Below are 52,792 nucleotides of genomic sequence, written 5' to 3'. Positions count from 1 at the left end.
GGGATGGGATTGCGGTCTGTCACCTGTACGACGGGCGGGGCCGGACAAATTCATCGGCCGTTGCCATCGGTGTCCACCGAGTCTGTCACGAGACGCGGTCGACGCGGTTCGGTCAGTGGGTAGCGTTTGTGAACTAACCCTCGTACGCTGCGTGCATGAGCGAGTGGCAGCCAACGGCGTGCATCCTGTGCGAGTGCAATTGCGGCATCCAGGTGCTGCTCGGCTCCGACGGCCGGAGTTTCGACAAGATCCGCGGCGACAAACTGCACCCCTCCTCCGCCGGCTACACCTGCAACAAGGCGTTGCAGCTGGATCGCTATCAGAACGGGCGCACCGGGCGGATCCGCACGCCGTTGCGCCGCCGGGAGGACGGCGGATTCGACGAAATCGACTGGGACACAGCGATCTCCGAGATATCGCAGCGGATGCGCGCGATCGGCGCGGAATACGGCGGCAAGTCGATCTTCTACTACGGTGGCGGCGGCCAGGGCAATCATCTGGGCGGCGCCTACGCACCGGCCACGATGGCCGCCTACGGAATGCGCTATCGCTCCAGCGCCCTGGCTCAGGAGAAGACCGGGGAATTCTGGGTCGGCGCTCGAATGACCGGCCATCCGGTGCGCGCCGATATCGAACATGCCGAGGTGGCACTGTTCGTGGGGAAGAATCCGTACCAGTCACACGGCTTTCCGCGGGCCCGGTCCGTGCTGAAGGAAATCGCGCGCGACCCGGAACGGGCGATCATCGTGCTGGATCCGGTCCGCACCGAAACGGCCGAACTCGCCGATTTCCACCTGCAACTACGTCCCGGCACCGATATCTATCTGCTCGCCGCGATGGCCGCGATCCTGATCCGAGACGATCTGATCGCCCACGACTGGCTCGCCGCGCACACCGAGGGACTCGACGAGGTGGTGGCGGTACTGCGCACGGTGCCGATCGAACGATACTGCGCGATAGCCGATGTCGAGCCGGAACTGGTCACCGCGGCGACCCGCCGGCTGGCCGCCGCCGAGTCGGTGGCCGCCCTGGAGGATCTGGGCGTCCAGATGAACCGGCACTCGACGCTGGTGAGCTATGTCGAGAAGTTGCTGTGGCTGCTGACCGGCAATCTCGGCAAGTCCGGCGCGCAGTACGCCTTCTCCGGCCTGGCCGCCATCGGCCACGACCGCGGGCATCCCGCCGACTCCGGCCCGCGCAGCCCGGTGGTCGGCGCGCGCATCGTCAGCGGCCTGGTGCCGTGCAACGTGATCACCGAGGAGATCCTCACCGACCATCCGGCACGCTATCGGGCCATGCTGATCGAGAGCGCCAATCCCGTGCACTCCCTAGCGGATTCGGCACGGATGCGGGCGGCGCTGGCCGCACTCGATCTGGTCGTCGTCATCGACGTCGCGATGACCGAAACGGCCCGGCTCGCCGACTACGTACTACCGGCACCCACCCAGTTCGAGAAATACGAGGCCACGTTCTTCAATTTCGAATTCCCGCGCAACGTCTTCCATCTCCGGCACCCGGTCCTCCCGCCGCCCGCCGGCGTCCTGCCGGAACCGGAGATTCATGCCCGGCTGGTCGAGGCCGCCGGCGCGCTCACCGAGGACGACTACCGCCCGCTGCGGGTCGCCCTCGAGCAGGGCCGCGAGGCGTTCGCACCGGCGTTCCTGAGCATGCTGGCCGATCCCGCCAAGGCCAGACTGGCGCCCGTCCTGCTCTATCGCACCCTGGGCCCGACCCTGCCCGACGGCGCCGCCGCCGCGGCCGTGCTGTGGGCGGCGGCCCACAACTGCGTGCGCAAGTTCCCGGCCGGGGTGCAGCGGGCCGGATACGGCACCGGGCCGGAGGCCGGTGAGCGCCTGTTCCAGGCGATCCTGACCGGGGCGCACGGCGTGGTGATCACCGACGACGAGATCGGCGAAACCTGGAACCGGCTGCGCGACGGCGTCGTCCGACTGCATATCCCGGAACTCCTGTCCGCCCTGGCCGACCTACCCGAACCCGATCCGGAGCACGAGTGGCCCTTCGTGCTGGCCGCCGGGGAACGACGCGCGTTCACCGCCAACACCATCATGCGCGATCCCGCGTGGCGCACACGCGATCCCGGTGGCGCGCTGCGGATCAGCACGGACGATGCGCAACGGCTCGGCCTGCGGTCGGGCGACCGGGTCCGGCTCACCACCCGCAGCGGCAGTGCCGAGGTGACGGTCGAGCCGACCGACCGGATGCGGAGCGGACATCTGTCGCTGCCCAACGGGCTGGGCCTGACCGTGGAGCACGACGGCGACGTCCTCACCAGCGGCATCGCACCCAACGAACTGACCGCCTTCGACGATCGCGACGAGTGGGTCGGCACCCCGTGGCACAAGTACGTCCCGGCCCGCCTCGATACGGTGGGGACATGAAGCGCACCACCTTCGCCACCTGGCCCTGTTCGGTCGCCCGCACGGTCGATCTGATCGGCGACTGGTGGACGCCGCTGGTGTTGCGCGAAGCATATTACGGCACAACGCGATTCGACGACTTCGAGCGCATCCTCGGGCTCAGCCGCAACGTCTTGACCCAGCGGCTGGCGCGACTGGTCGCCGAGGGCATGCTGGAGAAGGTTCGCTATCAGGACCGCCCGGTGCGGTTCGAATACCGCCTCACCGAGAAGGGACGCGATTTCTTCCCGGTCCTCACCGCCATGATGCGCTGGGGTGACCGCTGGCTCGCGCCGGAGGCCGGGCCACCGGTCGTCATCCATCACGAGACCTGCGGCCACGACACCCACGCCGAGGTGGTGTGCGCGCAGTGCGGCGAGCCGTTGCGCCACGGCGAGGTCTCCTCGCGGCTGGGCCCCGGTTTCCCGTCTCGGCACCGCGAAAGCGCCCTGCAGACCGGACGATTCACCGCCTGATCGGCCGCATCGCACTCGCCGGAAGCCCGCGGCGACCGCGTCCCCCAACCTGGCCGGCCGGTACGTTTCAGTCGGCCGATTCGAGTTTCGGGACCAGCCGCTCGAGCAGCTCCCGCAGCACCTCTTCGTCCTCGGGCGTCAATTCCGCCAGCGCCTTGTAGGCCCGGACCTGCGAACCGCGAATCTGCCCGGCCAGTTCACGACCGGCCTCGGTGGATACCAGATATTTGACCCGCCGATCGGCGGGATTCACCGTGCGCCGCACCAGGCCGCGCGATTCCATCCGGTCGGCCACTCCCGTGAGGTTCGACGGATCACAGGCCATGCGGTCGGCCAGCACCCGCATCGGCAATTCGGCGGGCGGCTCGTTGAGCGCCAGCAGCAGCTTGGCCTGGGTCAGCGTCAGGCCGTGCCCCTCGGCCGCGGTGAGGAAGTCCTGCAGGTAGGCCGAGACGAAGCGGGCGATCAGCAATGCCAGCGGGCTCTGCGCTGTGTCCGGTGACATAGCGGCAATCCTACCGATGCGATTGACAACGGCTATCGTCGACTTCTTAAATACTTGAGGTCTTCAAACATATATGTCTTCATACATATGGAGGTGGCTGGTGGAGCGTAAGGGTTCGCTACTGACCGGCGTGTTGGCCTTCGCCGCGATGATCGTCACGGTCATGCAGACCCAGGCGGTGCCGATCCTCGGCTTGATCGCGACGAAGTTGCAGGTCTCGACCACATCGGTCAGCTGGGTGACCACGGCGACGCTGCTCTCGGCCGCGGTCTCGACGCCCCTGCTGGGCCGGGTCGGCGACCTCTACGGCAAGAAGCCGACCCTGCTCGGTGTGCTGGTCGTCGCCGCGGCGGGTTCGGCGATCTCCGCATCCGCGAATTCGCTGAGCGTGCTGCTGGTCGGCCGGGTGCTACAGGGCGTGGCCACGGCGATCTTCCCGCTGGCACTCGCGGTGTTGCGCGAGGAGATTCCGGCGCGGCGCCTGCACCACGCGATGGCCATCGTCAGCGGCACCCTCGGCTTCGGCGGCGGTCTCGGCCTGGTGTCGACCGGCCTGCTGACCAAGGGCGCCGATCCGGACTACCACGTCGTCTTCTGGTTCACCGCCGCGCTGTCGGTGGTCGCGCTGGTCGCCGCGGCGGTGGCGGTCCCGGCCACCACCACCCGCCACCCGGGCGCGGTCGATCTCCCCGGGGCCCTCACCCTGGGCGGATTCCTGATCCTGCTGCTGCTGCCGATTTCCCAAGGGCACGAATGGGGTTGGACCTCGGTGACCACGCTCGCCTGCTTCGCGGGCGCGATCGCCACCGCGGCGGCGTGGGTGCTGACCGAACGCCGGGTGCGCACCCCGCTGGTGGATCTGCAGATGTTCACCCATCGGCCGGTGCTGTTCACCAACCTGGCCGGCATGTTCATCGGATTCGCGATGTTCATGCAGTTCATGGGGGTGTCGTATCTGGCCCAGATGCCCACCCGGGTGGCCGGTTACGGCTTCGGCGCCTCGATCCTGCGCGCCTCGGTGGAATATCTGCTGCCGGCGACGCTGTCGTCCATGCTGGCCGCGCCGATCGGCGGGATCCTGGTCGGCCGGCTCGGCGGACGCTCGGTACTGGCGCTGTCCGGAGTCGTCGGCATGGTCGGATTCGGCTGGCTGGCACTGGCCCACGACACCACCGCGTCGGTGATCGCCGCGAGCGTGGTGATCGGTATCGCGATCAGTTTCGCCTATGCGGCCATGCCCGCCCTGATCGCGGCCGGCGTCCCGCATCACCAGAGCGGGATCGCCAACGGCATCAACTCCATCTCCCGGACCGTCGGCAGCTCGCTGGCCAGCGCGATCATCACCACGCTGCTGACCGCGAAACTGCTTCCGCAGCTGCCGCTCCCCCAGGAGAGCCAGTTCACGATCGCCTTCTGGGTGGGGGCGGCGGCCTGCGTCGCCACCGTCCTCGCGGCCCTGCTCGGACTCCGTCCGGAAGTCCGCCATGGCGGACCCGGCACGGCCGCCACCGCCGAAACCCCGGCAGCGTCGCCGGTATCGGCCTCGGCGGTCTGACCGGCGCCGGCGGACCCGCTCCGGACCACTGTCGCCCGGAGCGGGTCCGCCCGATCTCAGCGGCCGATCAGCCAGGCCACGGTGCTCAGCTGGACCGCCGTCGATCCCACACAGTCATCGCCATCGGTGTATTCCGTTGCCGCACAGCGCTATGACATCGCCGTCGGCCGGGCTACCCGCTCCGGACAGCACCGGGCCCGCCGCCGACATTCCGGTGTCAGCCGCCGGTGACCAGGCAGGCGTACCCGAGGTGGATGCCGGTACCGACCGGGAGATCCAGTCGCGCCGCCGGCAACTCGGTGGGCTGGCCCGCCTGCACCGCCGTCACCGTATGGTGCCCGGGTGTCGCCGGCACCCACGGGATGAGCGCGTAGGCGCCCCCGGGCCGGGCGACACCGAACGCGACACCGTTGTCGTAGAAGGTCACCGGCGCGACCGGGTCGGTGACATCGGCCTGCAGGGTGTAGCCGCATCCGCTGCCGTAATTGGTGGCGATTCCGAAGTTCATATCGGGGGTGGCGCCGATTCTGGTGACAGCGGCATTCGCGGCCTGCGGAAACATCAGGGCGACCACCGCCGCCATGCCGAACAGACCGCCGCCCACGACGGTGGCGGCCCGGCGGCCCGCGCGGATGCTCCCGGTCCTCGTCGTCTCGTGCATGATGCCGTCCCTCGTCCTGGGCGCCGCAGCGCTGACCGAGACCGCCTGATGTGCGCGAACATCCCCCGACTGCGCCGCACGGTCTGTCGGCACGATACCCCGTAGGCTCACCCGCGGGACCCCGATTGCGCCGTGCACACGACGAGATCGACGGGCCGGAGGCCGCCACCGCGCGCGTGGGAGGACGATAGGGATATGCACCGCAAACCGCCGACTCGCGATATCGACGAAGCCGATCTGTCGGTGAGCCCGCCCAAGGATCAGGCCGCCGGCGTCACCGCGGTCGCGGTCGCGCTGGAACGGGCCGTCGAGGAGATGGGCGTGCTACGGACCGCCCGCACGCTCGCGCGGGTGAATCAGCGCCACGGCTTCGACTGTCCGGGCTGCGCCTGGCCGGAACCCACCGGTCACCGTCGCCCGGCCGAATTCTGCGAGAACGGCGCCAAGGCCGTTGCCGAGGAGGCGACGCTTCGCACCGTTACTCCGGAGTTCTTCGCCACCCACTCGGTCGCCGAACTCGCCGGCAAGTCCGGCTACTGGCTGGGGCAGCAGGGCCGGCTCACCCATCCGATGGTGCTGCGCCCGGGCGATACGCACTACTCCCCCATCGCCTGGCCGGAGGCACACCGCCTGATCGCCGACACCCTGCGCGGACTGGCCGACCCGGACGAGGCGGTCTTCTACACCTCCGGCCGCACCGCCAACGAGACCGCGTTCCTCTACCAGCTGCTGGTGCGCAGTTTCGGCACCAACAACCTGCCGGACTGCTCGAATATGTGCCACGAGTCCTCGGGAACGGCACTGACCGGCTCCATCGGCATCGGCAAGGGGTCGGTGTCGATCGACGATTTCGCCGCCGCCGACCTGATCATCGTCGCCGGACAGAATCCCGGCACCAATCATCCGCGCATGCTGTCGGCACTGGCCGCCGCCAAGGAGGCCGGGGCCCGGGTGATCGCGGTCAATCCGCTCCCGGAGACCGGGCTCATCGGCTTCCGCGATCCGCAGACCGTCAAGGGTTTCACCACCGGAATCACCATCGCCGACGATTTCCTGCAGATCCGTCTCGGTGGGGATATGGCGCTGTTCCAGGGGCTGGCCCGGCTGCTGTTCGAGGCCGAGGATCGGGCACCCGGCACGGTTGTCGATCGGATGTTCGTCGACACGCACACCGCCGGATTCGCCGAGTACGAAAAGCAGATGCGCGCGGTCGATCTCGACGAGGTGCTCCTCGCGACCGGACTCACCCGCGCACAGCTCGAGCACACCGCGCGGCTGCTGGCCGCCTCCGAGGCCACGATCATCTGCTGGGCGATGGGCTTGACCCAGCAGCGCCACGGGGTGGCCACCATCGAGGAAGCCACCAATCTGCTGCTGTTGCGCGGCATGATCGGCAAGCCCGGAGCCGGCGTGTGCCCGGTCCGCGGCCATTCCAACGTGCAGGGCGACCGCACCATGGGCATCTGGGAGAAGATGCCCGAAAGCTTCCTCGCCGCACTGGATTCCGAATTCGGCATCACCACACCCCGCGAACACGGCTGGGATACGGTCGATTGCATTCGCGCCATGCGTGACGGGCGCGCCAAGGTGTTCGTCGGCATGGGTGGGAATTTCGTCTCCGCGACCCCGGATACCGCGGTCACCGAGGCCGCGCTGCGCAACTGCGAGCTGACCGTCCAGGTATCGACCAAACTCAACCGCAGTCATCTGGTGCACGGGCGCACCGCGCTGATCCTGCCCACCTTGGGGCGAACCGATCTCGATCTGCAGGACGGGGTGAGACAGCAGGTCTCGGTGGAGGATTCGATGTCGATGGTCCATCTGTCCACCGGACGGCTGCGGCCGGTGAGCGAGCAGCTGCGCAGTGAGGTCGCGATCGTCTGCGAATTGGCGCTCGAGCTGTTCGGCCCCGACCATCCGGTGCCGTGGGCGCGGTTCCGCCGCGACTACGATCTGATCCGCGACGCCATCGCTCGTGTCGTCCCCGGTTGCGCCGACTACAACCGGAAGGTACGCGGCCGCAACGGTTTCCAGCTCCCGCATCCGCCCCGGGACAATCGTGAATTCCGCACCGCCTCCGGCAAGGCCAACTTCGCGGTCAACGAACTACAGTGGCCGCGGATACCGGCCGGACGGCTGTTGTTGCAGACGCTGCGCAGTCACGACCAGTACAACACCACCGTCTACGGCCTGGACGACCGCTACCGCGGGATCCACAATGCCCGCCGCGTGGTGCTGGTCCATCCGGACGACATCACCGAATTCGGCTTCCGCGACGGCGACTCGGTCGATCTGATCTCGGAGTTCGACGACGGAGTGCAGCGACGGGTCAGCGATTTCCGGATCGTCGGCTATCCGACGCCGCGCGGCAACGCGGCCGCCTACTATCCGGAGACCAATCCGCTGGTTCCGCTCGACCATGTCGCCGAACGATCCAACACCCCGGTTTCCAAAGCCGTGCTCATCCGGCTCGAACCCCATCGACACCCGGCCCCCTGACCGCCCCGGCGTCGTTTCGGCGGCATCGACCAGCACTGCGAGGCAGCATTGAGCAGAGTGACCGCGCGCAGACCGACCCGACGGATCACCGCGGCGGGCGTCATCTCCCGGCCCGACACCTTGGCGGTGGAGGAACCGCTGGAATTGCGCATCGGCGGAACCGCGCTGACCGTCACCATGCGCACACCGGGCCACGACATCGACCTCGCGCACGGATTCCTCTTCAGCGAGGGGATCATCGAATCGGCCGACGACATCGTGTCCGCGCGCTACTGCGCGGGCACCGACGATCAGGGTCGCAATACCTACAACGTGCTCGATATCGAGCTGCGCACGCCGGTCCCGATCCGGCCGCGCGGGTTCGTCACCAACAGTTCGTGCGGGTTGTGCGGGACCACCGCACTCGAGCAGGTGCGCACCCGCAGCCGCTTCCGGCTGCCCGCCGCCGCACCCCGCATCGACCCGGCCGTCCTCGCCGCGATGCCCGGCGAGTTGCGCTCGCGGCAAAGCGTTTTCGACGCCACCGGCGGCCTGCACGCGGCCGGATTGTTCACACCGGACGGCCGGGCACTGGCCGTACGCGAGGATGTCGGGCGGCACAACGCCGTCGACAAGGTGGTCGGGTGGGCGTTGCGGGAGGGACACGTACCGGCACACGACACCGTGCTGATCGTCAGCGGCCGCGCCTCCTTCGAGTTGGTGCAGAAGGCGGTGATGGCGGGCATCCCGGTCCTCGGGGCGGTCTCGGCGCCGAGTTCGCTGGCCGTCGATCTGGCCGCCGACAGCGGACTCACCCTGGCCGGCTTCCTGCGTGGCGAAACGATGAACATCTACAGCGGAGTCGACCGCATCGAACCGGATGCGCCCGCGGCCACCGGAACCTGAGCCGGGAACCAGGACCGACAGTCGTGATCCCTGCTACTCTCCCAACTAGAACACGTTTCAATTCTTGGGAGTTCACATGGCAGCGCAGCAGATCCGCGAAACGGTCGAACGCTACGTGCAATTGGTGGCCAGCGGCCCGACCTCGGAAATTCTGGCGCTCTACGCACCCGATGCCGTCGTCGAGGATCCGATCGGCAGCGATCCGCGCCGCGGCCACGAGGCCATCGGCCAGCTGTACCAGGCGCTGGAATCCCTGGAGCGCAAGACCGAACTGCACGCCGCGCGGGTGGCCGGCAACCATGCCGCGGTCTCGTTCACCCTGGTCGGTGAGGTCGGCGGCCACCGCATGACCCTGTCGCCGATCGATGTGATGGAGTTCGACGAGCAGGGCAGGATCACGAGTATGCGGGCCTACTGGGGCCCGGACGACATGGTCAACGAGAAGATCTGACCTCTAGCATCCCGGATCGCCGCCGCGCGCCCGCCGGAATTTCGACGGCGACCGACCGGCGGCGAACTGCACCCCTTGTTCCTCCCCATTGCCCGGTTTACGGTAAGTCGACAATCGGCGGACGAAGGGGCGTCTGATGCGAATTTCGGTGCGGGGGACGGGCGAGGGGCTGCGGGTCCGGATGCGACTGGATGTCGATCGCCGCCGGTGGTTGATCGTTCGAATCTCGTTGTGGTTGTTGGCGATCACGGGGATCGTCATCGGCCTGTGGGCACTGCTGCTCCCGGAGCAGTGGTACCGCAGTTTTCCCGGTTTCGGCCTGGACTGGGTGCCGATGGGCGGCCCGTACAACCATCATCTGGTCACCGACGTCGGGGCGTTCTTCCTCGGCTTCGGGGCACTGAGCCTGGCCGCGCTCTACTACCGCGACAGCGTGACCGCCCGGATCGCCGGCATCGGCTGGCTGGTCTTCGGGATTCCGCACCTGATCTATCACGCCTCGCACAAGCCGGATGACATGAGCGCGGCCAATTTCGCGTTCAGCCTCGTGGCCGCCCTGCTCCTGCCGGTACTGGGCGCCGCGATCGTCCTGGCCGCCCCGCGGGGACGCGTGCAACTACGCGATCCGGCGCCGATGAATATCCGCTTCCCGCGCCGTCGTAGTAGGTGAAGCCGCACGGTAACGGCGCCACCGGCGACGGCGATGAGCAAGCATCGGGGAAAAGGTTCAACGGCGAACCACGGAAGGTCAACGACGATCTTCGACAACGGGCGCGACCAGGCAACCGGTCGTCACCGCCTCCGATCGGCAGCCCGACGAACTACCGCGACAATTCGATACCGCTAGCGCGGGTGTGCATCCGCATCGACGATGTCCGCCCGTGGAACCGCCGCCAATGCCGCCAGCGCGTTGAGGAATCCGCGCCGGTCCGCCGCATCGAGACGACCGAGCAAGACCTCCTCCCGAGCCTGAATATCGGATTGCGCCGCCTGGGCCAGGGCCCGGCCCGCCGCCGTCACGGCCAGCAGCCGGGCCCGCCGATCGGCGGGATCGGGGTAGCGTTCGATCAGCCCCCGTTCCTGTAGATCGTCGAGGACGGGAATGATCCGGGTCTTGTCGGCCCCGATCTCCTCGGCCAATACGCCTTGGCCGCGCGCCGGACCCCGGCTGAGCGCGAGCAGCACCGAATACGCCCACATGCTCAGCCCGTGCGCTTCCAGAACGGGCTTTTCCAGCGCCATCAGGGCACGGCCGAGCGGCACGATCATCGCCGCCAGATCGGGTCGCCGCGTATCCGCCATGCCGAACAAGATACGTCCTCGGCACCGCGCGCCCGCCACGGTCCCGGCGCGGCCACGCCCTCGTTGCCGACGCCACCGTGATCCGGCGCCGACGCGCCCGCGCTTCCAGCGCCGCCCGCTCCCCCGGCCCGGGTAATCATGTTCAGCCCCCGGCTATTTCACCGGATCCGGCCAATTCGGCGAGCGGCCGAGCCAGGCGAGAATCTCCGCGAGCGGATCCGCGCCGTCGGGATTCGGCACCGCGGGCGCGAACGGCGATCCCGCCTGAGTTCGGAGCTCGCCGTCGGGCACCGCGCGGGCCACGCGCAAGGCCGGCTCGACGAGTTCGGCGTCCAGTTCGTAGGGCAGATCGAGCGACCGGGCGACGTCCCAGCCGTGCACGATGTAGTCGATGAGATGGAATCCGATCGCCTGCTCCCCCGGCGCGGTGAACCCGGAACCGAACTCCGGAAGGTCGAAAACCCGCTGCAGGACATCGGATTCGGAGAAGGCCGAGTCGACATCGGCCGCCGCGGCGAGGTAGTCGGCCACCGGATCCGCCGCCGTGGTGACCCGCCACGCGGACGGGTCGGCACCGCGACCGCGGGCAGCCGCCGCGAAGCCACGATGCTGGGCGGACATATGCGCCAGCAGCTGTGCGAGGTTCCAGTCCGCGCACGGTGTCGGCCTGAGCAGGTCGTCGGCCGTCGCCTTCGACACGATCGTGACGCTGTAGGCGACCGCCTTGCGGTCGAGGTCGGCAATATTAGTCATGAGCATATGATATGCGTACGCTTATCATCTGTCGATGCTTATTTTTCTCCTCGCTACCGTGGTCTGAGATCGGCGTCACACCGCGCACCCGTCACATCGGCCGACAGCATCTCGTCCAAGGGGTGAACCGTCTTCCGAAGGGAGAACCATGAGTGCCACCCGAATCCCCCCGGTAACACCGCAACAGGCCGGCCCGCTGACTCGGATCATGTACCGCTTCAGCAAGCGCAAGTTCGGTGAGGTGCCCGAACCGATGGCCGTCCTCGCCAACCATCCCAAACTGCTCACCGCCTACGCGGCCCACGAATCACTGGTTCAGCGGGCCACCGCCGTCGTTCCCGAGGATGTCCTCGAGATCGCGGTCTACCGCGTGGCGTGGACCATCGGCTGTTCCTGGTGCGTCGACTTCGGCACCATGCTGATGCGGCTGAGCCATCTGGACGTGGAGAAGCTGAAGGATATCGCCGACTATCAGACCTCGCCGTCCTATACCGACGACGAACGCGCCGCGATCGCCTACGCCGACGCCATGACCGCCACACCCACCACGGTCACCGACGAACAGATCACCGATCTGCGCGCCCGGTTCGGCACCGACGGCGTCGTAGAGCTGACTTACCAGATCGCCCTGGAGAATTCGCGCGCCCGCACGTATTCCGCACTCGGTATCACCGCGCAGGGTTTCAGTACCGACTCCTGCCGGGTGCCCTGGGCATGAAGACCGAATAGCCCGCACGCGAAAGGGGCGGGAGGTGCAGACCTCCCGCCCCTTTCGCGTGGACCTGGCGGCCGGCTCCTACGCCGACTTCTCGCGACGCTCGGTAGCCTGACGCTTACGCGGCACGATGGTCGGCAGCACGTTGTCGTTGACCGTGTCGGCGTTGATGACGACCTTGGCGACGTCGTCGCGACTCGGAATGTCGTACATCACCGGCAGCAGCACTTCCTCCATGATGGCCCGCAGGCCGCGCGCGCCGGTACCGCGCAGAATCGCCTGATCCGCGACGGCTTCCAGCGCGTCCTTGGTGAACTCCAGATCGACGCCGTCCATCTCGAACAGGCGTACGTACTGCTTCACCAGCGCGTTCTTCGGCTCGGACAGAATCCGCACCAGCGAATCCTTGTCCAGGTTGGTCACCGAGGCGACCATCGGAAGCCGGCCGATGAATTCGGGGATCAGACCGAACTTGATCAGATCCTCCGGCATCACCTCGGCGAAATGGTCGGCGGTGTCGATCTCGGCCTTGGACCGGACCTCGGCGCCGAAGCCGATGCCGCGCTTACCGACCCGGTCCTGCACGATCTTCTCCAGACCGGCGAACGCGCCGGCCACGATGAACAGCACGTTCGTCGTGTCGATCTGGATGAACTCCTGATGCGGATGCTTGCGCCCACCCTGCGGCGGCACACTCGCCTGGGTACCCTCGAGGATCTTCAGGAGGGCCTGCTGCACGCCCTCACCGGAGACGTCCCGGGTGATCGACGGGTTCTCGCTCTTGCGGGCGATCTTGTCGACCTCGTCGATGTAGATGATGCCGGTCTCGGCCCGCTTGACGTCGTAATCGGCGGCCTGGATCAGCTTGAGCAGAATGTTCTCGACATCCTCACCGACATAGCCGGCCTCGGTCAGCGCGGTCGCGTCGGCGATGGCGAACGGGACGTTGAGCATCTTGGCCAGCGTCTGGGCGAGATAGGTCTTACCGCAGCCGGTGGGGCCGAGCATGAGGATGTTCGACTTCATCAGCTCGACCGGCTCGCCCCGGCTGTCGCGGCCCTTGTCCCCGGCCTGGATGCGCTTGTAGTGGTTGTAGACGGCCACCGCCAGCGTGCGCTTGGCCGAATCCTGGCCGATCACGTACTGCTCGAGGAAGTCTCGAATCTCGGCCGGCTTGGGCAGCTCGTCGAGCTTGACCTCACTCGACTCGGCCAGCTCCTCTTCGATGATCTCGTTGCAGAGGTCGATGCACTCGTCGCAGATGTACACCCCTGGTCCCGCAATGAGCTTCTTGACCTGCTTCTGGCTCTTTCCGCAGAACGAGCATTTGAGCAGATCGCCGCCATCACCGATGCGCGCCATCTCGTGGGTCCCTACTTCCTTGTCCGCGTGCAACCGTCTGTCCCGGATGCCGACAAGCCGCCTTCGAACAACGCTACCCGCCGTGCTCCGATCAGTGTCGCGCCTCGATCGGATTCTCGCACTTCGGCGATCGTCGTCCGGGTCGGTCGATATGCCGACAACCGATGAGCCAAGGTCCCTAGACCGACCGTACCCGGTCGACGCGACAGAGGTCGACAACTCCGGGATGTTTCTCGCCGAGAGAGTGTCGGAAAGCTCACCCGACACCCCACCGCGAGACGTCCCGGCCGCCGATCCGAGCGGTGCCGACCTCGTTCCGCCACCCGGACCGGTTCCCCGCGGAGCCCGCCTCGCGGCGAGCTCCGCGACCGGATCACTTCTTCTGCGCGCTCAGCTTGCGGTAGTCGAACACCGTGTCGATGATCCCGTATTCCTTGGCCTCCTCGGCCGTCAGGATCTTGTCGCGGTCGGTGTCCTTGCGGATGGTGTCGGCATCCTTGCCCGTGTGGCGGGCCAGGGTGGTCTCCATCAGCCGGCGCATGCGCTCGATCTCGGCGGCCTGGATCTCCAGATCGGAGACCTGGCCCTGGATGCCGCCCTCCAGCGAAGGCTGGTGGATCAGCACGCGGGCGTTGGGCAGGCAGGCGCGCTTACCCGGCGTACCGGCCGCGAGCAGCACCGCCGCCGCCGAGGCCGCCTGGCCCAGGCAGACCGTCGCGACATCGGCGCGCACGTACTGCATGGTGTCGTAGATGGCCATCAGCGAGGTGAAGGAACCACCGGGCGAGTTGATGTACATGGTGATGTCGCGATCGGGATCCAGCGACTCCAGCACCAGCAGCTGCGCCATGATGTCGTTGGCCGAGGCGTCGTCCACCTGCACGCCGAGGAAGATGATGCGCTCCTCGAACAGCTTGTTGTACGGGTTGGACTCCTTGACGCCGAAGCTCGAGTGCTCGATGAACGACGGCAGGATGTAGCGGGCCTGCGGGCTCGCCGGTGCGATACCGGACAGGCCTGCCCGCGGATCGATGAGAGTCATCTTCGTCTCCAAAGTCTGTGTGGTGGAACGCTACTGGGCCGAGCCGTTGTTGGCCTGACGGGAGTGCGTGATCACGTGGTCGATGAAGCCGTAGTCGAGCGCTTCGGCGGCGGTGAACCAGCGGTCACGATCGGCGTCGGCGGTCACCTGCTCGATCGACTTCCCCGTGTGCAGCGCCTGCAACTCGGTGAGCTCGCGCTTGGTGTGGGCGAACTGCTCGGCCATGATCGCGATGTCGGCGGCCGAACCGCCGATACCCGCCGAGGGCTGGTGCATCATGATGCGCGCGTGCGGCAGCGCATAACGCTTGCCCTTGGTGCCCGCGGTCAGCAGGAACTGCCCCATCGAGGCCGCCAGACCCATGGCATAGGTGGCGATATCGCATTCGGCGAACTGCATCGTGTCGTAGATCGCCATACCCGCGGTCACCGACCCGCCGGGCGAGTTGATGTAGAGCGAGATGTCGCGAGTCGGATCCTCGGCCGCCAGCAGCAGGATCTGCGCGCACAGCTTGTTGGCGATGTCGTCGTCCACCTGGGTGCCCAGGAAGATGATGCGGTCGCGGAGCAAACGCTCGTACACCGAATCACTGAGGTTGAGCCCAGCAGTCGCGGATGTCATGACCGGCCCCGACTTCGAAGGTGCCACAGCCTGATTGATTGTCACGGATACCTGCCCTCTCTCGCCGGCACGATGCCTGCCGGCACAGCCTCTGTCCAATATGCGGTCTCCCGGGCCTTCGTCGTTACGCAAGCTACCGCCTCCGTGCCCGACACTCGACCGCGGCCTGATTCGGTTGACACAAACCCTAACGAAACAAGGCGGCACCGAACTCCCGGTACCGCCCTGCTTCGCTTACAGCTGACTCATATGTCGCCGATGGCTACTCGGCGGTGTTCTCGGCCGACTCCGCGGCCTCCGCATCCGACCCCGCGTCGGCCGGCTCACCGAACATCTCGGTGGTGTCGACCGCGTTGCCCTCGGTGTCGGTGACCTTGGCCTTGAGCACCACACCGGCCAGCGCCTTGCCGCGGCGCACATCGGCGAAGATCGCGCCGAGCTGGCCCGCCTGCTGGATCTGCTGGATGAACTGCTCCGGCGCCATCCCGTAGCGCTGCGACTGGAACAGGATGCGCTCGGTCAGCTCCTGCTGGCCGACCTGGGTGTTCTCCGATTCGGCCACCGCGTCCAGCAGCAGCTGGGTCTTCACCGACTTCTCGGCGGCCTCCTTGGAATCCTTGTCGAACTCCTCGCGGGTGCTGCCCTGCGCCTCGAGCGCCTCGGCGAACTTCGCCTCGTCGTGGTCGAAGCCGTGCACCGCGTCGTGCAGCACCGCGTCGACCTCGGCCTGCACCGCGGCCTCGGGCAGCGGGACCTCGGTCTTGTCCAGCAGCGCCTCGAGCACCTTGTCGCGGATCTCGCCGGCCTGCTGCACCTTCTTGGACTGCTCGACCCGCTTGCGCAGATCTTCCTTCAGCTCCTCGATGGTGTCGAATTCGCTTGCCATCTGCGCGAATTCGTCGTCGGCCTCGGGCAGCTCGCGCTCCTTGACCGAGTTGACCTTGACGGTGATGACGGCTTCCTTACCGGCGTGCTCGCCGGCCACCAGGGTGGAGGTGAAGTCCTTGGACTCCTCGGCCTTCATCCCGATCAGGGTGTCGTCCAGGCCCTCGATCAGCTGGCCGGAGCCGACCTCGTGCGACAGGCCGGAGGTGGTCGCCTCGGTGACCTCCTCGCCGTCCACGGTGGCTGACAGGTCGATCGAGACGAAATCGCCGTTCTGCACCGCGCGCTCGACGCTCTTCAGGGTGCCGAAGCGCTGCCGCAGCGACTGCAGCTGCTGCTCGATGTCCTCGTCGCCGATGGTGAGCGGGTCGACGGTGACCTCGATGGTCTCGTAGTCGGGCAGCGTGATCTCCGGTCGGACATCGACCTCGGCGGTGAACGCCAGCTCGTCGCCGTCCTCGATCTTGGTGATCTCGATCTCGGGGCGGCCGAGCACCTTCACGTCGGAAGCGGTGACGGCCTCGCTGTAGCGGGCCGGCAGCGCGTCGTTGACGACCTGCTCGAGGATGGCGCCGCGGCCGAGGCGGGCTTCCAGCAGCTTGGCCGGGGCCTTACCCGGACGGAAGCCGGGAATCCGCACCTGCTGGGCCAGCGCCTTGTACGCCTTGTCGAAATCCGGCTTCAGCTCCTCGAAGGGCACCTCGACATTGATGCGGACCCGGGTCGGGCTCAGCTGCTCGACGGTGCTCTTCACGGACATGCTCCTTGTTCGTTGTTCACTGGTCTGTGTGGTCGCCCGACGGACACGGTCCGACGACGACGATGTTCGGGTGCCGTTCTACAACGGCGCTGTTCCCCCCGAAATCGCATCCCGATCAGGGTAGTCGACCCTCGAGGCGGGGCCACAATCGGCCATTGGAAGGTCGCCACCCGCAACGGGCGGACTACCCGACCTTGACCGCGTCGGTCACGAAGACGAGAGTCTCGTTGGGCTTCACGCCCTGGCCGCCCTGGCCGTAACCCAGATCCGGCGGAATGATCAGCAGTCGCCGCCCGCCCTGTTTGATCCCGATCAGGCCCTGATCCCAACCCTGGATGACCTCACCGGTGCCGAGGGTGAGCGGAAAGGTCTGACCGCGGTCGAAGGAGCTGTCCAGCTTCTTCTTGTCCGACCAGGTGACCAGGGAGTAGTTCATCTCGACCGGCTGCCCGGTCGCCGCCGCGGGCCCGCTGCCCTCGACCAGATCCTTGGTGACCAGCTGCTTGGGCGGATCGCAGTCGTCGGGAATGGTGATGGTCGGCGCCTGGCCGAAGCCGCCGGTGACACCGATGTCGTCGGCGGTGCACTCACGACCGTGGCTCGCCGTCGGAGCCGCAGCCGCGGACCGCCCGGAGGTGGGTAGGCCGGCCGTGGTGCTCGAGGCCGCCGCGGAGCCGTTGTCGTCGTTGCCACCACAGGCGGTGAGCGCGACCGCGGCCGCCGCGACCGCCGCCGAGCCGATGATCCTGGCCAAAGTCTGCATGCGCGGCACAGTAATCGGTGCCCTGCGCGCCCTCCCTGTGGGGCCCGTCACCGCTGCCGGCGGGTAGCCTGGCGTCGAGTCTCCATCCGAAGCGGTTACCCGAACACCCCACTGTGAGGAGCACGATCTTGTCCGATTTGGCGAGTTCGGAGGGCCGGGTCCCGGGGATCGATCCCTCCGGGGGCAAAGATACGGCCGCCGACAACATCGGCAGCAGCGGCGGCGCCACGATCGCACCCGAGCCCTATCGGCTCGCCGAGGTGCCCGGACCGTTGACGCCCGGCGAACTCGCCGACATCGACGCTTGGTGGCGGGCGGCCAACTACCTCTCGGTCGGCCAGATCTACCTGATGGCCAATCCGCTGCTGCGCACCCCGCTGGCCGCCGAGCACATCAAACCGCGGCTGCTCGGGCATTTCGGCACCGTGCCCGGCCTGAATCTGGTGTGGGCACATGCCAATCGAGCGATTCGCGCGCGTGACCTCGACGCGGTGTTCGTGGCCGGGCCCGGTCACGGTGGCCCGGGACCGAACGCGTGCGCCTGGCTCGAGGGGACGTATTCGGAGCTGTACAGCCATATTTCGCGGGACGAAACGGGAATGGGGGCGCTGTTCGCCCAGTTCTCGTTCCCCGGTGGCGTACCCAGCCACTGCGCGCCGGAGACGCCCGGCTCCTTCCACGAGGGGGGCGAACTCGGGTATTCGCTGCTGCATGCCTACGGCGCGGCGCTGGACCATCCCGATCTGACCGTGTTCTGTGTGATCGGCGACGGCGAAGCGGAAACCGGACCGCTCGCCACGAGCTGGCATGCCAACAAATTCCTCAACCCGGGCCGGGACGGGGCGGTGCTGCCGATCCTCGCTCTCAACGAATACAAGATCGCGAATCCGACGGTGCTGGCGCGTATTCCGGAAGCCGAACTGCTGTCGCTGCTGCACGGTTACGGTTACGACCCGATCATCGTCGCCGGGCACGACCCCGCGGCGGTCCATCAGGCCATGGCCACCGCGGTGGACCGCAGCCTCGACCGCATCGCGGAATTCCAGCGCGCCGCCCGCACAGACGGCGACGGAACGCGGCCACGCTGGCCGATGATCGTGCTGCGCACCCCGAAAGGCTGGACCTGCCCACCGGTCGTGGACGGTGATCGGGTGGAGGGGACCTTCCGCGCCCATCAGGTTCCGCTGCCCGCCGCCCGCACGAACGACAGCCATCGCCGGGTGCTGGAACAGTGGCTGCAGTCCTATCGGCCCGCGGATCTGTTCGACGAATCCGGCCGGCCCTATCCGCAGCTGCTCCGCCAGGTCCCGGCGGGTCCCCGGCGGATGAGTGCCAATCCGATCGCCAACGGCGGGGCGACGATGCGCGACCTGCGGCTGCCGGATTGGCGCGCGTACGGCGTCGAGGTCACCACACCGGGTGCCACCGCGCACGAGGCCACTCAGGTGCTGGGCACCTGGTTGCGCGATGTCACCGACACCAACCGCGACAATTTCCTGATCTTCGCCCCGGACGAACTGGCCAGCAACCGGCTGCAGGACGTGTTGACCGTGACCGGCCGCGACTGGCAGGCCGAAATCGGGGAATACGACCTGCGATTGGATCGCACCGGCCGCGTCGTGGAAGTGCTGTCGGAGCATATGTGCCAGGGCCTGCTGGAGGGCTATCTGCTCACCGGCCGGCACGGCGTATTCACCTGCTACGAGGCGTTCATCCACATCGTCGACGCGATGTTCAATCAGCATGCGAAATGGCTCGACGCCAGCAGCGCGGTCCCGTGGCGGCGGCCGATCCCGAGTTTGAACTATCTGCTGACCTCGCACGTCTGGCGGCAGGACCACAACGGGTTCACCCATCAGGATCCGGGCTTTCTCGACGTGGTGATGAACAAGCAGCCCTCGATCGTGCGGGTGTATCTGCCGCCGGACGCGAACACCCTGCTGTCGACCTACGATCACTGCCTGCGCTCACGCCATTACGTGAATGTGGTCGTGGCCGGTAAACAGCCGCAGGCGGATTGGCTGTCGGTCGCCGAGGCGAGCCTGCACTGCGCGCGCGGCGCGGGGATCTGGGAGTGGGCCGGACACAACGACGAGGTCGGCACGACCCCGGATGTGGTGCTCGCCTGCGCCGGCGACGTACCGACCCTGGAAACACTGGCGGCCGCCGCGATCCTGCGGGAACGGCTGCCGCAGTTGCGGGTTCGCGTGGTGAACGTGGTCGATCTCATGCGGTTGCTGCCGGAGGACGAACATCCGCACGGGCTGCCCGATCGTGAATTCGACACTCTCTTCACCCGCGATCGGCCGATCATCTTCGCCTTCCACGGCTATCCCTGGCTGATCCACCGGCTCACCTATCGGCGCACCAATCACTCCGGAATGCATGTGCGCGGATACAAGGAGAAGGGCACCACCACCACGCCGTTCGATATGGTCATGCTCAACGATCTCGACCGCTACCACCTGGTGATGGACGTCATCGACCGGGTGCCCGGGCTCGGAACGCAGGCCGCCGGACTGCGCCAGGAAATGGCGGATGCCCGCCTCACAGCTCGCACCTGGACCCGCGAACACGGGGAAGATATTCCCGAAGTCGCCGACTGGCGCTGGCCCTACGGAAATTAACCGGTATTTCACGCGGACAACAGGAACATCGAGGTTACGCTCCGGCAGATACCCGCCGATAAGGGGGTATGGATGAGGAACGGAAACCCCGCATGGACCAATGCACCACCGCGGCGCCCCCCACCGTGCTGCCCGCCGAACCGCTCTCGGCCGGCGCGGCATCGTTCACCCTGCAGTTCACCGGCTACCTCTATGCGGTCGGCCTGCGCGATGCCTTCGCGGACCTGATCGCGCACCACCCCGCACTGCGCACGGTCTATCCGATGCCCGGATCCAGTGCCGCGCCGCGGGTGCTGTCACCGACCGCGGCCGTCGTGCCGCGCACGGTCCCGATACCGGTGCCGGCGACCGAATTGCCCGCGGCGATAAGGGCATTCATGACGGAGGAGGCCGAGACGTCGCTGTCGCTGCCGGTACGAGCCAAACTCTTCCGGCCGCTCGCCGACCCCGAGGACGCTCCCCAGCATCTGTTGGTGGTGATCCTGCGCCGGGAGGCGGTCGCCGGAGTGCCACCGGCCCAGTTGGCACACGATCTCATGACCGCCTACGCCGCGCGGCGCCGCAATCTCGAACCGACCTGGGAGGCCACCGACCCGGCGGCGCGACTACCCGTCCACGAATTACGCGGAGTACGGCTGATCGATACCGAGACCGTGAGCGAGTGGCCGCACTGAAACGATTCGGTTCAGCCGAGGACCTCGGCGAGCCGGTCCAGGAAGGGACGCTGCCCGGCGACGAGCTTCTCGCGGGCCCGGGCGGGATCCAGCCACGCGACCCGATCGAGCTCCGGAAACGTCTGCACGCGTCCGGATTTGGGGGGCCATTGCATCTCGAACGTACCCGGGACCACACGCTCGGGATCCAGATCTCCGGCCACCGCCCACGCGGTGAGCTGTTTACGGGACCGGCCACTGCCGTAGCGGACCTCACCCAGGTCGATCCACTCCCCGTCGGGGACGGGTAGCCCCAATTCCTCGGTGAATTCGCGCGCGGCCGCGGTCCGCGCATCCTCGGCATCGGGCAGGTATTCGCCCTTCGGGATCGACCACGCCCCGGCGTCCTTGCGCGACCAGAACGGGCCGCCCATATGTCCGAGCAAGACCTCCGGTTCCGGCTGCCGCCGGAAGAGCAGAACTCCCGCGCTGTATTTGAACGCCGTGGCTCCGGTCATGATCGCAGTGTGCCGCATCGCGGACGTGGGCCGGCCCCGGCTAGCCGTCGTGTCTTCCGGCCGTGAGGTCGTAGACCGTGGTGCCGTCGATATCCGTTGCGGCATAATGCTGTTCGACCCACTGTGTAATCTGCGTCGCCGCCGAGGCGCGCTGCGATCCATCCGGTCCGCGTCGTTGCGAGGCGATGAAGTAGTGGATCCGCCCCTGCGCGACGTACTCCTGGAACCGGTCGAGCGTGGGCGCGGGATCCCCGCCGCCGAATCCACCGATCGGCATCACCGCGTACCCGGAATCGAGCTGGAGGTCGGCGGCGCCCATCGAGCTGATCGCCGCCGCCGCCCAGGTATAGCCGGCGCCGTTGCGCTGCAGGAGCTCCACCACCGCCTTGTTCACGTGACCCCCCATCCCGGGACCGGCCTGGCGCTCGGCATCGGTGCCCGCAGGCGCGCCGAGGCCGGGCGGGTTCGCGCCCACGGTCCCGGCGTCCGGTCCCGCCGGGACGCAACCCGCGCCGGCTTCGGTCCCCGCCGGACTCGATCCGTCGGCGGCGGCGCCCGGTACCTGAGCGGAGCTGCTCCCGGAGCCGCCCGGAGGTGCGGCAGGAATGTCCCGCCGGCCCGCGGTCGCGGGTCGACCGTCCCCACCAGGACCCGGGCCACAGAACACCGCCGGACCGAAACCGAACCCACCGGCGGTTTTCGGTCCGGCGAGCACGATGCCGCCGTTGTGCGCGGTGGCGATCGTCTGGATGGAGTAGGCGACCGGACCGGCGATCGCGACCAGGACCGCCACCAGCGCCGACCAGCCCGCGATGCGCAACGACCGCGGCGCGAGCAGCGCGACCGTGGCGATCGCGCCGCCCACCCCGATCGCCCACCGCAGCCAGGGCACGAAATCCGGCGTCCGGTGCAGCAGGACCACGGCGGTGACCGTCGTCAGCGCCATCGTCGCCGCCAAGACGAGGCGCACCCACATCCGGTCGCGTTCGCGCCACAGCAGCACGGCCCCGAGTGCGCTCACCCCGGCGAGAGCCGGCGCCAGCGCGACCGTGTAGTACTGGTGGAAGATCCCCTTCATGAAGCTGAACACCGCCGCGGTGACCAGCGCCCAACCGCCCCACAGCAGCAGCGCGGACCGGCGGATATCGGTGCGAGCGGCCCTGCCGCACAGCACGAGCGCCGCGACGAACAGCAGCAGTGCGGCCGGAATCAACCAGGCGATCTGGCCGCCGACCGTTTCGCTGAACATCCGGGTGAGGCCGGCCTCCGAACCGAAGGACGGCCCCCGCCCGTGACCGCCGCCGGGACCCGGTCCGGACGGTCCGCCGAACCCGCCGCCGGAATCCACTCCCAACCGCTGCAGACCGTTGTAACCCAGGGTCAACTCGATGATCGAATTATGTTTCGAGCCACCGAAATACGGCCGCGCATCGGTCGGCCACAACTGGGCGATCAGCACCCACCAGCCGGCGCCGACCACCATCGCGGCACTGGCGGACAAGAGCTGCAGGATACGAGTGCCGAGCTTCGGCGGACCGGCGAACAGGTAGGTGACCGCGAGCGCGGGCACGACCAGCAACACCTGCAATTGCTTTGCCAGAAAACCCAATCCGACGAATCCGCCGCACAGCACCAGCCAGCGCCAGCGTCCGTCTTCCACGGCTCGGGTCATCGCCCACACCGCCGCGACCATCAGCAGCACCAACAGGGCATCGGGATTGTTGTAGCGGAACATCAGCGCCGCCACCGGGGTCACCGCGAGGACGAGTCCACCCAGCAGCCCGGCCGCCGGACCGACGCTGCGGCGCAGCGTCGCCCACAGCAGGGCCACCGACGCGACCGCGATCACCACCTGCGGCACCAGCATGCTCCAGGTGTTCATCCCGAAGATGCGTGCCGAGATCTCCATCGGCCACAACGAGGCCGGCGTCTTGTCGACCGTGATCGAATTGCCCCAGTCCGAGGATCCGAAGAAGAACGCCTGCCACGACCGCGCGCCGGACTGCACCGCGGCGGCATAGAAGGAGTTGGCCCAGCCGTTCGCACCGAGATTCCACAGATATGCGACGGCGGTGCCGAGCAGCAGTACCGCGAGCAACGGGAACTCCCACGGCCGCTGCCGCACATTCCGCGGCCGAGCGGGGACGAGCACGTCGTCCGGCGCGATTGCAGTTTCGGTCATGGCAGCCATGATGTCGGCCGCCTCCGCCGCTGCGCTGGGACCGGGCTGGGAGAACGCTGTGAACCGGTTATCGACACCGCACCCGGGAGGAGAGCAGGCTCACCCACCGCGGATGTCGGAGAATTCACGATCACCGGCTAGGGTGGAGTCCGAGTGCTCCGTTATGTCACTCCCTCCGTCGTGGATGTCCACTTTTCGCGTCGGCCACCCAGCGACCGGCCACCTACGGGCCGGCAACCGCCGTAATTTCGGCGCGCTGTGGTTCACCTCTGTTGCTCGAAAGGCACCACGACCACTTATGACAACTCGTTCGTCGAGCCCTGCCGCCACCGCGACCTTCGCCGCGCTCGGCGTCTGCGCACCGCTGGCACGCACCCTCTCCGTCGAAGGTTTCACCGCACCGCTGCCCATCCAGGCCGCGACGCTGCCCGATACGCTGGCGGGCCGTGACGTCCTCGCCCGCGGACGTACCGGCAGCGGAAAAACACTGGCGTTCTCGATTCCGCTGGTCGATCGGCTGTCCCGGCTCGACCGCCGGCGCTTGCCCGGCCGCCCCTCCGGTTTGGTGCTGGCCCCCACCCGGGAGCTCGCCACCCAGATCGCCGCCACCCTGGCACCCCTGGCGACAGCCTGCGATCTGCGCGTCGTGACCGTATTCGGCGGCGTCCCGCAGGCCCGGCAGGTGCGTGAAATCCGTTCCGGCGCCGATATCGTCGTCGCCTGCCCCGGGCGCCTGGAGGATCTGATCAAGCAGGGTCTGGTGAATCTGGACGAGGTGCGGATCACGGTGCTCGACGAGGCCGACCATATGGCCGATCTCGGCTTCCTGCCCGGCGTCACCCGCATTCTCGCAGCGACCCCCGCCGACGGCCAGCGACTGCTGTTCTCCGCCACCCTGGACAACGGGGTGAACAAGCTGGTCCAGCGCTTCATGCGAAACCCGTTGTCGCATAGCGTCGATGCGGCCCACTCACCCGTGCCGGCGATGACCCATCACGTCTTCGAGATCGGCGACAGCGAGGCCAAGCGCGCACTCGTGCATGCGCTGGCCGCCGGTACCGGCCGCCGAATCCTGTTCATGCGCACCAAACATCACGCGCGGCGGCTCGCCAAACAGCTCACCACCGCCGGGATACCGGCCGCCGATCTGCACGGCAACCTGTCCCAGGTGGCCCGCGATCGCAATCTGGCCGCCTTCGCGGCGGGCACCACCCGAGTGCTGGTCGCCACCGACATCGCGGCACGCGGCGTGCACGTCGACGACGTGGAACTGGTGGTCCATGTCGATCCGCCCGCCGAGCACAAGGCCTATCTGCATCGATCGGGTCGCACGGCCCGGGCCGGCAGCACCGGTGACGTCGTGACGATCATGCTTCCGGAACAACGCAAGGACGTCGCCGTCCTACTGCGCAAAGCCGGCCTCGATGTGCGACCCCAGCGGGTGAGCGCGGATTCCGAACCGGTCGTCGCGCTGATCGGTCCGATTGCGCCGCCGGTCGCCGCGGGCGCGGCCGAACCCGAAACCGCGCCCGCACCAGGCCGTTCCGCGCGATCCGGGGCCGGATCGGGGCGCCCCCGAAACCGGCGGGGCAACCGGCGCGATACCGCCGCCCGCGACCCCCGCCCCCTCGACCGAGGCACTGCGCACGGTCGGACAGCACCGGGCGATCGCTCCCTCGGGGCCACACAGTCCACGACCGGGCGCGCGTCGGCGAAGCACGAGTCGACGGCGGCCGAGCGCACCACACAGCACCCACCGCGGCGTGGCAGCGGCGCGGCGAGCGATGCGCGACGGGGCGGCAGGCAGAGCAACGCCGCCGTCCACACCACCCGGACGAACCGGGATTCGGCGGCGCCGCACGATCGCGGCGCGCGTGGCAGCACGAAGAATGCGAATCGCCGGGGACCTGTGTCCACGGAGCGATCGGGGCGCACCGGTGGCGCCGCGTCGGAGCGTTCCGCCGGTAGCGGCGGTTCCCGCCGACGCTGACTTCGAGCGGCGGCCGGTGGTGGCGCGCCCGGGTATCCGGTGTCGCGCCACGCGGCAACCGATCGGCGTTCGGAACCGAAAAATCCTGACCCCCAACCCGATCCGCGCGCCGGAGGCGGGTGCGTCAGCCGGTCACCTTCAACCCCACGACGCCGGCGACGATCATCACCAGCAGCAGGAGCTTCAGCAACGATGCCTGCTCGGTGCCGGTGACCATCGCGTACAACACCGTGAGCGCGGCCCCGATCCCCACCCAGACCGCGTAGGACGTACCCACGGGCAAGGTACGCATCGCGTAGGCCAGCCCCGACATCGAGGCCACCAGCGCGGCCGCGAAGATCACCGATGGCAGCAGCCGGGTGAAGCCGTGCGATTTCCCCAGCGCGGTGGCCCAGACGGCCTCGAAGACTCCGGACAACACGAGCACGATCCACGCCATAGTCAGCATTCCCTTCGGAAATACCGTCTTGTCGGGGCCCGGGTACGGTTGCGATCGTCCGGTCGGCCGCAGACCGCGACCTTTTCCTCCCAGCGCCCGGGACAGCATGAAAATTCCCGGTGCGGATGTGGTCGGGATGACAGGATTTGAACCTGCGACCCTCCGCTCCCAAAGCGGATGCGCTACCAAGCTGCGCTACATCCCGTTTCCGTCCAGCGGCTCCGCTGGCGCCTCCCCGATCGACGGGACCAGGCGGCCCGGGGACGAACCAGATCCCCACGTCGGAGCGGGTGACGGGAATCGAACCCGCACCATCAGCTTGGAAGGCTGAGGTTCTACCATTGAACTACACCCGCAGGCATACGACACCAATGGGATCGCCACGATGTCGTCTGCGTGTAGGACTGTACCGAACTTCACTTCCGGAATGCCAATCGCGCCCCCGAATTTCGGGCGACAGCGGTGCCCGATCGCGTCACATCCGGCATCACCAGCCCGTGGCGCACCCCTCCAGCGATCGAACAGCAAATGATCGCGTTCTCGCCTGAGCGCCCCTGCGAGCACTTCACCCTTCCCACCGGCGGTAAATCGGCCACTGTTCACAACGCGCCCCGTCCTCGCTACCGCAGATCTGCGATAGCGGAATCTCCGATTCGAGCGGCACATGCCGGCGCCCACACCCCGGGTCGAGTTGTGATACTCGTCACCGCGACACTCGGCCGCGCCGGCCGCGCGCGGCAGCGTCAAGGCCCCTGGCCTGCAACAAGAACGAATTCCATCGATTGCGCGGCCGCCTCGCGACGAGCACGCGCAACACGCCGTGAGCGACACGCTGACGAAGGATGTAACGCCGCAGGCCCGCGAACGATCACACTGCCGATCGCCATTCGCGAGGTATCGGAACAGGTTGTAAAACAGTGCTTTTCGGTGCCGAGTGGCTTGCTAGGATCCTTTTTGCCGGACGGGGGTATCTGGAAAGGGGGCGGTGAGCGTGCGCCGAAGGTGTACTCGACCGCGAAGCAGTGAGCGCGTTCCGGAGGGCGTGACCGGCCGGAGCGCCGGCGTCGACGACGTCTGCGCGAGGTGATCGGCGATGCCTGCCGAACTCGACACGCAGACCGCCGCGATCGTCGCGGCGACGACACGGGACTGGGTTCGTGCCGTCTATCCCGGTAGCGGGCTGACAGTCGCTCCGGAACACCTCGAGCAGGTGTTCGCGGCCATCGTGGACGAATTGTTGAATCTTGCACAGTCGGAGCCGTTTCCGGTTCCGGCCGCACGCGCGATCGGGCGCCGGCTCGCCGAGGCCCCCTTCGATCGCACCCGCATGCTCGCCCCGGCCACCAGAGCCCTGCTGGGCTTCGCACCGGGTGAGCCCGGCTCGCTGGTGGCCACCCGATGGCCGTTCGTCGCCAGCCACGCCATCGACAGCTACGCCGAGGCTCTGCAGCAGCGCGCCCTCGCCCAGCAGGAGCGGAATCTGACCGCGGCGGTCTCGGTGCGGGTGCAGGAGATCGCGGCGCTGCAGAATCGGCTGCGGCACGAGGCCACTCACGATGCGCTCACCGATCTGGCCAATCGATCACTGCTGCAGGAGCGGGTGCGGCTGATGGCCACCGACCACACCCGCGGGGTCGGCCTGCTGCTGATCGACCTGGACGACTTCAAGCAGATCAACGACGGCTACGGGCACTCCGTCGGAGACGAGGTGCTGGTGGAGATCTCGCGCCGGCTACGCGCGGCGTGCCCGGACGAAACGGTCGTATGCCGCTACGGCGGAGACGAATTCGTGCTCGCCCTGCCGGCTCGCCGCAACACCCTGGCCGAGGTCGCGATGCGGGTGCTCACCGCTCTGCACGACCCGGTGCCGACCGATGCCGGACCGGTTCCGGTGTCGGCCAGTGTGGGCACCGCCTTCTCGCCGCCGGGCCGGCCGTGCGATTTCTCGGATCTGCTGCGCAGCGCGGACCGCGCCATGTACTCGGCGAAGACAGCGGGCAAGCGGCAGTTCGCACTGTCGGAACTGGGCGATTCCGATGACGAGCCGGGCGGATTCGCGCCCGCCCGACTCGACTACGACGCCGCCGTCGCGGGCTGATTCCGGTCGGCCCCGGGGCCGGCTGCGCATCGTCCGGGATGCGGCCCGCGGAGTCTGCGAGCAATCCTCGGGCAATCGGCCGACGGGTACCCTGGTCGGTGTGTGGCTGCTGCTGATTCTTCTGGTCGTCGTACTGATCGCGTGCGTCGCGCTGGTGTTCGCCGGGCGGGCGAACCAACGCACCCGCGAGAACAACCAACTGGCGGATGCCAAGGCCGACGCCCGTCGGCTGATCGAGCGGCTCGGCGGTCAGGTCTACAACCTCACCGGCACCGATCAGGCCTCCAAGCAGGCGCTGGCCGATGCGGGTGAGCGGCTCAACGCCGCCGGTTCTCAGATCGACCAGGCCACCACGGTCACGCAGGCCCGGCTCGCGAAGGAAACCGCGATCGAGGGTCTGTACTACGTCCGCGCCGCCCGCACGGCGATGAACCTCGATCCCGGCCCGCCCGTCCCCGAACTCGACGGACAGCGCGCGGCCGGCCGGGTGACCGAGGACCGAACCGTCGATTTCGACGGCCGCCGCATCGAGGCCTCCCCCACTCCCTCTCCGCAGACCCCCAACTACTACCCGGGCGGCCGGGTCGCGGGCCGGCCGGTGCCGGCGGGCTGGTACTCCGAGCCGTGGTGGAAGACCGCGCTGGTCGCGGGCGCCTGGGGAGTCGGCTCGGTGCTGCTGTTCGACGCTCTCTTCAGCGGCATGCACGGCGTCGGATACGGCGCCGCCGGCTTCGAAAGTGGTTACGGCGCAGGGTACGACGCCGGTTTCGACGCGGGGCAGGATGCCGGATCGGACACCGGTCAGGGCATCGACGGCGGTGACCAGGGCGGCTACGACACCGCGGGCTATGACGGCGGCTACGACCAGGGCGGCGGATACGACAACGGTGGCGGATTCGACGGCGGCGATTTCGGCGGGTTCGACGGCGGATTTTAATTTTCCGGTAACCGGAAGTTGCGCCTCCGTTTACACTGTGTTATCGATCTTCAGTGTTGATCGACCACGAGGCGAGGGCGGTGCCCTCGTCGTCGTTATCCGGGGGCGGGAACAAGCCCCGACTTCCGGCCGCCGCCACGCTCGTCGCGGCGGTCGCACTGCTCGCCGTCGCCCAGCTGTGGGCATCCGCGCACGGTGCGCTCGGGCCGTTCCGTAGCCTCCTCGACGATTACCTGGCCAACCCGCAATCGGCCTTCGTCTCCTGGGCCGGACTGGGGCTGGCATGTGTCGGCATTTCGGCGCGCCACCGGATCGTCGCGGTGGCCGCGGCGGCGGTACTGGATCTGCTGACACTGGGCTTGCAGGCGCTGTGCGGGTGGCACCTCTCGATCGGAACCGGTCCGACGCTGGTGCTGACGGCGCTCGTGGTCACGGTCGCCCGGTGGCACGGTCGTCCGCGCCGGATCGCGTTGCGCGCCATCGCCTTCGGTGTGCTGCTCATCATGGCGTCGAAGCTGGCCGACACGTGGCTGCTGGTGAGCATCACCGCCGGCCCGCGAGTACTCGACGAGTACGTGCAATATGCCGATCGCGCACTCGGCGATCCGGCCTGGCTGGTCGGCAGCGCCGTCGAGGCGGCCGGACCGATCGCCACCACGGTTTTGCACGCGGTATACATCCAGTTGCCGGCCGCCGCCGTGGTGGTCGCGGTATGGCAGCTGCGGCGAGTGACGACAGCGCCGTGGCCGCGGCACAATCTGCTGCGCACGTTCTTGGCGCTGGGCATCATCGGCCCGCTCGGCTACGTCCTGTTCCCGGTGGTCGGCCCCGTCTTCGCCTACGGGCCCCTCGGCCACGGACTCCAGATCGGCGACTGGCCGCAGGTGCTGCCGTCGGTGACCGGCACCCCGGCGCCGATGCTCTTCGATTCCGGGACCGCCCGCAATTGCATGCCGTCCATGCACACCGCGTGGGCGACCGCGTTGTTCATCCACTCCCGGTCGGGCCCGCGCTGGTTGCGCTGGGGTGGTGCGCTCTGGCTCGTCTGCACCCTGCTCGCAACCCTCGGCTTCGGCTACCACTACGGCTGCGATCTGATCGCGGGCGCGGTGCTGTGCCTGACGGTGGAATCAGCGCTGCGCGAACCCGATCGAGGCTGGGATCGGTACCGGATCCGCATCGTTGCGCTCGGTGCCGCTGTTTTCGCCGGGTTGTTGCTGTCCTACCGGTTCCTGGCCGTCACCATGGCCACCTATCCGGTGCCGTCCGGGCTCGCGATGCTGGCTGCCTCGGCTGCCGTGGGGTTCGGCTTCTACGCGACCTGGTTCGCCGCGCCGGATAGCCGGCTCGCGCGATGGTCGGGACGGAATGTGACAGTGGACACCGATGTGGTTCTCGATTAACCACTCCGTCAAGGCATTCCGGATAATCACGGAAACTTTCGAAAGGTCAGTGGCTGCCTGATGAGCACGGTGCGGGCGGAGCAGCGCGGGTTGCTACGCAAACAGCATTCGGACGACCCGAGATATCTACCCCGCATCCCGATCTTGATCGGAATTCTGCTCTCGGTATCGGCCGCCCTCCTCATATCGGCGCTACACGGATTTCTCGACCTGCAGGTGTATCGGGTCGACACCCTGGCCTGGTTGCATCACGGCGCGCTGTACGGCCCGCCCCTGCCTGTCGCCGGACACACCGACCTGCCGTTCACCTATCCGCCGTCGGCGGCGCTGCTGATGACACCGCTGGCGATCATGCCGCTGTGGCTGGCCGAGATCGCGGTGACGACCACCACCATGGGCTGTCTGGCAGTGACGATCTGGTTGGTGCTGTCGCGGATTCGGCCGGATCTCGACGCCCGCACCAAGGCAACGCCGACCGCGATCGTGACGGTCGCGGCACTGGCGCTCGAACCGGTGCACACCACCCTGTGGTTCGGCCAGATCAACATCATCCTGATGGCTGCGGTCGCGCTCGACTGCCTGACCGTGAAACCCCGCTGGCCGCGCGGCGTCCTGATCGGAATCGCCGCCGTCACGAAGCTGACCCCCGCGGCGTTCGTGTTGTTCCTGCTGATCCGCCGGGATTGGAAGGGCGCGGCCACCGCCGTCGCCACCGCGGCCGGGGCGGTGCTCGCCGGATTCGTGTTGTTCCCGGAGACCTCGACCCAGTACTGGCTGCACGCGATCGGCGACACCCGGCGCATCGGCGCACCCTTCTACGCCGGAAACCAGTCCCTCAAGGGCATGGTCTACCGGTTCGGCCTCCCCGACGCCGCGGCGCCGGTGATCTGGGTCGGGCTGGGATCGATCGTCGTCGCCGCGGGCGCGCTGGTCATGTATCTGCTGATGCGGGCCGAGCGCGGCGCCGACCCGGCCCGCACCGCCGGTGCAGTTCCCGTGGTCGACAAGCTGTCGGTCGCCGCACTGCTCGTGAATGCCGCTGTGCTGCTGCTCGTTTCGCCGGTCTCGTGGACCCATCACTGGGTGTGGGTGGCGCCCGCCCTGGTGGCCGCCACCGCGTGGCGGCCCGGCAAACCCGCCGCCGCGACGATCGGCACGATCGCTGCGATCACGACATTGTTCCTGATCGGAACGACGCTGGTGCCGGCGGGCGGCGACCGGGAACTCACCTGGAGTTGGTGGCAGCATGTGCTCGGGAATACCTACGTCATCGCCACGGTGGTGCTGCTCGTCCTCGTCCTGGGGCGGTTGCTACGCCCCCGCGCGCCCGCGCTACCGGTCGCTCAGACCGGCTGACACGTGGGGCACCAGAACAGGTTTCGCCCCTCCAACACGGCATGGGCGACCGTCGTGCCACAGATCCGGCACGGCTCGCCGGCGCGTCGATAGACATATGTGCGCGGTTTACCGACCGCATACGACGGCGCACCCTGGTCGTGTTCCGGCCGCACCACGACGATCGCGCCCTTACGCACGCCCACCTTCATCAGCGCGACCAGATCCGTCCAGAGAGCATCCCATTCGGCCGCGGAGATCGCCCGTCCCGGGCGCTGCGGCGAAATACCGTGCCGGAACAACACTTCCGCTCGGTACACATTGCCGACACCGGCGACGACCGACTGATCCATCAGCAAGGCCGCGATCGAACGGCCGGATCGGCGGATGCGGTGCGCCGCTCGATCGGGGTCGGCGTTGCGCCGCAACGGGTCCGGGCCCAGCCGTGCGGTCAGCGCGGCGACCTCGGGTTCGTAGAGCACCTCACAGGCGGTCGGCCCGCGCAGATCCGTCCCGTACGGCTGGGCGGCCGACGCGCCGGCGCCGATCATCCGCATCCGAACCTGGCCGACCGGATCGCTCAGCGGTGCGGGCGATTCGGTGAACGTGCCGTACAAACCGAGGTGTACATGCACGACCAGACCCGAATCATAGTGGTGGAAAAGGTGTTTGCCCCACGCCTCGGCCTTGGTCAGGATCGCTCCGTCCACCAGCGCCGCACCCTCGGCGAAACGCCCCTGCGGGCTGGAGACGCGCACGATGCCACCGGCGAAGCGCCGCTGATGCAATTTCGCCAGACGGTGCAGCGTATGTCCCTCGGGCATCGACCGAAAACCGTTCCTTCCACACCGGCCGCGTCAGCTGCGGCCGGGCCGGGTACTGGACCCGGCCCGTGACACCTAGCTCTGCACCGCCGGCGGCTGCCCGGTCTTCTCGTATTCGGCGATGATGTCGATGCGGCGCTGATGGCGCTGCTCGTTCGACCAGGGGGTCGCCAGGAACGCGTCGATGATGGCGAAGGCCTCCTCGGTGCTGTGCATCCGGCCCCCGATACCCATCAGCTGCGCATTGTTGTGCTCGCGGGCCAGCTTCGCGGTCTCCACGCTCCAGGCCAGTGCGCACCGCGCGCCGGGGACCTTGTTCGCGGCGATCTGCTCGCCGTTTCCGCTGCCACCGAAGACGATGCCGAGGCTGCCCGGGTCGGCCACCACACGTCGGGCGGCATCGATGCAGAAAGCCGGGTAGTCGTCGACCGCGTCGTACTCGTGGGCTCCACAGTCGACCACGTCGTGGCCGGCCTCCGTCAGATGGTCCTTGACTTGGTTCTTCAACTCGAAGCCGGCATGGTCGGCACCCAGATATACGCGCATGGGTCCAGATTGTGTCAGGCTCCGCCGACGCCGCCGCACGGGGTGGCCGAGCGCGAATTCTCTATAGAGTTCAGCCCATGCAGTCCGAGGATCAGTGGGCCGATCGGTCACCACAACAGGGACAGGGACGGAATCCGGTGACGGACGGCGCGGGGTGGAATCCACGGCTCGGCCCGCCCGGATGGGGTCCGCAGCAACCGTTCTCTCCGCCGCACGTTCCGCCGTACCAACCGACCCGGGGATTGTCGCCGTGGGGTTTGCCGGCCCGGCACACCTGGGAGATTCCGCTGCTGATCGTGGTCATCCTGGCGACCGCGGCCGGCTATCTCATCGCCTTGCTGTTTCTCCTGTTCGGGGCGGTGAACTACTACGTACTGCTGTTGATTCTCGCGCCGATTCTGTTGTGGTTCGGCCGCGGCACCACCTATTCGATGCAACGACTCAACGGCGTGAAGATGTCGCCCACCCAATTCCCCGAGGGATATCGGATGGTGGTGGAGGCGGCCGCCCGATTCGGTATGGCGACCGTGCCGGACGCCTACGTGGTGCTGGGCAACGGACAGATCAACGCCTTCGCCTCCGGGCACGGATTTCGGCGGTTCGTGGTCGTCTACAGCGATCTGTTCGAGGTCGGCGGCCAAGCCCGCGATCCCGATGCGCTCGCGTTCATCATCGGTCACGAGGTCGGTCATATCGCGGCGGGACATGTGTCCTACTGGCGGCAGCTCGGCATGTTCCTGGTGCCGTTCCTGCCGATCATCGGCAACTCGCTCATCCGCGCGCAGGAGTACACGGCCGACAATCACGGTTTCTGCAATCGCCACACCGGCGCGCCAGGGGCGATGAAAACCTTGGCCGGGGGCAAATATCTCAATTCGCTGGTCGACTTCGACGAAATGGCCGACCGTGCCGCGCAGGAGAAGGGCTTCTTCGTCTGGATGGTCAACGCCATGTCCTCGCACCCGGTGTTGACCTGGCGGATGTGGGCGCTGCGCGACCGCAGCCGGCACGGCCGGATGTTCCTGCGGCCCAGTGGGCCGCCGCCATCCCGGGCCACCCCGGCGCCACCGCCCTATCCCCCGATCGCCGGACACCCGCCGACCATGCCGACGGGCGCGCCCGCGGAGACCGCCGGATACCGCGGGTACGGCGAGTATCCCGGCCTGCCGCCGCGGTAGCCCGGCCGTCGATCTTCCCGGAGAGGTTCGCCGGCTCGAAAATCCCGTATTCGCACCCGGTTCGGCACAGGGCACGGTAACCCTGTGCCGTCCGGTCGGCCGATCTAGTCGAAGACGGGGTCCTCGGTGCGAGTCCGCTTGAGCTCGAAGAAGTGCGGGTAGGACGCCAGCGCGACGGCTCCGTCCCACACCTTGCCGGCCTCCTCGCCGCGCGGAATGCGCGACAGCACCGGACCGAAGAACGCGGTGTTGTTGATGTGGATGGTCGGAGTTCCCACGTCGGGTCCGACCTTGTCCATACCCGCGTGATGGCTCTCGCGCAGGGCCGCGTCGTATTCGGTGCTGGTGGCGGCGTCGGCGAGTTCGGCGGGCAGGCCCACCTCGGCGAGCGCGTCGGCGATGACCGCGGCGAGGGTTTCGAAGCGATCCTCGCGCTCGTATTCCTCGCGCCGGTTGTGGATGCGGGTCCCCATGGCCGTGTAGAGCGGCGAGAGGACCTTGTCCCCGTGTTCGGCGGCCGCGGCGATCGCGACCCGAACCGGCCCCCAGGCCGACTTCATCAACTCGACGTAGCGCTCCGGCAGATCCTCCCGGCCCTCGTTGAGCACCGCCAGGCTCATCACATGGAAGTGCGTCTCGATATCGCGGACCTTCTCGACCTCCAGAATCCACCGCGAGGTGATCCAGCACCACGGACACAGCGGATCGAACCAGAAGTCGACACGATCCTTGGCACCGCCGCCGGCGGTGGTCGTCTCATCGCTCACGTGTTGTCCTCTCGAACATGGGGAGGCCGCGCGCCCCACCCTCAACAGTCGTCAACGCCGCGAAGTTCCCGATATTTCCCGAGCGCTCGGCCATCGCACAGTAGGGTCGAATGCGACCCTGGTAGGCGCTGCCCGGAGGTTCTCCCCTATGACCACAGATTCCAGGTTCGTCGTCGTCGGCGGCGGTCTGGCCGCCGCGAAGCTGGTGGAGTCGTTGCGCGGCAACGGCTTCGACGGCGCCCTCACCCTGATCGGTGAGGAGACGGAGCTGCCCTACGAACGCCCGCCGCTGTCGAAGGAACATCTGCTCGGCAAGAAATCGCTCGCCGACTTCACGGTACATACCGCCGACTGGTATCGCGATCACGATGTGGAGCTGCTGCTCGGCACCGGCGTGACCGCCATCGACCGCACCTCCAAAACCGTTGCGCTACCGGATGGTTCGACACGTCCCTACGACAAATTGGGATTGGCGACCGGTTCCCGCTCGCGCCGGTTGCCGATCCCGGGCGCCGATGCCGAGGGCGTGTACATGCTGCGCACCATCGGCCAGTCCGACGCGCTGCTGACCTTGTTCGGATCAGCCCGGCGGCTGGTCGTGATCGGCGCGGGCTGGATCGGTCTCGAGGTGACGGCCGCGGCGCGTGCCGCCGGCCTGGACGTGGTCGTCCTCGAGGTCGGCGCGGTCCCGCTGCAAGCGGCACTGGGTGCGGAAATGGGCGCCGTCTTCGGCGATCTGCACCGGGCCCACGGCGTGGATCTGCGCTGCGGTGTGCAGGCCGCCGAAATCGTGACCGCCGACGGAAAGGCCACCGGGGTGCGGCTGGCCGACGACACGGTCGTCGACGCCGACGCGGTGCTGATCGCGGTCGGCGCGCGACCGAATATCGAACTGGCCGCCGACGCCGGGCTCGCGGTCGAGGGCGGCGTACTGGTCGACGAGAGTTTGGCCAGTAGCGACCCGGATATCGTCGCGGTCGGCGATATCGCCGATCAACAGCATCCGATACTCGGGCAGCGCGTGCGCGTCGAACACTGGGCGACCGCGCTCAATCAGCCCGCGGTCGCGGCCCTGACCATGCTGGAACGTCCCGCGACCTACGACCGGTTGCCGTACTTCTTCACCGATCAGTACGACCTGGGGATGGAGTACACCGGATTCGTCGCTCCCGGAGCGAACCCGTCGGTGGTGGTCCGCGGCGATACCGCGAGCCGCGAATTCGTGGCCTTCTGGCTGGATTCGGGTAATCGCGTGCTGGCCGGGATGAACGTGAACGTCTGGGATGTCACCGATCGGATCAAGGAGCTGATCCTCGGCGGCGAGCCGGTGGATCCCCGGTCACTGGCCGACACCTCGACCGAATTGTGACCGGCATCACGGCACGGATGCGTCGAGCGGGCGCGAGCGGCGACGACCTCGTTGTGCGCGCGCCGTGGTGGCGCGCCCGCGATCCGAGGAGACCATCGTGAAGTACATGCTGCTCAAGACCTACAGTCCGGCCGCCCACTGCGACACCCCGATCGGTGAGTGGCCACCGGAGGACATCGCCGCCCATATCGAATTCCAGCGCGCGCTCGGCCAGGCGCTACGGGATTCGGGGGAACTGGTCGACGCCCAGGGCTTGGCCTTTCCGGACCAAGCCCGGATCGTCAGCTCCGACGGCCGCTCCGCCCCGGTGGTGACCGACGGCCCGTTCCCGGAGACGAAGGAATTCCTGGCGGGCTACTGGATCGTCGACGTCGACAGCGACGAGCGCGCGCTGGAGATCGCCGCGCAGGCCTCGGCCGCGCCCGGCCCGGGCGGGGTCCCCATCGGCGAATACATCGAGGTACGGGCCGTGATGGACGCACCGGCGAGCCACACCTGATCCGCCATGTCCGATTCGCAGGAGGTGGCCCTGCTGCTGCGCGAAGTCGGTCCGGTGGTCCTCGCGACCCTGGTGCGCCGCTACGGCGATTTCGACGCCGCCGAGGACGCGGTGCAGGAGGCGATGCTGGCCGCGGTCACCCAGTGGCCGCGGCAGGGTTGTCCGGACCATCCCCGGGCCTGGTTGCTGCAGGTGGCGCAGCGCCGACTGATCGATTCGGTGCGGTCGGAGATCGCCCGGCGGAACCGGGAGACCACATCGGCGCTGCGGGAACCGCCCGCACCGGATCCGGTCGCCTCGACCGACGACACGTTGACACTGTTGCTGCTGTGCTGCCATCCGGCACTGTCACCGGCCGCCGCCATCGCGCTGACGTTGCGGGCGGTGGGCGGTCTCACCACCGAGGAGATCGCCCGCGCGTTCCTGCTGCCGGAAGCGACCATGGCGCAGCGCATTTCGCGGGCGAAGAAGAAGCTCGCGGCGCTGCCGCGACCGTTCGCCGAATCCGGTTCCGAACCGCAACACTGGGGCCCGCGGCTGGGCCCGGTGCTGCACGTGCTGTACGTGATGTTCACCGAGGCACACACCGCCTCGGGTGGATCGCAGCTCTATCGCACCGATCTCGCGGCCGAGGCGATCCGGCTGACGCGCAAGATCCGTCAGCTACTCCCGGACGACCCCGAGGTGACCGGGCTGCTGGCGTTGATGCTGTTGACCGACGCCCGCCGGGAGGCGCGGGTCGGCCCACGAGGTGAACTGATTCCGCTGGCGGAACAGGATCGCTCCCGGTGGGATCGGCCGCGTGCCCGCGAGGGCATGCGGCTGGCGACGACGGCGGTCGCCGCCGGGCTCGGCGGTCCCTACCGGATCCAGGCGGCCATCGCGGCGGTGCATACCGAGGCCGCCTCCGCCGCGGACACCGACTGGGAGCGAATCCTGCAGCTGTACAACATTTTCGAGCGACTGTCGGACAATCCGATGGTGAGCCTGAACCGCTCCGTGGCCGTCGCGATGGTGCAGGGGCCGGCGGCCGGGCTGGACCTGGTCGCCTCGATCGAGGACCGGCTTCGCGGCAACCACCGGGTCGATGCCGTACGGGGGCATCTGCACGAGATGGCCGGCGATCGCGCCGCGGCGGTCGAGGCGTACACGGCGGCGGCGCACCGCACCACCAGCACGCCCGAACGCGACTACCTCATGCTGCGCGCGGCCGAACTCCGCCGGGGCTGACCGGCCGGCTCCTCGCTCAGGACCAGGTGTTGCCGGTGATCCGCTGATACGCGTCCATGTACTTCTCACGAGTGATCGCGACGATCTCGGCGGGGATCTCCGGCCCGGGCGGCTCCTTGTCCCAGCCGGTGGAGGTGGCCCAGTCCCGGACGAACTGCTTGTCGAAGGAGCGTTGCGCGCGGCCCGGCTCCCATTCGTCGGCGGGCCAGAATCGTGACGAATCGGAGGTCAGCACCTCGTCGCCGAGGGTGAGAACCTCACCGTCCCAACCGAATTCGACCTTGGTATCGGCGATGAGGACACCACGGGCGGCGGCGTGCTCGGCGCCGCGGGTGTAGATCTGCAGCGTCAGCTCGCGCAGCCGCTCCGCGACCTCGCGGCCCTCCTGGTTCACCACGTCCTCGAAGGTGATCGGTTCGTCGTGCCCGGCGGCGGCTTTGGTGGTCGGCGTGAAGATCGGTTCGGGAAGTTTGTCGCCCTCGCGCAGACCCGGAGGCAACTGCACGCCGGACACGGCCCCGGTGCGGCGATACTCCTGCAGCCCCGACCCGACCAGATAGCCCCGCGCGATGCACTCCACCTGCACCATCTTCAACGGCCGCACCCGTACCGCACGACCGGCGAATTTCTCCGGGACGTCGGTCGTGGACAGCACATGATTGGGTACGTCCGCGAAGTAGTCGAACCACCAGTTCGACAGCTGGGTGAGCAGGGCGCCCTTGTCCGGAATCGGCGTCGGCAGCACCACGTCGTAGACCGAGACCCGATCGGAGGCGACCAGAATCAGCGAATCGCCGTCCTCGTACAGATCACGCACCTTCCCGGCGTGGATGTGCTTCACCGGACCTCCTCGCTTCGCTGTTCACCGCACACGAATGCCCAGCCTACCGAGCGGCCCGACGCCGCCGGACGCTCGGTGGCGTGGCATGCGGCGAGCCGTCACGGACGGGGTGCGGATGAGCAGTCGGCCCAGCCGAGCGGGCGCGGACGTGGCATTCTGGGCAACGTTGCGCGTGCATCCGCAGCGTGGCTCACCGACGGCCCGAGTGTAAGGAGTCTCCTTGTCCGCACCGAACCTCACCCGCGAGCAGGCCATCGCGAGGGCCGCGACGGTCAGCGTCGAGAACTACCGGATCGAGCTCGATCTCACCGGGCAGCCAACCGACCCGGCCGCGGGTGAAACGTTCTTCTCTCGTTCCACGGTCACCTTCTCCGCCACGCCGGGCGCGGAAACGTTCGTCGACATCGTCGCCGCGGGCGTGCGCTCCGCGGAGCTCAACGGCACCGCACTCGACGTCTCCGGCTACGACGAGTCACGGGGTCTCACACTGACCGATCTCGCCGAGAACAACGTGCTGGTGGTCGAGGCGGACTGCGAATACTCGCACACCGGTGAGGGGCTGCATCGTTTCGTCGACCCCACCGACGACAAGGTCTACCTGTACTCGCAGTTCGAAACCGCCGACGCCAAGCGGATGTTCGCCTGCTTCGATCAGCCGGACCTGAAGGCGACCTTCGATGTGATCGTCACCGCCCCGGCGGACTGGGAGGTCATCTCCAACGGGGCCGCCACCGGCACGCGGACCGTCGGCGCCGAGTCGTCCGGTCGCTCTGCAGGCTCCGCTCCCGCGGTCGAGCACACCTTCGCCACCACACCGCGGATGAGTACCTATCTGGTGGCGTTGATCGCCGGACCTTACGCCAAGTGGATCGACGTCTATACCGACGAGCAGTCCACCATTCCACTGGGCATCTACTGCCGGGCCTCACTGGCCGAATTCATGGACGCCGAACGGCTTTTCACCGAAACCAAGCAGGGGTTCGCCTTCTACCACCGCAACTTCGGGGTGCCGTATGTCTTCGGCAAGTACGACCAGCTGTTCGTGCCCGAATTCAACGCCGGGGCCATGGAGAACGCCGGTGCGGTCACCTTCCTCGAGGATTACGTCTTCCGTTCCAAGGTGACTCGCGCGTCCTACGAGCGGCGCGCGGAGACCGTGCTGCACGAGATGGCGCACATGTGGTTCGGCGATCTGGTGACCATGAAGTGGTGGGACGACCTGTGGCTGAACGAATCGTTCGCCACCTTCGCCTCGGTGCTGTGCCAGTCCGAGGCGACCGAATACACCGGCGCCTGGACCACTTTCGCCAACGTCGAGAAGTCCTGGGCATACCGCCAGGACCAGCTGCCCTCCACCCACCCGATCGCCGCCGATATTCCGGATCTGGCGGCGGTGGAGGTCAATTTCGACGGCATCACCTACGCCAAGGGCGCCTCGGTCCTCAAGCAACTGGTGGCCTATGTCGGGCTGGAACCGTTCCTGGCCGGTTTGCGGGACTACTTCGGCGCACACGCCTTCGGCAACGCCACCTTCGACGACCTGGTCGGCGCCCTCGAAAAGTCTTCGGGGCGTGACCTTTCCAGCTGGGGTGCGCAATGGCTGAAGACCACCGGGCTGAATACGCTGCGCCCCGAATTCGAGGTCGACGCCGACGGGAAGTTCACCCGGTTCGCCGTCGTCCAGGGCGGTGCCGAGCCGGGCGCCGGTGAGCGCCGAGTGCACCGCCTGGCCATCGGCGTGTACGACGATCGGGACGGAAAGCTGGTGCGTACCAAGCGCGTCGAGCTCGACCTCGAGGCCGCGGAACGAACCGAGGTCCCCGATCTGGTGGGTGTCGAGCGCGGGCAGCTGGTGCTGGTGAACGACGATGACCTGACCTACTGCTCGCTGCGTCTGGACCCGCAGTCGTTGGACACGGTGGTCGCCCGGATCGCTGACATCGCCGAATCCCTGCCCCGCACCCTCTGCTGGTCGGCGGCATGGGAAATGACGCGTCAGGCCGAGATGCGAGCCCGAGATTTCGTGGCGCTGGTGCAGCGTGGGATCGGCGGGGAAACCGAAATCGGTGTCGTGCAGCGACTGCTGATGCAGGCGCATACCGCGCTGGCAAGCTACGCCGACCCGGAATGGGCCGATCAGACCGGCTGGCCCGCCTTCGCCGACCGGCTGCTGGAGTTGGCGCGCGCGGCGGAGCCGGGTTCGGATCATCAGCTGGCGTTCGTCAACGCTCTCACGGCGGCGCGGCTGTCCCCCTGGCACAGTGAGGTGCTCGGCACCCTGCTGCTGGATTCCGATCCGGCCGCGGCCCAGCTGCCCGGGCTCGCGGTCGATACCGATCTGCGCTGGCGGATCGTGCAGGCGCTGGCCGCGGCCGGCCAACTCGATGCCGAGAGCACCGAAACGCCGACCATCGATGCCGAACTCGAACGCGACCCCACCGCCGCGGGTCGACGCCAGGCCGCGGCGGCCGCCACCGCGCGTCCGCAGGCCGAGGTGAAGGAAAAGGCGTGGCGGACGGTCATGGACGACGATTCGGTACCCAATATCACCGCGCGGGCCATCGTCGGCGGTTTCGCTCCGGTGGGACAGGGCGACCTGTTGGCGCCCTACGTTCAGCGCTACTTCGACGAGATCGCCGCGGTATGGGAACGGCGCTCCAGCGAGGTCGCCCAGACGGTGGTGGTCGGCCTCTATCCGCACTGGGCCATCAGCGAGGAGGCCGTCGCCGTGGCCGACAAATTCCTCGCCGACGACCACCCGCCGGCCCTGCGCCGCTTGGTGATCGAGGGGAAGGCCGGAATCGAGCGCTCACTGCGGGCCCGCGCTGCCGATATCGCCTGAGAATCGCCCGACCCGGGGCGGCGGCCGTCGAACATGATCGACGCCGCCCCGGATCTCGCCGAACATCCTGTCCGGCAGGGCATTTCAGGCTCGCGGAACGGGCGTGTTGTGCCGTGCCACGATCCACCAGCGCCCTTGCTCTTTCGTCAGAACGTAGAGCGCGACCATTGCCGGCTCGGCGTCGATCGGGTCACCGTCGGCGGTGACGGCGCGAGCGGCCTTGTGCGCGATGGCCACATCCGGCCGCAGGAAGGCGATATCGGTGACTTCGTAGCGCACGTACTCGTCCTTCAAGAACCCTGCCAGACCCACTCGGCTCGCTTCGAGGGTCGCGTCCCGACCCCGGATCAGCACGCCGGCTGCGTTGCCCAGCACCGCGTTTCGCGCCACATCCTTCACCAGGAGGTCGGCGTCGTTGGCATTGAACGCGGTTTCGACATTCGCGATCAGGGCGCGAATAGCCTCCCGGTCTCCGGTGTGGTCGACGCTGGTGTCGGCGACGACCGGAGCGTCGATGTCCGTTGTGTCCGTCTTGTCCATGACACCTATCCTGAAACCTCGAGCAGGGTTGAGCTCAAGCCCGCCGCATGCGTCACCGCTCACAGTCCGGACCGGCGCCGGCCTCGAGTCGTGATCTCCGCCGCCGCGACAACACCGCACCATCCGAACGCTCGCTCGGCAGGATCGGTCGACTCCGTCTCGCTGCTGTGGGCAGATCCGCTCTCGGCAGCACGGCGGGCATTCCTGGCGGTAGGTGCGGCACGGTGGGTCTATGGCTCACGACGACAACAAAATTCCGCTGTTCGGTTGGCGATCGCGCGAGCAGCTGCTCAGCCGTCGCATCCTCGTCCTGGACGGCGGGCTCGACGACGACAACGGCACGCTGCTCACCACCCAGCTACTCACACTGGCGGCCGAGGATCCCGAGGCCGACATCTCCCTGTGGATTCACTCCCCCGGTGGATCGGTGCCGTCGATGCTGGCGATCCGGGACGTCATGCGGCTGATTCCGTGCCGGGTCTCCACCCTGGCGCTCGGGTTGGCCTGCAGCGCAGGGCAATTCCTCCTCTCCGCGGGCACCCGCGGCCGCCGGTATGCGATGCCGCACGCGCGCATCCTGATGCATCAGGGGTCGGCCGGCATCGGCGGCAGCGCCGGCGAGGTGGAGGTGCAGGCCGACGATCTGCGGCACACCGTGAACACGGTGCTGGGCCTCATCGCCGAGGACACCGGCCAGCCGTTCGACCGGATCTACGAGGATTCCCTGCACGACCGCTGGTTCACCGCCGCCGAGGCACGCGAGTACGGCTTCATCGACCACATCGTCGACTCGTTCGACCAGGTGATCCCGCAACGCCAACGCGTCGGGATCTCGGCGTGAGTACCGGGACCGGAGGCGGCAGCCCGCGTAACCACGGAGGACGATCATGACCAGCTACACCATTCCCAACGTCATCGCCCAGCATCCCCGCGGTGAGCGGATCATGGATGTCTATTCGCATCTGTTGACCGAGCGCATCGTCTATCTGGGCACGCCGATCGATTCCGGGGTGGCGAACGCGCTCATCGCGCAGCTGCTGCACCTGGACGCCGAGAACCCCGAACACGAGATCAATCTCTACATCAATTGCGAGGGTGGCGATCTGTCGGCGATGCTGGCGGTCTACGACACGATGCAGCACATCTCGTCGCCGGTGGCGACGACGTGTGTCGGGCAAGCGATCGCGGTCGGCGCGGTACTGCTGGCCGGCGGGGCGAAGGGCCGCCGCTCGATGCTCCCGCACGCCCGGGCCGTACTGCATCAACCGGCCACCCGCGGTCAGGGCGCGATCCCCGATCTGATCATTCAGGCCGACGAACTGGTGCGCATGCGCGCCGAGATCGAGACCATCCTGTCCCGGCACACGGGTCAGGAGGTGGCGACGCTGCGCCACGACACCGACCGGGATCGGGTGTTCACCGCACAGGCGGCGGTCGAGTACGGGCTCGCGGACACCATTCTCGGGTCACGACAGTGAACCGGCGCCGGCCGGGGCGGTCGCTCGACCGGACAGCGTCTCGGCCGGCCCCCAGCGCTGCCGCTAGGCGGCGAGCGCGAGCATCGTCGGCCCGGCCGGCGGCCGCCCGGACAGCGGGCGAACGGGCGCGAGCCGGGTGATCCGAAGCCGGTCGGCGATCTCGGCGGTCAGCTCCGCGAGGTTGGTGCCGAGGGCACCGGCGAGCGCGGCGATCATCTCGCTGGACGGTTCCTTGCGACCACGCTCGACCTCGGACAGGTACTGCGGTGAGATCCCGGCCCGGCCGGCGGTTTCGGTCAGGGTCTCGCCCTGTTCGCGACGCAGTTCGCGCAGCCGCGAGCCGAGCACCTCACGCCAGAGGGGCTCGCCGGCGGGGTGCGGTGGACGCGGTTGGTCGCGGCGCGTGGGCACCGGCCGGACGACCTCCGGACGAGTACCGGAGTCCGCGGGCGCCGCGCGTCCGTCGGTGCCGGTCGGGCGCGGCGAGTCATGGTCTCGGCCACCGGGGATCGAATGCAGTCTCGGATACTCGGCCATGTCGTGAGCTTACGGCCGGGACCCGGTTCGGCGAGCCCGCTTACGCTCTCAGCGGATTTCGGGCCCCACAAACAGCCGCACCCCTTCCCGAATCCTGGGAAGGGGTGCGTGGCCCTGATGCGAACCGGCGCGAGCGTGCCGATCAGTGCATGCGAATCAGCTCGGGCGACCGATCGCCGACGCCATCACGCGGACGGCCGACACCAGTCCGTCGATGAGCTGGCCCTGCCGCAGCGAGGCGAGCGCCGCGGTCGCGCCCAACTGGCAGATCCGGTCGTTGACCCGATCGGCGACCTCGCGACCCGAGCGGACCTCGACCGCCTTGTCGTTCGGGGAGACGGCGATGAGCACCGAATGCGCCGCCTCGGGGGTCGCCGGGAACACCGCGTCGGCACCGGCCGCGGTATCCGGGCCCAGATCGCCGATGTAGATGTTGAACCGCACCTTGGTGGTGCGGGTCGCCTCGGTGAGGGTGTTGTCCATCAGCAGCCGCTCGTGATCGCTGAACGGCGCTTCCTTGAACACGTCACCGGCTTCGTGCACACCGGAGACCCGGCCACTCGCGGTCACGGCGTATCCGTGCGGCAGGGTGGACGCGTCCACCGCAGGCCAACTAGAACTTGCCACTTGCCCGGCCTCCGATCAGATCTGCCCCGGTGGATTCGATTGCCGCATGGTGACCATGCGACGCCTCAGCGACGTGGTGGCCCGGAACGGTCACCTCATCCGTCGCGCTCCACAGCACCGGCGCCGCGGTCCACTTCTTCCCGAGGTCGTAGTGAACCGGCTTCTCGCCGGGCAGTGGTTTGCCGAGGAACGACAATCCGGCGATCACCGCGTAGATCACCAGCGGGATGCCGAGAAAGATCAGCACTGTTTCGAGAATGCTCACAGCTCAACGGTAGACGATCACCGTTTGCGGTCTGCTTCGAGCCACTCGTGTCAGACCAACCAGGCCGCCGCATCCGGTGCGAGCAGCGCGCCCTGCAGGGGTGCACTGGCCAGCAGCACCTTCCCCGGCGGGAGCGGGATCGGCGCGGCCGAGGCGTTGAGCACACAGATCAGGCCGCCCGGCCGGCGGAAGGCCAGACAGTCCTCCGGTCCGCCGTACCAGTCGATCGTGTCACCGTCGAATTCGCCGCACGTCCGCCGCAGTTCGAGTGCCGTCCGATACAACGACAGCGTCGAATCGAGCTGTTCCAATTGCACTTCCACAGTCCGGTCGGCCCAGGCCGCCGGGATGGGCAGCCAGGATTGCGCCGCTCGGGTGAACCCGAAGGGCGGATGTGTACCTTCCCAGGGCATCGGCACCCGGCAGCCGTCGCGACCGCGTTCGGTACGGCCGGAACGCTCCCACACCGGATCCTGCAGCACCTCCTCGGGCAGATCGTCGACATTCGGCAACCCGAGTTCGGCGCCGTTGTAGACGAAGACCGCCCCCGGCAGCGCGAGTTCCACCAGCAGCATCGCTCGCGCACGGGCGAGACCGAGGTCACCGCCGCCGTAGCGGGTCACCTCCCGCTCGATGTCGTGGTTGGACAGCGTCCAGGTCGCGACGGCGCCGACCCGGGCCACCGATTCGAGCGAATTCTCCACCGCCGCACGGATTTTCATCGCATCGAACGGAGTTTCGGCGAGCCGGAAGTTGAATGCGAGGTGGAGCTCGTCCGGCCGCACGTATTCACCGAAGCGGATGTTGTCCTCGACCCAGACCTCACCGATCGACACCGCATCCGGATATTCGTCGAACACCTTGCGCAGTCGCCGATGTATGTCGTGCACGCCCGGGTTGTTGAACCGCGGATCACTGTCGTCGTGGACCAGCAGTTTCGCCTCCGCGTCCGCGGTCTCGGCCGCTTCGGACGGATGTGCGGACAAGCCCACCGCGGCGACGATCTCGGGCGCCATGTCGGGAAGGCCGGGCGGTTTCGCCATCCCGTGTGCCACATCGATGCGGAACCCGTCGATACCGCGGTCGAGCCAGAACCGCATGGTCTGCTCGAAATCCGCGACGACTTCCGGATTGTCCCAGTTCAGATCGGGCTGTTCCGATGCGAACAGGTGCAGGTACCACTGTCCCGGAGTGCCGTCCGGTTCGACGACGCGGGTCCATGCCGGACCACCGAAGATGCTGGGCCAATTGTTCGGCGGCAGTGCCCCGTCCGGGCCACGACCGTCACGGAAGATGTACCGGGCACGCGCGGCGCTGCCCGGCGCGGCCGCGACCGCCGCCTCGAACCAGGGATGCCGATCGCTGGTGTGATTGGGGACCAGATCCATGGTGACCCGGATGCCGCGTTCATGGGCCTCGGCGATCAGCTGGTCCAAGATTTCCAGGTCGCCGAACAGCGGGTCGATGTCGCGCGGATCGCTGACGTCGTAACCGCCGTCGGCCATCGGCGACCGCATGACCGGGCAGATCCACAGCGCGTCGATGCCGAGCAACTCCAGATATCCGAGCCGGTCCCGGATACCACCCAGGTCACCCACACCGTCGCCGGAGGAATCGGCGAACGAACGCGGATAGATTTGGTAGAAGACCGCCGAACGCCACCACGGCGGCGTCGATCCGTCCGATTGCCCGGCGGCGACCCCCACCGCATCGAGCTCAGCCCGTCCCCCGGCCGATGACGCTGTCACAGTCGCCAATAGTGCCAAAATCCGGCTCGGCTGTCCGATCGAGAACTCGGATTTGGCACAAATGAGCAACTGCACAGCAGCCAACGGAGAGGCCGGAAAGGCCGACCGTCGAGCGAATCGATCGGAAAAGACTCACATCGGCGAATTCATCAGCGAATTCGCGGCCATCTCCAGATAATCGAGCAGCGCCCGCCGGTGCTCGTCGTCGAGGATCTCGGGCTCGATCTCCGCGATCGCGATGCGCATGCAGCGCAACCAGGCATCCCGTTCGATCGGGCCGATCGAGAACGGCATGTGGCGCATCCGCAGCCGGGGGTGTCCGCGCTCGTCGGAGTAGGTGCGGGGCCCGCCCCAGTACTGTTCGAGGAACATCCGCAACCGGCGTTCGGCCGGGCCGAGATCCTGTTCCGGATACATCGGTCGCAGGATCTCGTCGGCGGCGACCTCCCGATAGAACGTCGCCACGATCCGCCGGAACGTCTCCGCCCCGCCGACCGCCTCGTAGAACGATGTCGCCGTCTGTTCGCCGGAAGTCATCGACCCTCTCGATCTGCTCGCTGTCGTATCCGCTCCCATTCTGCCCGCAGCGAGCGCGGGCGCCCACCGCGCAGGACGGCGGGCCGACCGGACGCCGACCGGACATCGGCGCATCATCCGCCGTTCAGCGCTGTGTCGACGATGTGATGTGAACATCGCGAATAATCGCCCGGACACCGCATCGGATAACCCTGCCTGCCGGTCGACCACCGGCGATCAGCGAGCCCGGGCCAATTTCGGCACCGAAATTACTGTGCACACGGGCGCGTTCCGTGGTCAACTTGGTGACAGTGTCTGCCGATCAGCACACGAACCGACCTAGCAGAATTCGGGGTCCATCAATGAAGCAGCGGCACGGCGCCCGGTCACACGAGGCGAGAACGCACCGACAACTCCAGCCCGCCGATGTCCACAATCGTGGGTCGGGGGCTACTCCGCTGCATATCCTCTCCGCATATTCCTCTCCCGGACATTCGTCCGCCGCGTCGGGACATCCGTCCCCCGGTGCGATCCCGCACCGAAATATCGAATCCGCCGCCTGGGCCAAGCGCCGGGTGTTGCTTCTGAATGCCACCTACGAACCGCTCACCGCGTTGCCCGCACGACGCGCGATCGTGCTGCTGGTCTGCGACAAGGCCGATACCGTTCATCACAATCCCGAGGGCCCGGTCGTCCACTCGGCCGGCGCATCGGTCGCCCTGCCGTCGGTGATCCGGCTACGCAACTACGTGCGGGTTCCCTATCGCGCCCGGGTCCCGATGACCCGCGCGGCCCTCATGCATCGCGACCGTTACCGCTGTGCCTACTGCGGCGGGAAAGCCGAAACCATCGATCACGTCGTTCCGCGCAGCCGCGGGGGTGCGCACTCATGGGAGAACTGCGTCGCTTCCTGCGCTCCCTGTAACCACCGCAAGGCGGACAAGTTGCTCAGCGAGCTGGGCTGGACCCTGACCCACCCCCTCGTCTCACCACAGGGGCCGCACTGGCGCCTGTTGTCGACCACCTCGGAGCTGGATCCGGCGTGGTTGCAGTATCTGGGCGAAGGCGCCGCCTGACCTCGCCTGGAGCGTGCGCGACTCACAATTGTGAGCAGCGCTCTTGCAATTGCTCTCACCGTGATGCAGACTGTGCTCAGATCAAAGAGAGCGATGCTCTCAAAAGAGATTGGAGCGCACAATGACAGACCTGCACGTCGTTACCGGAGCCGGACCCGTCGGCACCACGATCGCCGAACAACTCGCCGCCACCGGGGCTGCCGTGCGGGTCCTCACCCGTTCGGGCAGCGGCCCCGTTCATCCGCTGATCGAACGCCGAGCGGTCGACGTCAACGACCGCGAGGGTCTCGCCGCCGCGGTCGACGGCGCTGTCGCGATCTACCACTGCACACACGGCTCACGCTATTCCGCCCGGACCTGGCGAGCCGAGCTGCCCGGAGCGGAGCGCACGGTGCTGGATGTGGCCGGCCGCGCGGGCGCGGTGGTCGTATTCCCGGAGAGCTTGTACTCCTACGGCCCGGTCGACCGACCGATGACCGAAGATATGCCGCGCACGGCGGATTTCGGGAAACCCGCCGTGCGGGTGGAACTGTTGCGCGCCCGCGCCGCGTCCGAGACGGCGACGGTCAGTGTGGCGGCGTCCGATTTCATCGGACCGTATGTGCGCACCTCGCACGCCGGCGAGCGGATGGTCCCGAACATCTTGGCAGGCAAGACGGTTCAGGTCTTCGGCAATGCCGACCTCCCGCACTCGTTCACGTATATGCCCGATCTCGCCGCCGCCATGATTCGCGCCGCCGCGGACCGCGCACTGTGGAACAGCTTCCTGCACGCCCCCACCGCGCCGGCCGTCTCGATGCGACAGCTGGTGGCCGCCCTGGCCGCGGCGGCCCGGGTACCGGCACCGAAAGTTGTCGCGCTACCCGGGTGGACGCTGCGCACGGCCGGCGTGGTGAGCTCGATGATGCGGGAGCTCGCCGAGATGAACTATCAGTTCGAGCGCCCGTTCATTCTCGACTCCAGCCGCAGCGAACAGCGGCTGGGCCTCGCGCCGACCCCACTGGACGAAGTAGCGGCCGGAACCGTCGCGTGGTGGAAAACCGCAGTGGCACAGCGGAAGTGAATCAGCTCGCCAGCAGCGGACCGTGCCGGCGCCGGGCGACCGAGCCGTAGCGTGCGTCGAGCCGCAGCCAGGTTCGGCTGGCACGCACCCGCACGGTCTCGGTCGGCGCGATGCGCCGCGAATCCGCCTCACCACCGGCGTGGGGAATGAAATCCATTGCGGTGAGCGCGAAGACGACCCGCATCGGAACCTCGACCCGCTCTCCACCGCCGGTGACGGTCAGTACCGTCTGTTCCAACAGCGAGGCCGGCGGGCCGTGGCCACCGCTGTGTTCGGCCGCCACCTGCGCACCGCGTTCGGCCAGCTCGACCAGGCTCCGCGCCGGAACATCATCGACGTGAGCGAATCCGGCGGCCGGCGGAAGGGCGGTCCGCCACGCCGAGTCCATGGAATACCCCACCTCGATCCGGCCGTCCGCCCCGGGGCTGTGCAGTCCGGTCAAGGCGGCGTCGCCGGCGACGGTGACGTCCGCGACGTCCAGTTCACCGACCACGGTCCGAGCGGCCAGAACTTCGAATCCCGTTGCGGCCCAAGCGGTCACGTAGCGATCCCCGCGCCGGTGCAGGCGGATGACCGCGGCCGGATCCAGCCGGGTCGCATGAGTGAGAAAGGTCGCGAGATTTTCCCGCTCGGCGGGATCGGTTATGCGCAGCATCGAACAGTCGCGTCGTCGGTCTCGTCTAGTCGGCCTGCCACAGACTCAAGTATTCACGTTCCGCCGCGGTGAGCCGGCGTAGCCGCTGGGTGCTCATGTCGAAGGCGGCGATCTGGGTACTGGCCACCACAGCGGGCGGAGAGTCCAGTGCGACGCCGTTGGCGCGGACCTCGTAGCCGATGGTGAAATCCACCGCGCGCAATTGTTCGATCCACATCGCCACATCCAGTGGCGTGTCCTCGTGCCGGAGCTGACCACGGTATCGAACGTGCAGGTCGGCCAGCACACATCCGGTCCGCAATCCGGCCGTCGGCCGACCGCCCTCGAACAGCCACGGGATCCGCGCCTCTTCCAGCAGCGTCACCATGCGGGCGTGGTTGATGTGCTGAAATACGTCCATATCCGACCAGCGGACATCGACCTTGGCGTGAAAACGTTTGGGCAGGACGGCCGTACCGCCGGTATTCCGGAACCCGTTCACCGAGCCGACACTGGTCACGCTGTTACACCTCCGATCGGATGTACCGCCCGCGTGGTCATGCGTTGGTTCGGGTGCGCGGGCGGTCGAGCAAGCTCGAAGCGGCGGCCCGGCATCGGCTGCCGGGGCCGCTTCGGCTACCCAGTATGCAGTGTCGGGGCGCAGGCGCACCTCAGCGCGGCACCTCCGACTGGGCTCCGACACCGCTCACCATGCTGCGGACCTGGCGTGCTGCCACCGACAGCGTGGCCAGATCGTGGGCTCCGGAGGCGAACAACTCCGACAGCGCCGCTCGCGCACGCCCCAACCGGGATTGATTCTTCGACTCCCAGTACGCGATCTTCTCCTCCGCTGTTTCCTCCGGATCACCGGCGGAGAGTACGTCCAGGGTGAGCGAACGCAGGGAACCGTACATATCGTCGCGCAGGGCGAGCCGAGCCAGGGCATGCCAGCGATCGCCTCGTTCGAGATGGCTGACGGCCTGCAGCAACCAGTCGATCTTGAGGTGCTCGTTGAGCGCGTAGTACAGCGCGCCCACCTCCTCGCCGCTGCGGTCGGTGATATCGGCGATGTCGACCACATCGAGCAGCGGGAACAGGTTGAGCAGACCGAAAACCTCGGTCGCCAGATCCTCCGGCACACCCCGGGAGATGATCTTCGCCGAGGATTCGGACAGCGTGTCGAGATGATGGCCGCGTAACCAACCCGGCACCTTCGGCGCCAGTTCCCGGATCGGGCCGCTGTAGCGGTGGATCTCCGCGCCGACCGCCACCGGCTGCGGCCGGTTGCTGAGCAGCCAGCGGGAGGCACGGTCGAGAGTCCGCTTGGTTTCCAGCTCCAGTTCGTCCTTCACCGCTGTCGGGACATCGGCCGCCCGGATACGCTGCCACAGCGAGTGCAGGTCGAAGATCTGGCTGGTGGCGGCGAAGGCCCGCACCACGTCGGTGGTGCTGGCGCCGATCTCCTCGTTGAGCCGGTGGGCATAGGTGATGCCGCCGAGATCGACCATCTCGTTGACGACCATCGTGGTGACGATCTCCCGGCGCAGTCGATGTCGCTTGATCGCGGCGCCGAACCGCGACCGCAGCGGCGCGGGGAAGTACTTGGGCAGCCGCGCCGCGAAGAACGCGCTGTCCGGAAGGTCGCTGTCGAGCAGATCCGCCTTGAGCGACAACTTCACATGAGCCAGGAGGTTCGCCAGTTCCGGCGAGGTCAAGCCCGTTCCCGCCTCGGCTCGGCGCGCCAGTTCCTTCGCGCTGGGCAAGGCCTCCAGCTCACGGTCGAGCCCGCGACGCTGCTCGAGATCATCGATCACGCGGGTGTGCACGTTCAGCATCCGCGGCGCCTCGGTGCGCGACATACCCATCAGGTAGTTCTGGGAGACGTTGTCCCGCAACACCATTTCCGACACGTCGTCGGTCATCGAGGCGAGCAACGGATTGCGTTCCTCCACCGGAAGTTCACCGGCCGAGACGCAACCGTCCAGCAGTACCTTGATGTTGACCTCGTGGTCGGAGCAGTCGACACCGGCCGAATTGTCCAGCGCATCGGTATTGCATTTGCCGCCGAGCTTGCAGAATTCGATGCGCCCCAGGGCGGTGACACCGAGATTCCCGCCCTCGCCGATCACCCGCACCCGAAGGTCACTCGCATTCACCCGCACCGCGTCGTTGGATTTGTCGCCCACCTCGGCATGGGATTCGGTGCTGGCCTTGATATAGGTCCCGATACCGCCGTTCCACAGCAATTGCACCGGCGCCAGCAGAATGGCCCGAATCATTTCCGGCGGCGAGAGCGAGACGACGTCGTCGTCCAGCCCGAGCGCGCGCCGCATCTGCGGGCTGACCGGGATGGCCTTGACCGTCCGATCCCACACCCC

Annotated in this window: 49 protein-coding genes, 2 tRNA genes and 1 riboswitch; of the genes, 24 read left to right on the top strand and 27 right to left on the bottom strand. The window is 67.8% G+C overall.

Annotation, left to right across the window (positions count from 1 at the left end):
* The first annotated feature begins 155 nt into the window (after positions 1 to 155).
* Both ON37_RS07275 and ON37_RS07270 read left to right on the top strand, forming a co-directional pair.
* On the top strand, positions 156 to 2,399 hold the full coding sequence (locus tag ON37_RS07275; RefSeq protein ID WP_040718003.1) for a molybdopterin-dependent oxidoreductase: 2,244 nt from the start codon (positions 156 to 158) through the stop codon (positions 2,397 to 2,399).
* Positions 2,396 to 2,893: a winged helix-turn-helix transcriptional regulator gene (locus ON37_RS07270; RefSeq protein ID WP_040718002.1), complete on the top strand. Its 498-nt coding sequence runs from the start codon at positions 2,396 to 2,398 to the stop codon at positions 2,891 to 2,893. Before ON37_RS07275 ends, ON37_RS07270 begins: the two co-directional genes overlap by 4 nt.
* A 67-nt stretch (positions 2,894 to 2,960) precedes the next feature.
* Here the strand turns inward: ON37_RS07270 and ON37_RS07265 are convergent, their stop codons facing one another.
* Positions 2,961 to 3,398 (bottom strand): MarR family winged helix-turn-helix transcriptional regulator, encoded by a 438-nt coding sequence (locus tag ON37_RS07265; protein WP_040718001.1) that lies wholly within the window; start codon positions 3,396 to 3,398, stop codon positions 2,961 to 2,963.
* A gap of 100 nt (positions 3,399 to 3,498) precedes the next feature.
* Between ON37_RS07265 and ON37_RS07260 the strand changes: the two genes are divergently transcribed.
* Positions 3,499 to 4,953, top strand: coding sequence for an MFS transporter (locus ON37_RS07260; RefSeq protein WP_245553097.1), 1,455 nt, complete (start codon positions 3,499 to 3,501; stop codon positions 4,951 to 4,953).
* A 217-nt stretch (positions 4,954 to 5,170) separates the two neighbouring features.
* Here the strand turns inward: ON37_RS07260 and ON37_RS07255 are convergent, their stop codons facing one another.
* Positions 5,171 to 5,614 carry a hypothetical protein gene (locus tag ON37_RS07255; RefSeq protein WP_157171377.1) on the bottom strand — a complete coding sequence of 148 codons (444 nt, stop codon included), beginning with the start codon at positions 5,612 to 5,614 and terminating at the stop codon, positions 5,171 to 5,173.
* A 195-nt stretch (positions 5,615 to 5,809) separates the two neighbouring features.
* Here ON37_RS07255 and ON37_RS07250 point away from each other — a divergent pair, with 195 nt between their 5' ends.
* The 4 genes from ON37_RS07250 to ON37_RS30840 all read left to right on the top strand — a co-directional run bounded on the left by ON37_RS07250 (position 5,810) and on the right by ON37_RS30840 (position 10,119).
* On the top strand, positions 5,810 to 8,113 hold the full coding sequence (locus ON37_RS07250) for an FdhF/YdeP family oxidoreductase (RefSeq protein WP_040717998.1): 2,304 nt from the start codon (positions 5,810 to 5,812) through the stop codon (positions 8,111 to 8,113).
* Positions 8,114 to 8,161: 48 nt separating this feature from the next.
* Positions 8,162 to 8,998, top strand: coding sequence for a formate dehydrogenase accessory sulfurtransferase FdhD (gene fdhD / locus ON37_RS07245; RefSeq protein ID WP_040717997.1), 837 nt, complete (start codon positions 8,162 to 8,164; stop codon positions 8,996 to 8,998).
* Positions 8,999 to 9,074: 76 nt separating this feature from the next.
* Positions 9,075 to 9,449, top strand: a complete 375-nt coding sequence (locus tag ON37_RS07240; protein WP_040717996.1) for a nuclear transport factor 2 family protein — start codon at positions 9,075 to 9,077, stop codon at positions 9,447 to 9,449.
* Positions 9,450 to 9,585: 136 nt separating this feature from the next.
* A complete protein-coding gene (locus ON37_RS30840) occupies positions 9,586 to 10,119 on the top strand; it encodes a hypothetical protein (protein ID WP_051031289.1) in 534 nt (177 codons plus the stop codon).
* 173 nt (positions 10,120 to 10,292) lie between these two features.
* Here the strand turns inward: ON37_RS30840 and ON37_RS07230 are convergent, their stop codons facing one another.
* Both ON37_RS07230 and ON37_RS07225 read right to left on the bottom strand, forming a co-directional pair.
* Positions 10,293 to 10,751, bottom strand: a complete 459-nt coding sequence (locus tag ON37_RS07230) for a MarR family winged helix-turn-helix transcriptional regulator (RefSeq protein WP_040717995.1) — start codon at positions 10,749 to 10,751, stop codon at positions 10,293 to 10,295.
* A 153-nt stretch (positions 10,752 to 10,904) separates the two neighbouring features.
* On the bottom strand, positions 10,905 to 11,504 hold the full coding sequence (locus ON37_RS07225) for a TIGR03086 family metal-binding protein (RefSeq protein ID WP_083892794.1): 600 nt from the start codon (positions 11,502 to 11,504) through the stop codon (positions 10,905 to 10,907).
* A 148-nt stretch (positions 11,505 to 11,652) separates the two neighbouring features.
* Here ON37_RS07225 and ON37_RS07220 point away from each other — a divergent pair, with 148 nt between their 5' ends.
* Positions 11,653 to 12,222: a carboxymuconolactone decarboxylase family protein gene (locus tag ON37_RS07220; RefSeq protein WP_040717993.1), complete on the top strand. Its 570-nt coding sequence runs from the start codon at positions 11,653 to 11,655 to the stop codon at positions 12,220 to 12,222.
* Between the two features lie 78 nt (positions 12,223 to 12,300).
* Here the strand turns inward: ON37_RS07220 and clpX are convergent, their stop codons facing one another.
* From clpX to ON37_RS07195, 5 genes are all read right to left on the bottom strand, one after another.
* Positions 12,301 to 13,581 carry an ATP-dependent Clp protease ATP-binding subunit ClpX gene (gene clpX / locus ON37_RS07215; RefSeq protein WP_040718015.1) on the bottom strand — a complete coding sequence of 427 codons (1,281 nt, stop codon included), beginning with the start codon at positions 13,579 to 13,581 and terminating at the stop codon, positions 12,301 to 12,303.
* 373 nt (positions 13,582 to 13,954) lie between these two features.
* Positions 13,955 to 14,623, bottom strand: a complete 669-nt coding sequence (locus tag ON37_RS07210) for an ATP-dependent Clp protease proteolytic subunit (RefSeq protein WP_040717992.1) — start codon at positions 14,621 to 14,623, stop codon at positions 13,955 to 13,957.
* Positions 14,624 to 14,653: 30 nt separating this feature from the next.
* The gene (locus ON37_RS07205) at positions 14,654 to 15,244 is read right to left on the bottom strand and encodes an ATP-dependent Clp protease proteolytic subunit (RefSeq protein ID WP_040717991.1); all 591 of its coding nucleotides are present in this window, start codon (positions 15,242 to 15,244) and stop codon (positions 14,654 to 14,656) included.
* Between the two features lie 262 nt (positions 15,245 to 15,506).
* Entirely contained in the window at positions 15,507 to 16,883 is a 1,377-nt protein-coding gene (gene tig, locus ON37_RS07200) for a trigger factor (RefSeq protein WP_040718014.1), read from the bottom strand.
* Positions 16,884 to 17,073: 190 nt separating this feature from the next.
* Positions 17,074 to 17,652 (bottom strand): FKBP-type peptidyl-prolyl cis-trans isomerase, encoded by a 579-nt coding sequence (locus tag ON37_RS07195; RefSeq protein WP_040717990.1) that lies wholly within the window; start codon positions 17,650 to 17,652, stop codon positions 17,074 to 17,076.
* A gap of 230 nt (positions 17,653 to 17,882) precedes the next feature.
* Here ON37_RS07195 and ON37_RS07190 point away from each other — a divergent pair, with 230 nt between their 5' ends.
* On the top strand, positions 17,883 to 20,279 hold the full coding sequence (locus tag ON37_RS07190; protein WP_051031293.1) for a phosphoketolase family protein: 2,397 nt from the start codon (positions 17,883 to 17,885) through the stop codon (positions 20,277 to 20,279).
* A 92-nt stretch (positions 20,280 to 20,371) separates the two neighbouring features.
* The gene (locus tag ON37_RS07185; protein WP_157171376.1) at positions 20,372 to 20,953 is read left to right on the top strand and encodes a condensation domain-containing protein; all 582 of its coding nucleotides are present in this window, start codon (positions 20,372 to 20,374) and stop codon (positions 20,951 to 20,953) included.
* 11 nt (positions 20,954 to 20,964) lie between these two features.
* On the opposite strand, the gene ON37_RS07180 is transcribed toward ON37_RS07185, so the two are convergent.
* A complete protein-coding gene (locus tag ON37_RS07180) occupies positions 20,965 to 21,450 on the bottom strand; it encodes an NUDIX hydrolase (RefSeq protein ID WP_040718012.1) in 486 nt (161 codons plus the stop codon).
* Positions 21,451 to 21,490: 40 nt separating this feature from the next.
* Positions 21,491 to 23,632, bottom strand: a complete 2,142-nt coding sequence (locus tag ON37_RS07175) for a glycosyltransferase family 39 protein (RefSeq protein WP_040717988.1) — start codon at positions 23,630 to 23,632, stop codon at positions 21,491 to 21,493.
* Between the two features lie 298 nt (positions 23,633 to 23,930).
* Between ON37_RS07175 and ON37_RS07170 the strand changes: the two genes are divergently transcribed.
* Positions 23,931 to 25,622: a DEAD/DEAH box helicase gene (locus ON37_RS07170; protein WP_083892790.1), complete on the top strand. Its 1,692-nt coding sequence runs from the start codon at positions 23,931 to 23,933 to the stop codon at positions 25,620 to 25,622.
* A 124-nt stretch (positions 25,623 to 25,746) separates the two neighbouring features.
* Here the strand turns inward: ON37_RS07170 and ON37_RS07165 are convergent, their stop codons facing one another.
* The 3 genes from ON37_RS07165 to ON37_RS07155 all read right to left on the bottom strand — a co-directional run bounded on the left by ON37_RS07165 (position 25,747) and on the right by ON37_RS07155 (position 26,417).
* Positions 25,747 to 26,061 (bottom strand): DMT family transporter, encoded by a 315-nt coding sequence (locus ON37_RS07165; RefSeq protein ID WP_040717987.1) that lies wholly within the window; start codon positions 26,059 to 26,061, stop codon positions 25,747 to 25,749.
* A 17-nt stretch (positions 26,062 to 26,078) separates the two neighbouring features.
* Positions 26,079 to 26,146: riboswitch (guanidine-III (ykkC-III) riboswitch) on the bottom strand.
* A gap of 43 nt (positions 26,147 to 26,189) precedes the next feature.
* Positions 26,190 to 26,266: transfer RNA gene (locus ON37_RS07160), tRNA-Pro, on the bottom strand.
* A gap of 80 nt (positions 26,267 to 26,346) precedes the next feature.
* A tRNA-Gly gene (locus ON37_RS07155) sits at positions 26,347 to 26,417 on the bottom strand.
* Between the two features lie 737 nt (positions 26,418 to 27,154).
* Here ON37_RS07155 and ON37_RS07150 point away from each other — a divergent pair.
* The 4 genes from ON37_RS07150 to ON37_RS07135 all read left to right on the top strand — a co-directional run bounded on the left by ON37_RS07150 (position 27,155) and on the right by ON37_RS07135 (position 31,855).
* The gene (locus ON37_RS07150; protein WP_040717986.1) at positions 27,155 to 28,159 is read left to right on the top strand and encodes a GGDEF domain-containing protein; all 1,005 of its coding nucleotides are present in this window, start codon (positions 27,155 to 27,157) and stop codon (positions 28,157 to 28,159) included.
* 91 nt (positions 28,160 to 28,250) lie between these two features.
* Positions 28,251 to 29,096, top strand: a complete 846-nt coding sequence (locus tag ON37_RS07145; RefSeq protein WP_040718010.1) for a GA module-containing protein — start codon at positions 28,251 to 28,253, stop codon at positions 29,094 to 29,096.
* 53 nt (positions 29,097 to 29,149) lie between these two features.
* On the top strand, positions 29,150 to 30,499 hold the full coding sequence (locus ON37_RS07140; protein ID WP_083892788.1) for a phosphatase PAP2 family protein: 1,350 nt from the start codon (positions 29,150 to 29,152) through the stop codon (positions 30,497 to 30,499).
* Between the two features lie 60 nt (positions 30,500 to 30,559).
* Entirely contained in the window at positions 30,560 to 31,855 is a 1,296-nt protein-coding gene (locus ON37_RS07135) for a glycosyltransferase family 87 protein (RefSeq protein WP_083892787.1), read from the top strand.
* Here the strand turns inward: ON37_RS07135 and ON37_RS07130 are convergent.
* Together ON37_RS07130 and ON37_RS07125 are read right to left on the bottom strand one after the other, a co-directional pair.
* Positions 31,843 to 32,658 carry an Fpg/Nei family DNA glycosylase gene (locus tag ON37_RS07130; protein WP_040717985.1) on the bottom strand — a complete coding sequence of 272 codons (816 nt, stop codon included), beginning with the start codon at positions 32,656 to 32,658 and terminating at the stop codon, positions 31,843 to 31,845. The two genes, ON37_RS07135 and ON37_RS07130, sit on opposite strands and share 13 nt — an antisense overlap.
* A gap of 75 nt (positions 32,659 to 32,733) precedes the next feature.
* Complete coding sequence (locus ON37_RS07125; RefSeq protein ID WP_040717984.1) at positions 32,734 to 33,204, bottom strand: ribose-5-phosphate isomerase; 471 nt, start codon at positions 33,202 to 33,204, stop codon at positions 32,734 to 32,736.
* A gap of 77 nt (positions 33,205 to 33,281) precedes the next feature.
* On the opposite strand from ON37_RS07125, the gene ON37_RS07120 reads away from it, so the two are divergent.
* Positions 33,282 to 34,382, top strand: a complete 1,101-nt coding sequence (locus ON37_RS07120; RefSeq protein WP_245553096.1) for a M48 family metallopeptidase — start codon at positions 33,282 to 33,284, stop codon at positions 34,380 to 34,382.
* 104 nt (positions 34,383 to 34,486) lie between these two features.
* On the opposite strand, the gene ON37_RS07115 is transcribed toward ON37_RS07120, so the two are convergent.
* On the bottom strand, positions 34,487 to 35,149 hold the full coding sequence (locus ON37_RS07115) for a mycothiol-dependent nitroreductase Rv2466c family protein (RefSeq protein WP_040717983.1): 663 nt from the start codon (positions 35,147 to 35,149) through the stop codon (positions 34,487 to 34,489).
* Between the two features lie 148 nt (positions 35,150 to 35,297).
* Here ON37_RS07115 and ON37_RS07110 point away from each other — a divergent pair, with 148 nt between their 5' ends.
* The 3 genes from ON37_RS07110 (at position 35,298) to ON37_RS07100 (ending at position 38,247) form a co-directional block, all read left to right on the top strand.
* Complete coding sequence (locus ON37_RS07110; RefSeq protein WP_040717982.1) at positions 35,298 to 36,518, top strand: NAD(P)/FAD-dependent oxidoreductase; 1,221 nt, start codon at positions 35,298 to 35,300, stop codon at positions 36,516 to 36,518.
* Positions 36,519 to 36,615: 97 nt separating this feature from the next.
* A complete protein-coding gene (locus tag ON37_RS07105; protein WP_174362079.1) occupies positions 36,616 to 37,017 on the top strand; it encodes a YciI family protein in 402 nt (133 codons plus the stop codon).
* A 6-nt stretch (positions 37,018 to 37,023) separates the two neighbouring features.
* Positions 37,024 to 38,247 carry an RNA polymerase sigma factor gene (locus tag ON37_RS07100; protein WP_040717981.1) on the top strand — a complete coding sequence of 408 codons (1,224 nt, stop codon included), beginning with the start codon at positions 37,024 to 37,026 and terminating at the stop codon, positions 38,245 to 38,247.
* A gap of 16 nt (positions 38,248 to 38,263) precedes the next feature.
* Here the strand turns inward: ON37_RS07100 and ON37_RS07095 are convergent, their stop codons facing one another.
* Positions 38,264 to 39,088: a phosphoribosylaminoimidazolesuccinocarboxamide synthase gene (locus ON37_RS07095; RefSeq protein WP_040717980.1), complete on the bottom strand. Its 825-nt coding sequence runs from the start codon at positions 39,086 to 39,088 to the stop codon at positions 38,264 to 38,266.
* A 220-nt stretch (positions 39,089 to 39,308) separates the two neighbouring features.
* On the opposite strand from ON37_RS07095, the gene pepN reads away from it, so the two are divergent.
* Positions 39,309 to 41,930, top strand: coding sequence for an aminopeptidase N (gene pepN / locus ON37_RS07090; protein ID WP_040717979.1), 2,622 nt, complete (start codon positions 39,309 to 39,311; stop codon positions 41,928 to 41,930).
* A gap of 84 nt (positions 41,931 to 42,014) precedes the next feature.
* On the opposite strand, the gene ON37_RS07085 is transcribed toward pepN, so the two are convergent.
* A complete protein-coding gene (locus ON37_RS07085; RefSeq protein ID WP_040717978.1) occupies positions 42,015 to 42,470 on the bottom strand; it encodes an SgcJ/EcaC family oxidoreductase in 456 nt (151 codons plus the stop codon).
* 232 nt (positions 42,471 to 42,702) lie between these two features.
* Here ON37_RS07085 and ON37_RS07080 point away from each other — a divergent pair, with 232 nt between their 5' ends.
* Together ON37_RS07080 and ON37_RS07075 are read left to right on the top strand one after the other, a co-directional pair.
* Positions 42,703 to 43,311 (top strand): ClpP family protease, encoded by a 609-nt coding sequence (locus ON37_RS07080; RefSeq protein ID WP_040717977.1) that lies wholly within the window; start codon positions 42,703 to 42,705, stop codon positions 43,309 to 43,311.
* A 46-nt stretch (positions 43,312 to 43,357) separates the two neighbouring features.
* On the top strand, positions 43,358 to 43,948 hold the full coding sequence (locus ON37_RS07075; RefSeq protein ID WP_040717976.1) for a ClpP family protease: 591 nt from the start codon (positions 43,358 to 43,360) through the stop codon (positions 43,946 to 43,948).
* Between the two features lie 63 nt (positions 43,949 to 44,011).
* On the opposite strand, the gene ON37_RS07070 is transcribed toward ON37_RS07075, so the two are convergent.
* From ON37_RS07070 to ON37_RS07050, 5 genes are all read right to left on the bottom strand, one after another.
* Entirely contained in the window at positions 44,012 to 44,485 is a 474-nt protein-coding gene (locus ON37_RS07070) for a helix-turn-helix domain-containing protein (protein WP_083892786.1), read from the bottom strand.
* 156 nt (positions 44,486 to 44,641) lie between these two features.
* A complete protein-coding gene (locus ON37_RS07065; RefSeq protein ID WP_245553095.1) occupies positions 44,642 to 45,088 on the bottom strand; it encodes a DUF5130 domain-containing protein in 447 nt (148 codons plus the stop codon).
* 10 nt (positions 45,089 to 45,098) lie between these two features.
* Positions 45,099 to 45,377: an aa3-type cytochrome oxidase subunit CtaJ gene (gene ctaJ, locus ON37_RS07060; RefSeq protein ID WP_040717974.1), complete on the bottom strand. Its 279-nt coding sequence runs from the start codon at positions 45,375 to 45,377 to the stop codon at positions 45,099 to 45,101.
* 50 nt (positions 45,378 to 45,427) lie between these two features.
* A complete protein-coding gene (locus ON37_RS07055) occupies positions 45,428 to 47,083 on the bottom strand; it encodes a glycoside hydrolase family 13 protein (RefSeq protein WP_040717973.1) in 1,656 nt (551 codons plus the stop codon).
* Positions 47,084 to 47,257: 174 nt separating this feature from the next.
* Positions 47,258 to 47,662 carry a globin gene (locus ON37_RS07050; RefSeq protein WP_040717972.1) on the bottom strand — a complete coding sequence of 135 codons (405 nt, stop codon included), beginning with the start codon at positions 47,660 to 47,662 and terminating at the stop codon, positions 47,258 to 47,260.
* 341 nt (positions 47,663 to 48,003) lie between these two features.
* On the opposite strand from ON37_RS07050, the gene ON37_RS07045 reads away from it, so the two are divergent.
* Together ON37_RS07045 and ON37_RS07040 are read left to right on the top strand one after the other, a co-directional pair.
* Positions 48,004 to 48,717, top strand: a complete 714-nt coding sequence (locus tag ON37_RS07045; protein ID WP_174362078.1) for an HNH endonuclease — start codon at positions 48,004 to 48,006, stop codon at positions 48,715 to 48,717.
* Between the two features lie 121 nt (positions 48,718 to 48,838).
* The gene (locus ON37_RS07040) at positions 48,839 to 49,780 is read left to right on the top strand and encodes an NAD-dependent epimerase/dehydratase family protein (protein WP_040717970.1); all 942 of its coding nucleotides are present in this window, start codon (positions 48,839 to 48,841) and stop codon (positions 49,778 to 49,780) included.
* 1 nt (position 49,781) lies between these two features.
* On the opposite strand, the gene ON37_RS07035 is transcribed toward ON37_RS07040, so the two are convergent.
* The 3 genes from ON37_RS07035 to ON37_RS07025 all read right to left on the bottom strand — a co-directional run.
* Positions 49,782 to 50,435: a DUF8185 domain-containing protein gene (locus tag ON37_RS07035; RefSeq protein WP_040717969.1), complete on the bottom strand. Its 654-nt coding sequence runs from the start codon at positions 50,433 to 50,435 to the stop codon at positions 49,782 to 49,784.
* Positions 50,436 to 50,460: 25 nt separating this feature from the next.
* A complete protein-coding gene (locus ON37_RS07030; protein ID WP_281004675.1) occupies positions 50,461 to 50,916 on the bottom strand; it encodes an acyl-CoA thioesterase in 456 nt (151 codons plus the stop codon).
* A gap of 169 nt (positions 50,917 to 51,085) precedes the next feature.
* Positions 51,086 to 52,792, bottom strand: a 1,707-nt coding sequence (locus ON37_RS07025) for an NAD-glutamate dehydrogenase domain-containing protein (RefSeq protein ID WP_040717968.1), incomplete at its 5' end; no start/stop codon positions are given.

Origin of the sequence: Nocardia veterana NBRC 100344, assembly GCF_000308855.1 — a bacterium.
Taxonomy (GTDB): domain Bacteria; phylum Actinomycetota; class Actinomycetes; order Mycobacteriales; family Mycobacteriaceae; genus Nocardia; species Nocardia veterana.
The sequence above is the reverse complement of the archived record's forward strand: the minus strand, read 5'-3'. Positions and strand labels throughout refer to the sequence as shown.

Bases quoted from the DNA above. Each gene is read 5' to 3' on its own strand.
- ON37_RS07275 (WP_040718003.1), top strand. From the start codon at position 156: ATGAGCGAGTGGCAGCCAACGGCGTGCATCCTGTGCGAGTGCAATTGC.
- ON37_RS07270 (WP_040718002.1), top strand. From the start codon at position 2,396: ATGAAGCGCACCACCTTCGCCACCTGGCCCTGTTCGGTCGCCCGCACG.
- ON37_RS07265 (WP_040718001.1), bottom strand. From the start codon at position 3,398: ATGTCACCGGACACAGCGCAGAGCCCGCTGGCATTGCTGATCGCCCGC.
- ON37_RS07255 (WP_157171377.1), bottom strand. From the start codon at position 5,614: ATGCACGAGACGACGAGGACCGGGAGCATCCGCGCGGGCCGCCGGGCC.
- ON37_RS07250 (WP_040717998.1), top strand. From the start codon at position 5,810: ATGCACCGCAAACCGCCGACTCGCGATATCGACGAAGCCGATCTGTCG.
- ON37_RS07240 (WP_040717996.1), top strand. From the start codon at position 9,075: ATGGCAGCGCAGCAGATCCGCGAAACGGTCGAACGCTACGTGCAATTG.
- ON37_RS30840 (WP_051031289.1), top strand. From the start codon at position 9,586: ATGCGAATTTCGGTGCGGGGGACGGGCGAGGGGCTGCGGGTCCGGATG.
- ON37_RS07230 (WP_040717995.1), bottom strand. From the start codon at position 10,751: ATGGCGGATACGCGGCGACCCGATCTGGCGGCGATGATCGTGCCGCTC.
- ON37_RS07225 (WP_083892794.1), bottom strand. From the start codon at position 11,504: ATGACTAATATTGCCGACCTCGACCGCAAGGCGGTCGCCTACAGCGTC.
- ON37_RS07220 (WP_040717993.1), top strand. From the start codon at position 11,653: ATGAGTGCCACCCGAATCCCCCCGGTAACACCGCAACAGGCCGGCCCG.
- clpX (WP_040718015.1), bottom strand. From the start codon at position 13,581: ATGGCGCGCATCGGTGATGGCGGCGATCTGCTCAAATGCTCGTTCTGC.
- ON37_RS07210 (WP_040717992.1), bottom strand. From the start codon at position 14,623: ATGACTCTCATCGATCCGCGGGCAGGCCTGTCCGGTATCGCACCGGCG.
- ON37_RS07205 (WP_040717991.1), bottom strand. From the start codon at position 15,244: ATGACATCCGCGACTGCTGGGCTCAACCTCAGTGATTCGGTGTACGAG.
- ON37_RS07195 (WP_040717990.1), bottom strand. From the start codon at position 17,652: ATGCAGACTTTGGCCAGGATCATCGGCTCGGCGGCGGTCGCGGCGGCC.
- ON37_RS07185 (WP_157171376.1), top strand. From the start codon at position 20,372: ATGGACCAATGCACCACCGCGGCGCCCCCCACCGTGCTGCCCGCCGAA.
- ON37_RS07180 (WP_040718012.1), bottom strand. From the start codon at position 21,450: ATGACCGGAGCCACGGCGTTCAAATACAGCGCGGGAGTTCTGCTCTTC.
- ON37_RS07175 (WP_040717988.1), bottom strand. From the start codon at position 23,632: ATGACCGAAACTGCAATCGCGCCGGACGACGTGCTCGTCCCCGCTCGG.
- ON37_RS07170 (WP_083892790.1), top strand. From the start codon at position 23,931: ATGACAACTCGTTCGTCGAGCCCTGCCGCCACCGCGACCTTCGCCGCG.
- ON37_RS07165 (WP_040717987.1), bottom strand. From the start codon at position 26,061: ATGGCGTGGATCGTGCTCGTGTTGTCCGGAGTCTTCGAGGCCGTCTGG.
- ON37_RS07150 (WP_040717986.1), top strand. From the start codon at position 27,155: ATGCCTGCCGAACTCGACACGCAGACCGCCGCGATCGTCGCGGCGACG.
- ON37_RS07135 (WP_083892787.1), top strand. From the start codon at position 30,560: ATGAGCACGGTGCGGGCGGAGCAGCGCGGGTTGCTACGCAAACAGCAT.
- ON37_RS07130 (WP_040717985.1), bottom strand. From the start codon at position 32,658: ATGCCCGAGGGACATACGCTGCACCGTCTGGCGAAATTGCATCAGCGG.
- ON37_RS07125 (WP_040717984.1), bottom strand. From the start codon at position 33,204: ATGCGCGTATATCTGGGTGCCGACCATGCCGGCTTCGAGTTGAAGAAC.
- ON37_RS07120 (WP_245553096.1), top strand. From the start codon at position 33,282: ATGCAGTCCGAGGATCAGTGGGCCGATCGGTCACCACAACAGGGACAG.
- ON37_RS07110 (WP_040717982.1), top strand. From the start codon at position 35,298: ATGACCACAGATTCCAGGTTCGTCGTCGTCGGCGGCGGTCTGGCCGCC.
- ON37_RS07100 (WP_040717981.1), top strand. From the start codon at position 37,024: ATGTCCGATTCGCAGGAGGTGGCCCTGCTGCTGCGCGAAGTCGGTCCG.
- ON37_RS07085 (WP_040717978.1), bottom strand. From the start codon at position 42,470: ATGGACAAGACGGACACAACGGACATCGACGCTCCGGTCGTCGCCGAC.
- ON37_RS07080 (WP_040717977.1), top strand. From the start codon at position 42,703: ATGGCTCACGACGACAACAAAATTCCGCTGTTCGGTTGGCGATCGCGC.
- ON37_RS07075 (WP_040717976.1), top strand. From the start codon at position 43,358: ATGACCAGCTACACCATTCCCAACGTCATCGCCCAGCATCCCCGCGGT.
- ON37_RS07070 (WP_083892786.1), bottom strand. From the start codon at position 44,485: ATGGCCGAGTATCCGAGACTGCATTCGATCCCCGGTGGCCGAGACCAT.
- ON37_RS07050 (WP_040717972.1), bottom strand. From the start codon at position 47,662: ATGACTTCCGGCGAACAGACGGCGACATCGTTCTACGAGGCGGTCGGC.
- ON37_RS07045 (WP_174362078.1), top strand. From the start codon at position 48,004: ATGAAGCAGCGGCACGGCGCCCGGTCACACGAGGCGAGAACGCACCGA.
- ON37_RS07040 (WP_040717970.1), top strand. From the start codon at position 48,839: ATGACAGACCTGCACGTCGTTACCGGAGCCGGACCCGTCGGCACCACG.
- ON37_RS07035 (WP_040717969.1), bottom strand. From the start codon at position 50,435: ATGCTGCGCATAACCGATCCCGCCGAGCGGGAAAATCTCGCGACCTTT.